56 protein-coding genes and 2 tRNA genes (1 of these 58 cut by a window edge) are annotated in these 55,225 nt (G+C 63.5%); 34 read left to right on the top strand and 24 right to left on the bottom strand.

The features are described from left to right. Nucleotides 1–145, top strand: the final stretch of a protein-coding gene (locus WDJ60_RS13205; protein WP_340100998.1) for an isoaspartyl peptidase/L-asparaginase. 746 nt of this gene lie to the left of the window's left edge; only the last 145 of its 891 coding nucleotides appear in the window; its start codon lies off the left edge, out of view; it ends in the stop codon at nucleotides 143–145. Nucleotides 146–182: 37 nt separating this feature from the next. Then, the gene (gene map, locus WDJ60_RS13200) at nucleotides 183–1,070 is read left to right on the top strand and encodes a type II methionyl aminopeptidase (protein WP_340100996.1); all 888 of its coding nucleotides are present in this window, start codon (nucleotides 183–185) and stop codon (nucleotides 1,068–1,070) included. Between the two features lie 97 nt (nucleotides 1,071–1,167). On the opposite strand, the gene WDJ60_RS13195 is transcribed toward map, so the two are convergent. After that, nucleotides 1,168–1,368, bottom strand: coding sequence for a DUF7835 family putative zinc beta-ribbon protein (locus WDJ60_RS13195; RefSeq protein WP_340100994.1), 201 nt, complete (start codon nucleotides 1,366–1,368; stop codon nucleotides 1,168–1,170). A gap of 254 nt (nucleotides 1,369–1,622) precedes the next feature. Here WDJ60_RS13195 and WDJ60_RS13190 point away from each other — a divergent pair, with 254 nt between their 5' ends. The 4 genes from WDJ60_RS13190 (at nucleotide 1,623) to WDJ60_RS13175 (ending at nucleotide 5,937) form a co-directional block, all read left to right on the top strand. After that, nucleotides 1,623–2,168 (top strand): HIT family protein, encoded by a 546-nt coding sequence (locus WDJ60_RS13190; protein WP_340100992.1) that lies wholly within the window; start codon nucleotides 1,623–1,625, stop codon nucleotides 2,166–2,168. A 201-nt stretch (nucleotides 2,169–2,369) separates the two neighbouring features. After that, nucleotides 2,370–3,218, top strand: coding sequence for a ubiquinol-cytochrome c reductase iron-sulfur subunit (locus WDJ60_RS13185; protein WP_340100989.1), 849 nt, complete (start codon nucleotides 2,370–2,372; stop codon nucleotides 3,216–3,218). 69 nt (nucleotides 3,219–3,287) lie between these two features. Then, on the top strand, nucleotides 3,288–4,226 hold the full coding sequence (locus WDJ60_RS13180; protein WP_340100987.1) for a cation diffusion facilitator family transporter: 939 nt from the start codon (nucleotides 3,288–3,290) through the stop codon (nucleotides 4,224–4,226). Between the two features lie 46 nt (nucleotides 4,227–4,272). Next, on the top strand, nucleotides 4,273–5,937 hold the full coding sequence (locus tag WDJ60_RS13175; RefSeq protein ID WP_340100985.1) for a histidine kinase N-terminal 7TM domain-containing protein: 1,665 nt from the start codon (nucleotides 4,273–4,275) through the stop codon (nucleotides 5,935–5,937). Nucleotides 5,938–5,971: 34 nt separating this feature from the next. Here the strand turns inward: WDJ60_RS13175 and WDJ60_RS13170 are convergent, their stop codons facing one another. Then, complete coding sequence (locus tag WDJ60_RS13170; RefSeq protein ID WP_340100982.1) at nucleotides 5,972–7,231, bottom strand: tRNA (N(6)-L-threonylcarbamoyladenosine(37)-C(2))-methylthiotransferase; 1,260 nt, start codon at nucleotides 7,229–7,231, stop codon at nucleotides 5,972–5,974. A gap of 97 nt (nucleotides 7,232–7,328) precedes the next feature. Between WDJ60_RS13170 and WDJ60_RS13165 the strand changes: the two genes are divergently transcribed. From WDJ60_RS13165 to WDJ60_RS13150, 4 genes are all read left to right on the top strand, one after another. Continuing rightward, nucleotides 7,329–8,891, top strand: a complete 1,563-nt coding sequence (locus tag WDJ60_RS13165) for a spermidine synthase (protein ID WP_340100980.1) — start codon at nucleotides 7,329–7,331, stop codon at nucleotides 8,889–8,891. A gap of 105 nt (nucleotides 8,892–8,996) precedes the next feature. Beyond that, nucleotides 8,997–9,617 (top strand): helix-turn-helix transcriptional regulator, encoded by a 621-nt coding sequence (locus WDJ60_RS13160; RefSeq protein WP_340100978.1) that lies wholly within the window; start codon nucleotides 8,997–8,999, stop codon nucleotides 9,615–9,617. Nucleotides 9,618–9,786: 169 nt separating this feature from the next. Next, nucleotides 9,787–10,185, top strand: coding sequence for a hypothetical protein (locus WDJ60_RS13155; protein WP_340100977.1), 399 nt, complete (start codon nucleotides 9,787–9,789; stop codon nucleotides 10,183–10,185). Nucleotides 10,186–10,243: 58 nt separating this feature from the next. Next, entirely contained in the window at nucleotides 10,244–10,621 is a 378-nt protein-coding gene (locus WDJ60_RS13150; protein ID WP_340100976.1) for an SHOCT domain-containing protein, read from the top strand. A gap of 18 nt (nucleotides 10,622–10,639) precedes the next feature. On the opposite strand, the gene deoC is transcribed toward WDJ60_RS13150, so the two are convergent. Then, nucleotides 10,640–11,305 carry a deoxyribose-phosphate aldolase gene (gene deoC / locus WDJ60_RS13145; protein WP_340100974.1) on the bottom strand — a complete coding sequence of 222 codons (666 nt, stop codon included), beginning with the start codon at nucleotides 11,303–11,305 and terminating at the stop codon, nucleotides 10,640–10,642. 82 nt (nucleotides 11,306–11,387) lie between these two features. Here deoC and WDJ60_RS13140 point away from each other — a divergent pair, with 82 nt between their 5' ends. The 3 genes from WDJ60_RS13140 (at nucleotide 11,388) to WDJ60_RS13130 (ending at nucleotide 14,588) form a co-directional block, all read left to right on the top strand. Continuing rightward, nucleotides 11,388–12,257 carry a DUF63 family protein gene (locus WDJ60_RS13140; RefSeq protein ID WP_340100973.1) on the top strand — a complete coding sequence of 290 codons (870 nt, stop codon included), beginning with the start codon at nucleotides 11,388–11,390 and terminating at the stop codon, nucleotides 12,255–12,257. 63 nt (nucleotides 12,258–12,320) lie between these two features. Then, nucleotides 12,321–13,046, top strand: a complete 726-nt coding sequence (locus tag WDJ60_RS13135) for a nucleoside phosphorylase (RefSeq protein WP_340100972.1) — start codon at nucleotides 12,321–12,323, stop codon at nucleotides 13,044–13,046. 57 nt (nucleotides 13,047–13,103) lie between these two features. Next, nucleotides 13,104–14,588, top strand: coding sequence for an HPP family protein (locus WDJ60_RS13130; RefSeq protein ID WP_340100971.1), 1,485 nt, complete (start codon nucleotides 13,104–13,106; stop codon nucleotides 14,586–14,588). Here the strand turns inward: WDJ60_RS13130 and WDJ60_RS13125 are convergent. Further along, nucleotides 14,585–16,429 carry an ArnT family glycosyltransferase gene (locus WDJ60_RS13125; protein ID WP_340100970.1) on the bottom strand — a complete coding sequence of 615 codons (1,845 nt, stop codon included), beginning with the start codon at nucleotides 16,427–16,429 and terminating at the stop codon, nucleotides 14,585–14,587. The genes WDJ60_RS13130 and WDJ60_RS13125 overlap by 4 nt on opposite strands. Nucleotides 16,430–16,537: 108 nt before the next feature. Between WDJ60_RS13125 and WDJ60_RS13120 the strand changes: the two genes are divergently transcribed. After that, a complete protein-coding gene (locus WDJ60_RS13120) occupies nucleotides 16,538–17,917 on the top strand; it encodes a DolP-mannose mannosyltransferase (protein WP_340100969.1) in 1,380 nt (459 codons plus the stop codon). Nucleotides 17,918–18,007: 90 nt separating this feature from the next. Here the strand turns inward: WDJ60_RS13120 and WDJ60_RS13115 are convergent, their stop codons facing one another. The 3 genes from WDJ60_RS13115 to WDJ60_RS13105 all read right to left on the bottom strand — a co-directional run bounded on the left by WDJ60_RS13115 (nucleotide 18,008) and on the right by WDJ60_RS13105 (nucleotide 19,952). Then, a complete protein-coding gene (locus WDJ60_RS13115; RefSeq protein ID WP_340100968.1) occupies nucleotides 18,008–18,289 on the bottom strand; it encodes a DUF8106 domain-containing protein in 282 nt (93 codons plus the stop codon). Between the two features lie 104 nt (nucleotides 18,290–18,393). Then, nucleotides 18,394–18,564 (bottom strand): DUF7317 family protein, encoded by a 171-nt coding sequence (locus WDJ60_RS13110; RefSeq protein ID WP_340100967.1) that lies wholly within the window; start codon nucleotides 18,562–18,564, stop codon nucleotides 18,394–18,396. Nucleotides 18,565–18,791: 227 nt separating this feature from the next. Continuing rightward, nucleotides 18,792–19,952, bottom strand: coding sequence for an NAD-binding protein (locus tag WDJ60_RS13105; RefSeq protein ID WP_340100966.1), 1,161 nt, complete (start codon nucleotides 19,950–19,952; stop codon nucleotides 18,792–18,794). Nucleotides 19,953–20,058: 106 nt separating this feature from the next. Between WDJ60_RS13105 and WDJ60_RS13100 the strand changes: the two genes are divergently transcribed. The 3 genes from WDJ60_RS13100 (at nucleotide 20,059) to WDJ60_RS13090 (ending at nucleotide 23,886) form a co-directional block, all read left to right on the top strand. Further along, nucleotides 20,059–21,330, top strand: coding sequence for a potassium channel family protein (locus WDJ60_RS13100; protein ID WP_340100965.1), 1,272 nt, complete (start codon nucleotides 20,059–20,061; stop codon nucleotides 21,328–21,330). Further along, complete coding sequence (locus WDJ60_RS13095) at nucleotides 21,330–23,453, top strand: DUF8167 domain-containing protein (RefSeq protein WP_340100964.1); 2,124 nt, start codon at nucleotides 21,330–21,332, stop codon at nucleotides 23,451–23,453. The genes WDJ60_RS13100 and WDJ60_RS13095 overlap by 1 nt, the downstream gene beginning before the upstream one ends. Before the next feature lie 154 nt (nucleotides 23,454–23,607). Further along, complete coding sequence (locus tag WDJ60_RS13090; RefSeq protein WP_340100963.1) at nucleotides 23,608–23,886, top strand: ubiquitin-like small modifier protein 1; 279 nt, start codon at nucleotides 23,608–23,610, stop codon at nucleotides 23,884–23,886. Between the two features lies 1 nt (nucleotide 23,887). Here WDJ60_RS13090 and WDJ60_RS13085 read toward each other — a convergent pair whose 3' ends face one another. Then, entirely contained in the window at nucleotides 23,888–24,781 is an 894-nt protein-coding gene (locus tag WDJ60_RS13085; RefSeq protein ID WP_340100962.1) for a GNAT family N-acetyltransferase, read from the bottom strand. Nucleotides 24,782–24,783: 2 nt separating this feature from the next. After that, nucleotides 24,784–26,034 carry a Glu-tRNA(Gln) amidotransferase subunit GatD gene (gatD, locus tag WDJ60_RS13080; protein WP_340100960.1) on the bottom strand — a complete coding sequence of 417 codons (1,251 nt, stop codon included), beginning with the start codon at nucleotides 26,032–26,034 and terminating at the stop codon, nucleotides 24,784–24,786. Between the two features lie 96 nt (nucleotides 26,035–26,130). Here gatD and WDJ60_RS13075 point away from each other — a divergent pair, with 96 nt between their 5' ends. Continuing rightward, complete coding sequence (locus tag WDJ60_RS13075; protein ID WP_340100959.1) at nucleotides 26,131–26,640, top strand: hypothetical protein; 510 nt, start codon at nucleotides 26,131–26,133, stop codon at nucleotides 26,638–26,640. Here WDJ60_RS13075 and WDJ60_RS13070 read toward each other — a convergent pair. Both WDJ60_RS13070 and WDJ60_RS13065 read right to left on the bottom strand, forming a co-directional pair. Continuing rightward, on the bottom strand, nucleotides 26,635–27,309 hold the full coding sequence (locus WDJ60_RS13070; protein ID WP_340100958.1) for a metalloregulator ArsR/SmtB family transcription factor: 675 nt from the start codon (nucleotides 27,307–27,309) through the stop codon (nucleotides 26,635–26,637). The genes WDJ60_RS13075 and WDJ60_RS13070 overlap by 6 nt on opposite strands. A 127-nt stretch (nucleotides 27,310–27,436) precedes the next feature. Continuing rightward, entirely contained in the window at nucleotides 27,437–27,679 is a 243-nt protein-coding gene (locus WDJ60_RS13065; protein WP_340100957.1) for a DUF8106 domain-containing protein, read from the bottom strand. Between the two features lie 168 nt (nucleotides 27,680–27,847). On the opposite strand from WDJ60_RS13065, the gene WDJ60_RS13060 reads away from it, so the two are divergent. Then, nucleotides 27,848–28,261, top strand: a complete 414-nt coding sequence (locus tag WDJ60_RS13060) for a hypothetical protein (protein ID WP_340100956.1) — start codon at nucleotides 27,848–27,850, stop codon at nucleotides 28,259–28,261. 63 nt (nucleotides 28,262–28,324) lie between these two features. Here WDJ60_RS13060 and WDJ60_RS13055 read toward each other — a convergent pair whose 3' ends face one another. Beyond that, on the bottom strand, nucleotides 28,325–29,275 hold the full coding sequence (locus WDJ60_RS13055) for a hypothetical protein (RefSeq protein ID WP_340100955.1): 951 nt from the start codon (nucleotides 29,273–29,275) through the stop codon (nucleotides 28,325–28,327). A gap of 101 nt (nucleotides 29,276–29,376) precedes the next feature. Next, nucleotides 29,377–30,009 carry a DUF1405 domain-containing protein gene (locus tag WDJ60_RS13050; protein ID WP_340100954.1) on the bottom strand — a complete coding sequence of 211 codons (633 nt, stop codon included), beginning with the start codon at nucleotides 30,007–30,009 and terminating at the stop codon, nucleotides 29,377–29,379. A gap of 106 nt (nucleotides 30,010–30,115) precedes the next feature. Between WDJ60_RS13050 and WDJ60_RS13045 the strand changes: the two genes are divergently transcribed. The 4 genes from WDJ60_RS13045 (at nucleotide 30,116) to WDJ60_RS13030 (ending at nucleotide 33,154) form a co-directional block, all read left to right on the top strand. After that, entirely contained in the window at nucleotides 30,116–30,589 is a 474-nt protein-coding gene (locus tag WDJ60_RS13045; protein WP_340100953.1) for a redoxin domain-containing protein, read from the top strand. 110 nt (nucleotides 30,590–30,699) lie between these two features. Further along, complete coding sequence (locus WDJ60_RS13040) at nucleotides 30,700–31,047, top strand: DUF5802 family protein (RefSeq protein WP_340100952.1); 348 nt, start codon at nucleotides 30,700–30,702, stop codon at nucleotides 31,045–31,047. A 59-nt stretch (nucleotides 31,048–31,106) separates the two neighbouring features. Further along, a complete protein-coding gene (locus tag WDJ60_RS13035) occupies nucleotides 31,107–32,000 on the top strand; it encodes a Vms1/Ankzf1 family peptidyl-tRNA hydrolase (RefSeq protein ID WP_340100951.1) in 894 nt (297 codons plus the stop codon). 146 nt (nucleotides 32,001–32,146) lie between these two features. After that, nucleotides 32,147–33,154: an N-acetyltransferase DgcN family protein gene (locus tag WDJ60_RS13030; RefSeq protein ID WP_340100950.1), complete on the top strand. Its 1,008-nt coding sequence runs from the start codon at nucleotides 32,147–32,149 to the stop codon at nucleotides 33,152–33,154. Between the two features lie 218 nt (nucleotides 33,155–33,372). Here the strand turns inward: WDJ60_RS13030 and WDJ60_RS13025 are convergent. Then, nucleotides 33,373–33,445 (bottom strand) — tRNA-Arg (locus WDJ60_RS13025). 108 nt (nucleotides 33,446–33,553) lie between these two features. Between WDJ60_RS13025 and WDJ60_RS13020 the strand changes: the two genes are divergently transcribed. The 5 genes from WDJ60_RS13020 (at nucleotide 33,554) to WDJ60_RS13000 (ending at nucleotide 38,663) form a co-directional block, all read left to right on the top strand. Beyond that, nucleotides 33,554–34,174 (top strand): DUF7504 family protein, encoded by a 621-nt coding sequence (locus WDJ60_RS13020; protein WP_340100949.1) that lies wholly within the window; start codon nucleotides 33,554–33,556, stop codon nucleotides 34,172–34,174. Between the two features lie 61 nt (nucleotides 34,175–34,235). Then, nucleotides 34,236–35,480, top strand: coding sequence for a hypothetical protein (locus tag WDJ60_RS13015; RefSeq protein ID WP_340100948.1), 1,245 nt, complete (start codon nucleotides 34,236–34,238; stop codon nucleotides 35,478–35,480). Nucleotides 35,481–35,656: 176 nt separating this feature from the next. Then, nucleotides 35,657–37,111 (top strand): single-stranded DNA binding protein, encoded by a 1,455-nt coding sequence (locus WDJ60_RS13010; protein WP_340100947.1) that lies wholly within the window; start codon nucleotides 35,657–35,659, stop codon nucleotides 37,109–37,111. A 107-nt stretch (nucleotides 37,112–37,218) separates the two neighbouring features. Further along, entirely contained in the window at nucleotides 37,219–37,659 is a 441-nt protein-coding gene (locus WDJ60_RS13005; protein WP_340100946.1) for a histone, read from the top strand. After that, complete coding sequence (locus WDJ60_RS13000) at nucleotides 37,656–38,663, top strand: histone deacetylase family protein (RefSeq protein WP_340100945.1); 1,008 nt, start codon at nucleotides 37,656–37,658, stop codon at nucleotides 38,661–38,663. Before WDJ60_RS13005 ends, WDJ60_RS13000 begins: the two co-directional genes overlap by 4 nt. Before the next feature lie 13 nt (nucleotides 38,664–38,676). Here the strand turns inward: WDJ60_RS13000 and cca are convergent, their stop codons facing one another. Next, nucleotides 38,677–40,053, bottom strand: a complete 1,377-nt coding sequence (cca, locus tag WDJ60_RS12995) for a CCA tRNA nucleotidyltransferase (protein WP_340100943.1) — start codon at nucleotides 40,051–40,053, stop codon at nucleotides 38,677–38,679. 93 nt (nucleotides 40,054–40,146) lie between these two features. Between cca and WDJ60_RS12990 the strand changes: the two genes are divergently transcribed. From WDJ60_RS12990 to WDJ60_RS12970, 5 genes are all read left to right on the top strand, one after another. Next, a tRNA-Asn gene (locus WDJ60_RS12990) sits at nucleotides 40,147–40,249 on the top strand. A 576-nt stretch (nucleotides 40,250–40,825) separates the two neighbouring features. Beyond that, a complete protein-coding gene (locus WDJ60_RS12985; RefSeq protein WP_340100942.1) occupies nucleotides 40,826–42,133 on the top strand; it encodes an O-acetylhomoserine aminocarboxypropyltransferase/cysteine synthase family protein in 1,308 nt (435 codons plus the stop codon). Next, nucleotides 42,130–43,341: a homoserine O-acetyltransferase MetX gene (gene metX / locus WDJ60_RS12980; protein ID WP_340100941.1), complete on the top strand. Its 1,212-nt coding sequence runs from the start codon at nucleotides 42,130–42,132 to the stop codon at nucleotides 43,339–43,341. The genes WDJ60_RS12985 and metX overlap by 4 nt, the downstream gene beginning before the upstream one ends. 63 nt (nucleotides 43,342–43,404) lie before the next feature. Next, nucleotides 43,405–43,695 (top strand): DUF7130 family rubredoxin-like protein, encoded by a 291-nt coding sequence (locus tag WDJ60_RS12975; protein WP_340100940.1) that lies wholly within the window; start codon nucleotides 43,405–43,407, stop codon nucleotides 43,693–43,695. 10 nt (nucleotides 43,696–43,705) lie between these two features. Next, complete coding sequence (locus WDJ60_RS12970) at nucleotides 43,706–44,593, top strand: ketopantoate reductase family protein (protein WP_340100939.1); 888 nt, start codon at nucleotides 43,706–43,708, stop codon at nucleotides 44,591–44,593. Here WDJ60_RS12970 and WDJ60_RS12965 read toward each other — a convergent pair whose 3' ends face one another. From WDJ60_RS12965 to WDJ60_RS12925, 9 genes are all read right to left on the bottom strand, one after another. Continuing rightward, nucleotides 44,594–45,088, bottom strand: a complete 495-nt coding sequence (locus WDJ60_RS12965) for a pyridoxamine 5'-phosphate oxidase family protein (RefSeq protein ID WP_340100938.1) — start codon at nucleotides 45,086–45,088, stop codon at nucleotides 44,594–44,596. A 52-nt stretch (nucleotides 45,089–45,140) separates the two neighbouring features. Next, nucleotides 45,141–46,163, bottom strand: coding sequence for a lysylphosphatidylglycerol synthase transmembrane domain-containing protein (locus WDJ60_RS12960; protein ID WP_340100937.1), 1,023 nt, complete (start codon nucleotides 46,161–46,163; stop codon nucleotides 45,141–45,143). Nucleotides 46,164–46,165: 2 nt separating this feature from the next. Continuing rightward, nucleotides 46,166–47,641 carry a sulfatase gene (locus WDJ60_RS12955; protein ID WP_340100936.1) on the bottom strand — a complete coding sequence of 492 codons (1,476 nt, stop codon included), beginning with the start codon at nucleotides 47,639–47,641 and terminating at the stop codon, nucleotides 46,166–46,168. A gap of 102 nt (nucleotides 47,642–47,743) precedes the next feature. After that, entirely contained in the window at nucleotides 47,744–48,109 is a 366-nt protein-coding gene (locus tag WDJ60_RS12950; protein WP_340100935.1) for a NifU family protein, read from the bottom strand. A 62-nt stretch (nucleotides 48,110–48,171) separates the two neighbouring features. Next, nucleotides 48,172–48,498 (bottom strand): DUF5783 family protein, encoded by a 327-nt coding sequence (locus tag WDJ60_RS12945; protein WP_340101095.1) that lies wholly within the window; start codon nucleotides 48,496–48,498, stop codon nucleotides 48,172–48,174. A 57-nt stretch (nucleotides 48,499–48,555) separates the two neighbouring features. After that, nucleotides 48,556–51,075: a heavy metal translocating P-type ATPase gene (locus WDJ60_RS12940; protein WP_340100933.1), complete on the bottom strand. Its 2,520-nt coding sequence runs from the start codon at nucleotides 51,073–51,075 to the stop codon at nucleotides 48,556–48,558. A 172-nt stretch (nucleotides 51,076–51,247) separates the two neighbouring features. After that, complete coding sequence (locus WDJ60_RS12935) at nucleotides 51,248–51,841, bottom strand: carboxymuconolactone decarboxylase family protein (protein WP_340100932.1); 594 nt, start codon at nucleotides 51,839–51,841, stop codon at nucleotides 51,248–51,250. A 341-nt stretch (nucleotides 51,842–52,182) separates the two neighbouring features. Further along, the gene (locus WDJ60_RS12930) at nucleotides 52,183–52,416 is read right to left on the bottom strand and encodes a hypothetical protein (RefSeq protein ID WP_340100931.1); all 234 of its coding nucleotides are present in this window, start codon (nucleotides 52,414–52,416) and stop codon (nucleotides 52,183–52,185) included. A gap of 529 nt (nucleotides 52,417–52,945) precedes the next feature. Beyond that, nucleotides 52,946–54,718: a transposase gene (locus WDJ60_RS12925; protein WP_340100929.1), complete on the bottom strand. Its 1,773-nt coding sequence runs from the start codon at nucleotides 54,716–54,718 to the stop codon at nucleotides 52,946–52,948. 62 nt (nucleotides 54,719–54,780) lie between these two features. Here WDJ60_RS12925 and WDJ60_RS12920 point away from each other — a divergent pair, with 62 nt between their 5' ends. Continuing rightward, a complete protein-coding gene (locus WDJ60_RS12920; protein ID WP_340100927.1) occupies nucleotides 54,781–55,071 on the top strand; it encodes a DUF7964 domain-containing protein in 291 nt (96 codons plus the stop codon). Nucleotides 55,072–55,225: the final 154 nt, after the last annotated feature.

The raw sequence follows: 55,225 nt of genomic DNA, 5'->3' as shown, positions 1-55,225 counted from the left end.
GGACCCGCCACAGCACGCGGTCGACCGGCTGCTCCGTGGGTTCGAAACGGAGACGGGTGGCTCGGCCGGTATCATCGCACTCCGAGACGACGGGGCGGTCGGTCGCGCGTACAATACGGCGGCGATGCAGACCGCAAGCCAGTAACGGCAAACACTTTCTCCCCCACAGCCAAAGACGGAGTATGAGCGTCGATTTGACGAGCGAGCAGTACGAGAAACACCGCGAAGCGGGTGAGATTCTCGCCGAGGTCCGCGACGAGGCCGCAGAGATGGTCGAGGTCGGCGTGAGCCACCTCGAAGTCGCCGAGTGGGCCGAAGACCGCATCCGGGAACTGGGCGGAAAGCCGGCCTTCCCCGTAAATATCTCCATCGACGAGGAGGCCGCCCACGCCACGCCCAGCATCGACGACGACTCCACGTTCGGCGAGGACATGGTGAACCTGGACATCGGCGTCCACGTCGACGGCTGGCTCGCCGACACCGCCATCACGGTCGACCTCTCGGGCAACGAGGATCTGAAAGACGCCTCCGCGGAGGCACTCGACGCGGCACTCGATACTGTCGAGGCGGGCGTTCAGACCGGCGAAATCGGAGCCGCAATCGAAGAGGTCATCGAGGGGTACGGCTACAACCCCGTCGTGAACCTCACCGGGCACGGTCTGGGCCACTGGGAACAACACACCACGCCGAACATCCCAAATCGTGCCGTTTCGCAGGGCGTCGAACTCGCCGCCGGCGACGTGGTCGCTATCGAACCGTTCGCGACGGATGGCGGCGGCAAAGTCAGCGAGGGGAGCGAAGAGGAGATCTTCGCCCTCGAACGCGAGGCGTCGATTCGAAACCGACAGGCCCGGCAGGCGCTCGACCAGATTACCGAGGAGTTCCGGACGCTCCCCTTCGCGACGCGGTGGCTGGATACCTCCCGCGCCGAGATGGCGCTCCGGCGACTCAAGCGCAACGACATCGTCCACGGCTACCCGGTGCTGAAAGAGGACGACGGCTGTCTCGTCAGCCAGAAAGAACACACCGTCATCGTCACCGAAGACGGGTGTGAAGTGACGACGCGGTAGGAACCGGCGAGCGCGCCGGTGTCGCGTCTCGCTGTGGAACAGGACCGAGAATAAGGAGAGAGTGGGTCGATGGACGGTACGTCCGCGTTGGATGGCACTACGCGTTGTTCATCCGCGTCTTCTCGGTCGTGCCACAGACCGTACACTCGCTGACGCGATACGGTTCGCGCGAGAACTCGGCATTTTCGGGGTCGGGACTTTCGGTGAGAATCTGGACGGTAACTTCGTGGGGGGTTGTCCGCTTGCAACTCTCACACTCCTCTGTGATATCTGCGACAGCGTTCGGTTTTGTGGCCATCCTACTCTGACAGTGGCAGAGAAGTAGTATAAGAAGGGTCGACCGTTGACTCCGTTCTAACCGTTTTATCGCACGACTGCGACCGAATTTGGCGTAATACGGTATTAGAACTCTCGATACCGTTTACACACTGTACTCGTCCCTTCATTCACTGGGACTGCGCTGAACGGCCGGTATCTTTTTATATTATAATGGCACGCGTTGCGTCGGCCACTGGCAGGGGGTATTTGACGACGGCGACAGGATGTGAGAGTATGGAGCAGGTGTTTGCCCCCTGGCGCATCGACTGGGTCGAACGCGACGACAAGAACGAGGGTATCGAGGGGTGTGTTTTTTGCGAACTACCCGAGCAGGACGACGATCGGAACAATCTGTTGCTGGCACGCGACGACCACGCGTTCGTCATGCTGAACAACTACCCCTACAATCCGGGCCATGCGATGGTGATCCCGAACCAGCACACCGGCGAGTTCCGAGACCTCGACAGCGAGACGCTCCTCGCGAAGGAACGGCTGGTTCAGCGGACTATCGACGCGATGGACGAGGCGCTCTCGCCGGCGGGGTACAACGTCGGCTACAACCTCGGCGGCGGCGCTGCCGGTGGCTCCATCGACGATCACTTGCACGCTCATATCGTCCCGCGCTGGGAGGGCGACACGAACTTCATGCCCGTCATCGGCGAGACGAAAGTCATCGTCGAGGCAGTCACGGACTCCTACGACCGACTGCACGCCGCTTTCGGCGAGCAGGACGGCGTCCGCGTGGACGACGAAGAGAGCGCCGTCATGGTCGAGTCCTGACTGCGTGGCGGTGAGACCTGCCCGAGGTGGTCAGTGAGCGCCTCAACCGGGGCGCTGGTGTTCCTGCCGTTCGACGAACTTGCTTTTAGAAATCGGAGCTTTTCCCGCAAACAATTTAATAATTTCGTCGATTCTCCTGGCAAGAAACACTGCCCAGGTTCCTTTTATTCCGGGTCGTGGCACTCCGAACGCTGCCCTCCAATGTCAGACAAGTACCCTCCAGAGAGCGGACGGCGTCGGTTCGTCAAAGGCGTCGTCGGCTCGTCAGCACTGAGTGCAGTTGCCGCCAGCAGTGGTATGGTTTTGAACACAGCGACGTCGACTCAGGGCGTCGGCGGCGGGAGCGTCGAGTACGTCGGTATCCGGAACACCGACGGTCCGGCACCGCGTGGCTTGCCGATCGTTCCCTTGCGTACCACCGACGATGGCACTCTCGAAGGCGTGTGGCCCGAAGTCGAGACGAAGACGCGTCGTGACGGCACCGAAGTGAAGGTCGCCGAGACAGAAATCGGCGGGTTCCCCTACTCGTCGAAGTGGTTCCAGTACTGTGGTGTCCAGACGCTACCCGGCGCACAGCCGGGTGCCGACGCCGACAATACACTTCGCGTGAAAGGCGGTTACCAGTGGGCTCGCCCGCTCGAAACTGGATCTCCGGTGTCGGTCGACGACTTCGACAACTACGAAGAGTGGGGCAACGGTGTCGGTGACGACGGCATCGGTATGCCGCTGAACGTTACCTGGCGCAACGTCGAAGAGGGGCGAGCGCTCTCCGTCGAACTGTTGCGGAGTACCGAGGTCAGTAAAATGGTCGCCGGCGAGGGCGAGTATGGGAACCTCCCTGGCGACGTTCGTGAATTTCTCGACGCCGCGACCACCGAGGACTGTATCGCGTGGCTCGACAAGTGCACGCACTTCTGTTGTACGCCAGGATTCAAGAGTTCCGACTATCCCGGGGCGGAGAACGCCGTCTACTGCCAGTGTCACCAGTCGATTTACGACCCGTTCACTCCGGTCAAACAGCAGTTCGTCGCGCTCCCCCGCGTCGACTGACTCCGGCTGCCGATCGGGACGCTCGCCCGAGCGAAGCGATTTAACCCCGGGGGTGTGAAATCCCACCGAATGTCCCGACGGCGCACGCTCCGACGCGTTGGCCTGCTCGTGTTAGCGGCCAACCTCGCCCTCGTCGTCGGGAAGGGTGTCGTCTACTACTGGACCGGCAGTCTCGCCGTCGGCTCCGAAGCGGTCAACAGTCTCGCCGACAGCGCCTACAGCCTGGTCATCGTCGCCGGCCTCTACCTCACGACGCAGCCGCCCGATTTCGAGCATCCTCACGGCCACGAGCGCATCGAACCGTTCGTCTCGCTGTTCGTCGCACTCGGCATCTTCGCTGCCGGCGGTGCGGTGCTGTGGCAGGCGAGTTCCACGCTGCTCTCCGGCGACGTCTCGGTCGCGCGCGGCCCTGCTGCTGCGTCCATCCTCGTCGTCTCCGGGGTGGTCAAGTACCTGCTCTATCGATACTGCTTGCGCGTCGCCGACGACACCAACTCCCCGGCACTCGCCGCGACTGCACTGGACAACCGAAACGACATCCTGACTGCCAGCGCGGCACTCATCGGCGTCCTCGGCGCGATGGCCGGCTATCCGTTACTCGACCCGCTCGCGGCGGGGCTGGTCTCGTTCGGTATCCTCTACACCGGTGTCGAGGTCGTCCAGGACAACGTCGACTATCTCGTCGGCGCGGCCCCGCCTGAGGACCTGCGCCGGGAAATCATCCGCCGCGCGCTCGCCCATCCCGACGTGGAGGGTGCACACGACGTCATCGCCCACTACGTCGGTCCGGAAATCGACGTGAGTCTCCACATCGAGGTCCAGGGCGACCGGACGCTCATGGAGGCCCACCGCATCGAGACCGATGTCGTCCAGTCTATCAGTTCCCTCGCCGAGGTCGACGACGTGTTCGTCCACGTCGACCCCAGAGAGGCCGGCGAGTGGAAACCCGACGACGAGGTCGACCGCCTGGTCGGTGGGCGGATCCACGACCGCGAGGACGAACCCTGACTGGTCCGGGGCCTATTTGTGGATGGCACCGTAACTTTGGGGTAGTATGGCTGCAGTACCGGGCGACTCAACTCAGCTGATCTACATTCTCGCGTTCGGTGCTGCCACGGTGGCCTGTCTTGGAAGTCTACTCCGGGCTCGACAGGTCGAAGACACGGCGACGCGGTACGGACTTGTCGGGTTGCTCGTCGGGAGCGGCGGCTGGGCGGCGTCTCACACCGGCCTGTTCGTCATGCCGACGCCGGACCTGAAGATCGCGTCCTACTCCGTCGGGCTCGTTCTGGGCTTTTCGACCGTCTTCTCCTGGCTGTACTTCTGTTCGGCCTACTCCGGGCGGACGCTGCACCGCAACCAGACGCTCCGTCGGGCCGGTCTCGGGCTCTACCTGGCCGTCGTGGCGGTAAAACTCACGAACCCGCTTCACCACCAGTATTTCGTCGCCGAACTGGTCCAGACCAGCGGCGGCGTCTACGTCGACATCCAGCAACAGGCGTTTCACTGGGCGGCGACGGGACTAGCCTACGCACTGGCCGCCGTCGGCCTGTTTGTCCTGTTCGAACAGTTCGCCGATGCCGGCTACGACACCCGGCCGCTGGTCGTCCTCACGGGATTGACTGCACTGCCGGCGGTCTTCGACATCGTCGGATTTGCGAGCGAACTGATTCCGAACGTCATCTACGCACCGCTCGGGGTGGCCGTGTTCGCGCTCGGCGTTCTGTTCGTCTACGAGGAGCGGTTTCTGGCCGTCCAGCTCACTGGCGACGTCGACGGTGCGTTCGTCTTCCTCTCCGAAGACGGCCACGTCAGAGACTACAACGACGCTGCTCTGGCGCTGTTCCCTGACCTGCGCGGGGCCAATGACCGTCCCATCGAGACCGTCGACGGACTGGCGATGATTACCGACGACGAAGGGGATGTACTCGACGTGACTGTCGATGGCGACCCCCGTCACTATCTCGTTAGCTCGACAACGTTCTCTCTCGGCCAGGCTGACGTTGGCGAGGTATTGATGTTCTCGGACGTGACCGGAATCGAGCGCCAGCGCCGCGAACTCGAGCGGCACAACGAGCAACTCGAAGAGTTTGCGGAGGGTATCCGTCACGAACTCCGCAATTCGCTGCAGGTCATCCAGAGCCGCGTCCACGCTGCCGGTGCCGCACTCGAGAGCGGGAGTGTCGGCGCTGCCCAGGAGTCACTCGGTGCGGCGGCCGACCGGACCGGACGGATGTCACGGACGGTGTCTGACCTCGCGACGCTGGCACAGTACGGTCAGACGGTCGGTGACCTCTCGTCGGTCCCGTTCCGCGAGGCCGTCGAGGCCGCCTGGCGACAGACCGACACCGCCGACCTCGCGTTGACCGTCGAGGGCAACGGCGAAATCATCGCCGACAGTTCGCGTCTGCAGAGCCTCTTCCAGAGCGCTATTACGTTCGCCCGCCACAACGAGGCGACCGAACTCCTCGTCCGTCTCGACGAGGACGGTTTCACTATCACTGACGACGGGACCCGACCAGCCGACGAGAACCTCGACAAACTGTTCGATTACGGTCACGCTGTTCCCAACGCCGAGGCCGGGATGGCACTTCCCAACGTCCAGACGCTTGCACAGGTTCAGGGCTGGACGCTCGATATCGACGAGAACTATCGTGATGGGGTTCGCATCCACATCGGCGGTGTCGGCGTCGAGCAGGTAGACCAGGTTACTGGGTAAGGTGTCGCAGGGTGCAGACCCGCAGTCACCCTTATCAGACCAGTTCGCCGAGTGCGTAAACCGTATTGTGGCCCGTAATTTCTGCCTCGGCGATGTCGCCGAGGTCGGCCGCTGTTTCGGCACCGGGAATCGCAACCTGCCGATAGGCCGAATCGTAGCCAACCAGCGAGTCGTCGGTGCCGTCCTCGACCAGCAGCACCTCGCTTGTCTGGCCGACCATCGACTCGTAGGCCGCGCCGACCACGTCCATCTTCACTTCCGACATCTCCTTCGAGCGGTCCTTCTTCGTCTGGCCGCCCAGCCCCTTCATGTCGGCGGCGTCGGTGCCGGGACGCTTCGAGAAGCGCGTGACGTTGATTTTCTCGGGTCGGGTCTCGCGCAGGAGCGCGAGACTCTGCCTGTGGTCTGCCGGCTCTTCGGTCGGAAAGCCGACGATAAAGTCCGTCGAGAGCGTCCAGTAGTCCAGATACTCGTCGAACGTCTCGACCACGTCGACGTACTCTGAGACGGTGTGCTGGCGGCGCATGTCCGCGAGCATCTCGTCGCTGCCCGACTGGACGGGCGCGTGCAGGAAATTGTACAGTTCGTCGTGCTCGGCGAAGACAGCTGCGAGTTCCTCCCGGACGCCGTGGACGCCCTTCGGATTGGCCATCCCGACGCGCACCCGGAACTCGCCATCGATTTCGGTGCAGATGCGCTCCAACAGTTCGGGAAGCAGACTCTCGCCCTGGTTGCGGTCCCAGCCGTAGACGCCGGTGTCCTGCCCGGTAATCCGGAGTTCCTTCGTACCGGCGTGGACGAGCGCGCGCGCTTTCTCGACGTTCTCCTCGACGGTCGGCGACTCGATTCGACCCGTCGCGTGCTTGGTGATGCAGTAGGAGCAGTCGGACATGCACCCCCGAGCGATGGGGAGGATGCCCACGACGCCGTCGACGACCGGCTCGGTGTCAGGTGTGACAGTCGGACACTCGCCGTTACGGACGTGTTCGGGCACGTCGTCCCAGTGGAGCACGTCGGCGTCGATGTCGGCCTCGCGGAACTGCTCGCCCTGCGCGAGTGCCATACAGCCCGTGATGACGAGGTCTGCGGGCGTTTCGTCGTCGAGTTCCCGGGCGCGGGCCAGCATGTTGCGCTCGGTCTTCTCGACGACGGTGCAGGTGTTGAGGATGGCAACGTCGGCCGCCTCGGGGCCGTCGGCGGGGTGGTGACCGCCGTCGCGGAGCGCCCGCTCGATCTCGCGGCTCTCGCCCCGATTGGACGTACAGCCGTAGGTCTCGATGTGGTAGCGGGCCATTGACTACGACTACGGGCGCGTGGCAAAAAGCGCGACGTTCCGGACCGCACCGTCGACAGTTATCGTTATACTGTCGTAGCCGTTAGCCGGGCCTACTGTGTCATCGGTCCCCGAGCGCCTCGCAGGGCGCACACCGAACCGAATCGAAAGCGCCGTCTTCGTTTCTGGCGTGGCGAGTATGGGACTGGAAATCGTCGCCGGCCGTCAGATCGCCCCCGTCTACGGCTCTAGCGTCTTCACCTGGGGGTCGATTATCGGCGTCTTCCTCGCCGCCCTCGCGGTGGGCTACTGGCTGGCCGGCCGCAGCGCCCGCACGAGCGCCTCCCGGAACGCGCTCGCGCTCGTTTTCGTCGCCACCGCCGCCTACGTCGCCCTGATTGTCGTCGCTGGCGACCCGATACTACGAGCGACCGAGAACGTCGGCCTGCCGGCCCGCTTTGCGCCTGTCCTCCCCATCACGATTCTTTTCGGCCCACCGACAGTGCTGCTCGGGTTCGTCAGCCCCTACGGCGCGGAACTCATCGCCTCGGAGGGGCCGGGCGATGCCTCCGGACAGGTGTACGCGCTCGGCACCGGTGGCTCCATTCTGGGGGCCTTCGCAACGACGTTCGTCCTCATTCCGGAAGTCAAGGAGGGCGTCGTCGGCATCGAGTTCGGCTTCGGCGTCTTGCTCTTGCTGACGGCCGTTCTCGTCGCCCCGCGAGGACAGTCGGGGACTCGCGCGGCAATCGGTCTCGTCGGGGCACTTCTCGTATTATCTTTCGTCTTTGTCACGTTCGCACCGCTGGCGAGCGGCGACGTGGTCTACGAAACGCAGACGGCCTACCAGCAACTCGAAGTCGTCGACGACGACGGCGTGCGGACGCTGTATCTCGACGGCGTCCCTCACAGCGCGATGGACAAGAACCACCCCGACCGCTACGTCTTTTCCTACACTCGCTATTTCCACCTCTCGATGCTCGCGACCGACGACGTGGACAACGTCCTCTTTATCGGTGGCGGCGGCTTCTCCGGCCCGAAACGCTTCCAGAGTGAGTACAACGTCAGCATCGACGTCGTCGAAATCGACCCCGAGGTGGCTTCGACTGCAAAGCAATACTTCCGCGTCGAAGAGAGTGAAAACTTCCGTATCCACACTCGAGACGGTCGCGAGTATCTCGAAGAGACGAACAGAACCTACGACGTGGTCGTCCTTGACGCCTATCGTGCCGACAAGGCACCCATCCACCTCACCACCGAGGAGTTCATGACGCTCGTCTCCGACCGGATGGATGACGACGGCGTCGTGGTCGCGAACGTCATCTCCGCTCGGACCGGGCCGGAGTCGGCGTTCTATCGCGCCCAGTACCGCACGATGGACCAGGTGTTCCCGCAGGTGTACAGCTTCCCGACCAGCCAGTCGGGTGGACTCCAGAACATCGAACTGGTCGCCACGAACTCCGAGCGGAACCTCTCGCAGGCCGATTTCGAACGTCGGAACCAACAGCGGGATATCGGCATCGACCTCTCCCGAGAGATCAGCTTCTACCGCGGGCACGTCGACGTTGGCGATGCGCCGCTGTTGACGGACGGCTACGCACCCGTCGACAGCCTGCTCGCACGACAGGTCGACACCGAGTACGTCATCGAACGGACGAACGACACCCGGGCTGCCGGGTGAAGCCGACTCTCCGCTACACCGACTCAGAGTGAACCGTAACTGGTTCGCGGCTCCCGCTCGTAGGGCGACTATGACTAGCCAGTCCAATTCGTCGGGGGTGGGCCGATGAATCGCCGCCGCGCGGATCTGCTCGTGACGGCTCTCGTTGCAGTCGTTCTCCTCGGCGGTGGCGCACTCAGTTGGCAGGCCTATCAACGGCGTCGTGCCGTCGATCAGACGATGGGCTCGATGATGGGCACGTCGATGGGAACGATGCACGGGACCGACCCCCTGTGGTACGTCCTCGGCACACTCACCGTTGCGATTGTCGTCGGTGGGGGGTATCTCCTCGTTCGCGAGGAACTCCCGTCGACAGCGGCGGATGGACCTGTCGGCAGTGCAGACGGCGGGACCGAGCACGCTGCTCACGTCGACCCACCGGCACAATCTCCCGCCGAGCCGCCAGACCAGCAGTCACCGACTACCGAGTCGGAGACGCCCGAGGCGAACCCCCGCGAACGAGTGCTCGACCTGTTGCCTGACGACGAACGCCGCGTCCTCGAACCGGTTCTCGACTCGCCCGGCATTACTCAGATAGAACTCCGCGACCGGTCGGACTTCTCGAAGAGTAAGGTGAGCCAGACCGTGAGCGAACTCGAAGAGCGCGGCCTCCTGTACCGGGAGCGACAGGGGCGGACCTACCGAATTTTCCCGAGCGATGACCTCCAGGAATCGTCTGAACTGTAGCACATCTGACTATATTTCTCCGGACATTCGGATTCGGGAGCGATGAACGATTCTGTGGGAGCGAAACGGTTAGCATCGTTTATAGACGCTCTCGAACGTTCTCCTGCGTGAGTTTTCACCCAGGGGGATAACCACTCGGCCCTGCTACACGTAACTGAGGAGAGACCCAATGAACAGTACACTCGGCCGCTGGCTGCTCGTAACGCTCGCACTCGTCGGACTCGCACTCGCCGTTCCCGCGGTCGCCGCACACGGTGACGGACCGACGCAGGCCAACGAGACGACCCAGACGAACACGACGATGACTGCGGAGACGCCGGCTGTGAACACCACGGCTGACTGGCCGACCTGGATGGAAGACCACATGGCCACGCACATGGGGCCGGCTGCCACCGAGTGGATGGAGTCGCACATGGGCGTGAATCGTGACGACAGTGCACAGGCGGCGGCCGGCCACCACTGGAACGATGATACCCGCGACAGTCACTGGAACGATGATACTCGCGGCAGCCACTGGAACGACGACACCCACGTTCGCGGGACGCACGGCCAGGGACACGGGTGCTGACATCGGCCAGTAGCTCCACTCGAAACCACGAACACTGAGACCCTGACACACCAGGACCATGACCGGACACACCACCGCGTACGGACGCACAGTTCGCAGACTCGTGATACCCACGGCGACGCTGCTCGTCGCAGCGACCGGGACGGCTGCTGCGATGGGGAGCGGGAGCCATAGCGCCGGCACGATGGGTGGCGGCGGCTGGGGACTCTTCGGCGGCTCGATGGGGCTGTGGGGACTCCTCTGGATGGGACTCCTGATTGCAGTCCCCCTCGTCGTGGCCTACTCGATTCTCACGCGCGGGACGGATGCGGGTCAGAACCGATCGCGCCGGGAGGCGGAACGGCCGCTTTCGCTGTTGCGCGAGCGCTACGCTCGAGGCGACATCGACGAAGAAGAGTTTCGCCGCCGTCGAAATCAGCTCGAACGAACCGAGTGAACTGTCCTCGAACCGACGCTATCGGTCAGCATCCTCTGCATCCGGTTTTTCTATCGCTTCCCTGTACTCTGCGACGATAACGTCGCCGCTGGACGCACCGATGCGCTCGGCTCCGACGTCGAACATCGCTTTTGCCTCCGCCCAGGACCCGATGCCACCGCTCGCCTTGACCGGGAGATATTCGTTCATCACCTCGACGTCCTCGACTGTCGCACCCCCTTCCGAGAAGCCGGTGGCGGTCTTGACGAAGTCGGCGTCGGCGTCGACGGCCGTCTGACAGGCACGCCGGAGTTCCTCTTCGTCCAGTAGCGGCGCTTCGACGATGACCTTCACCGGAATCGGAACCGTAGCGACGACTTCTGCGATCTCCTGTTCGAGACGCTCGTCCTCCTCGCTGTGCAGATAGCCGATGTTAGCCACCATGTCGAGTTCGTTCGCGCCGTCTTCCCAGGCCTCGCGGGCCTCGTGACACTTCGCGGCCGTCGTGTGCTGGCCGTGTGGAAAGCCGACGACGGTCGCTATCTCGACGTTCGGGGCGTAATCAGCGGCCTCGGCGACGTAACAGGGCGGGAGACAGGCGCGCATCCCGTCTCGCAGGGCGATATCGAGGGCGGTTGTTACGTCTTCCCCGGTCGTTGTCGGGCCGAGAACCGTGTGCTCGATGCGTCCGGGAACGTCGTTCATACCCTGTTGGAAGCGACGGGAACACAAAACTCCCGGTGGCCGACCGGAAAGGCTTTTTAGTGTGGCTTGTGGCTGGACCGATATGCAGGTACCGTTCGAGGGGTTCGTGGTTCCGTCGGTGGAGTATACGGCGCTACTCGTGGTGGGGACGGCGGTCGTGCTCGCGCTGTTGTACGCCATCCAGCCGCCGGTCACACAGCGCACCGTCCTCGCGTTCGTCCCGTGGATGATAAGCGGCTCTGCACTACACGTCTTCTATCAAATCGGCGAACTCTACCAGGTCCAGATTTACCCCCCGGTCGTCGAACCGTTCTTTTCCGCACCGGCTGTCTATCTGACGACGTTCATTGCGATGGGCGCTGTCTGGGTCCTCTCCTCGATTGTCGGTATCCGCTCGCGGTCCAGCGTCAGCGGCGGCGACAAAGTCACCCAGTATCTCGGCGCACTGGGGCTCGGCGTGATGATTACGCTCGTCGGCCTGATGGTCTGGCAGGGGCTCGACCCCGCTGTCGGCCCGATGGAGCCGATTCTCCCGCTCGTGGGTATCATCGTGACGATGGTCGCGACTTTCGTCGTCTACATCCTCATCGGCACCTGGCGGACCCACATCATCGCGCAGGCGCGTCTCGTCGGCGCGCTCGTCCTCTTCGCGCATCTGCTTGACGGCATCACGACCGCAATCGGCGCTGACATCCTCGGTGTCGGCGAACGCTCTGTGCTCTCGGCGCGAATCATGGAGTTCGCCGCCGACTTGCCGACTGCGGAGTTCCTCGGGAGCGGGTGGCTGTTCGTCGTCGTAAAGATGCTACTGGCCGCACTCATCGTCATCGGATTCGCCGACTACGTTCGTGAGGAACCGACACGGGGCAACCTCTTTTTCGCGCTCATCGTCGCGCTCGGCATCGGACCGGCGATGAACAACGTCTTCCTGTTCCTGCTGGGCGTCTCGTAACGCCGCCCTTAGGCCGTTCGTGAACCACGCCGAGTTTTGACCCCTCGCGTCGAAGGCCCGCGTATGGGAAAGCAGCCACACTTGCTCGTCGAGGAGGGTGACCTCGCAGATATCGCGCTCGTTCCGGGTGACCCCGGACGGGTCGACCGTATCGCCAATCTCTGTGACGACGCGACGACTGTCGCCGAGAACCGCGAATACAAACTCGTCAACGCCACCTACGAGGGGACTGATCTCACTATCTGCTCGACCGGTATCGGCTCGCCGTCTGCGGCTATCGCTGCCGAGGAACTGTCCGCCGTCGGCGTCGACACGCTGATTCGCGTCGGGACGACCGGCGCGCTCCAGTCCGACATCGAAATCGGCGATATGGTCGTCGCGACCGGCGCAGCCAAAGATGAGGGTACCACCAAACGCTACGAGGATTCGACCGTTCCGGCGGTGCCCGACTACGACGTCCTCTCCGCGCTCGTCGACGGTGCTGTCGCTAACGACGAGGATGTTCACATTGGTCCCATCGCGACGGACGACGCCTTCTACGCCGAGACCGATGCCTACGTCGACGACTGGGAAGCGGCAGGCCTGTTGGCCGTCGAGATGGAGGCCGCCGCACTCTTCACGCTCGCTCGGCGGAAGGGGATGCGCGCCGGTGCCATCTGTACGGTCGACGGCAACCTCGTCGAAGGCACGCAAAAAGGCGAGACGGACGCCGAAGAACTGCCCGAGAAGGCGAAAAACAACGTCGAGCGTGCCATCCAGATTACGCTCGATGCCGTCACCACTCTCTAGAGCACGGACGGCGCGCAGGCCACGGGCTTTTGTGCGTCCAGCATAAGCTAGCGAACCATGCGGAGCCGCTGGCGCATCGTTCTCGACCGAATTCGTCAGTTCGAGCGGCGCGAACTCCAAGCCTTGCGCCACTGGCTTGCCGAGACGAACAACCTGGTTCACCTCTCGATTCTCTTGCTTGTGCCACTGGTCATCGGACTCGTGACGGCGCTGGCGAACGTCGTCGGGTCGCTCTCCTTTCTGTTGTATCCGCCGCTTGCCTCCGGCGCGTACACGCTCTTTGCCAATCCCGAAGGCAAGTACGCCTCGCCGCTCCGGTTCGTGGGTGGGCTAACCGTCGGTGCAGCGTGTGGCTGGGCCGCCGTCGTGGTGGCCTCAGCCCTGTTTTACGCACCCCAATCTGGGGAAATCCACGCTGTCGGTGCGGCGCTGAGCATCTTCCTTACCGGTGTGGTGACGTGGGGACTGGACATTGAGGAACCTGCGGCGTTTTCGACTGCACTGCTGACGCTGTTTGTCTACTCACAGATTGATAATCCGGAGCTATACGTCATGAGTATCGCCGCGAGCAGCGGTCTCGTCGCCCTTGCGTTCGCGGGATGGCGGCGACTGATTTACGAACAGCGCGCCCGCTATCTCTACGAGTCGACGCGAGGTGACGACCACGTCCTCGTCCCGATGCGCGGCGACACGGCAGCCGAAACGGCGATGCTGGGTGCCCGTCTCGCCGCTGCTCACCGCGCGGGGAAAGTCGTCCTGCTCGATATTGTCGATGACGAACAGGTCGCCAGAGCCGAACGCTCGCTGTTGCGCGACCACGGCGAGACGCGGCTCGTTAGCACCGAAACGACGGGTGAACTCCTCGACAGCGAGGGACGGGACCCGCTGGATTCGCTTGGCGGTGGCGAGGTCGTCTCCGGTGCCGTCAGCACGCTCGAAGCGCGGGCAAACCGCATCGAGACGCAAGTGGGCGTTCCCTGTGAGGTCGTCGTCGCCACCGAGAGTGGGGACGCTGCCCAGACAGTCGTCCAGACCGCCCACGAGGCAAACTGTGACCTCGTCGCGACGCCGTACGAGACCCATCGCGGAACGGTCACGCAGTTCATCCGGGACCTCTTTGGCAGTGATATCGACGTGCTTGCCCATCGGTCGAGGGACGGACGGACGCGCTGGCGGCGCATTCTCGTCCCGGTCCGGGGGCCGGGTGGCGTCGCCACCAGCATGGTCGATTTCGCGACCAGACTCGCCGGTAAGACCGGCCAGGTCAGCGTTGGCACTTGCATCAGCAACAGTCGGGAGCGCCGTGCCGCCGAGGAGCGACTGGCGAACCTCGTCGAAACCTTCGACGGGAACATCGAGACACGCGTCTCACAGACGCAAATCGAGACATTTCTCACCCGTCACGACCACGAGTACGACCTCATCCTGTTAGGTGCCAGCCAGGACCGCAGCGCTGCCTCCCGGTTCATTTCACCACCGACGTTCGAGCGTATCGACAACGACGCTATCGACACTGACGTGGCAATCGTCGACCGAAACTAACCCCCAGACCACGGCGGGTCACGCGACTCGACGCACGGTCCCTGCAGTTCCATGATGGCGACGTACTGGTTGACCGCGAGTTCCTGCTCGTCGCCGTACTGGTCGCTGTGGGGATGAATCCCCAGCGGAATCAGATCCGCCAGCGACCCCGGTGTCGGGCGCTCGGGGACGAAATTCTCCGGGCGCGGTCCGAATTCGGCGACGATTTCGTAGTTGTACTCGCCGTCGAGCAGCGCGCGGATGTACGCCGCCCGCTCCGTGACGTTGGTGTCCACGTCGGCCGAGAGCTGGTCCTCGGGGATATCCTGCAGATAGAGCAGTTCTTTGTACCCGACCTGGATGTACTGGGGACAGGGTTCGATGGCGCTGCTGTTCTCGTCCGCCCAGAGTGGGTTGATGGTCATCCAGTGGGGGATGGCGTTCTCGATGAAGCCGTGGTAGTACGTCTCCATCGTCGCGTCCCGGTCGGCGTTCTCGTTGAGCCAGTCGACGGCGTCGTCGCGGGGCATCGAAGCGTAGCCCGCCGTCCCGACGCCGGCGTAGATGGCCGTCGTGACGAGGACGACCGCCAGTGCAACCCGCGTGACCGTCGGTCGGTAGTCGGCAAAGCGAGTGAACGCCCACGCAGAGAGAAGCATGATGAGCGGTATCGTCGGCAGGATGTGGTGGACGCGCCAGTCGTGAAACGTCGACAGTAGTCCGACGAACAGCCCGAGTATCACCACGACGACGGCTATCGCGTCGAACTGCGGGGCACGTGCCCGCAGACTACCGAGTCGCCGCACACGCTTGATCAAAAAGTAACCAGCGCCAGCCAGCCCGGCTATCGCACCCAGGAGGAGCGGCAGGCCGAAGGCGCTGATGTAGGTGCGGAGGAACCACCACCACGTCGGCGCGGTCGGTCCCATCGCTTTCGTCGGTCGACTTCCCGGCGTGAGAAACAGCCGCGAAGCGACGTGGCGGTAGTCGCCGACGAGCAACGACGGAAACCCAAGCACCATGACGGCGAGTCCGATGCCTGCGCCAGTCGCGAGCAGGCGCGGTCGCCAGAACGCACCCAGCCAGGACCCCTCATCGGAGCGGGTTTTCAGCAGGTGTGCCAGCCCGATAGCGAAGACGATTGGCGCGGCGGTGAGTTTGAACACGAGCGCGACGCCACCGGCGGCGCTCGCCTCGTACAGTCGGCGGTCTGTGCCGGAGTTGACGTATCGGACGAGGAAGTACACCGACAGCAGGACGAAAAACGTCGCTGGCATGTCTTCGCCGCCCTCCTTGGCAAGTTTGAGAAAGCCAAACGTCAGCATCAACATGACCGCGGCCAGCCGACCTGTCGACCGGTTCCAGATCTCTGTCCCTGTCCGGTAGGTGAGATACACCGCCCCGACGGCGAAAATGACGTTCGTCAGGCGGACGAAGACGAGGCTCCACGTCCACACCCAGCGGGGCGTCTCGGCCCAGACCTCGTAGTGGGCGTAGGTGTACTCCGGAAAGCCGATACCGGCGATAGCGTCGATGCTGCCCGTCACTACCGCTCCAACCACGACCGGCAACACTGCCAGCGCGTAGAGATAGAAGGTCCCGCCCCACGGCTCGCGCCCCCACGTGATACCCTCCCGGAGTCCCTCCAGACTGGGATTGTTGATAACGGAACTGTACGCGACCAGCGGGTCGAGCACCCGGTCGTGTTCGTCCCACGTCGTGAAAATCGGGATTCGGTGCCAGAACCAGAACCCTGCGAGTATCAGCGTCGCAACCAGCACGTAACCGAGATACGGATCCTCACGGATATCCGACCGAAATTGCCCTTTCGCCCGACTGACCCACCCGGGCCGGAGTCCCATCGGGTCTGCATGCGGGGAGCGACTACAAAAGGATTATTTTCTAGCTCTGCTGAAACGACGAGACTTGCAAACTGACTTAAGTGACCGAGGAAAACGTGCCGCTGTGAAATGAGGGTCGCGACCGACCTGCCGTTCGATTCTTCCCGGGACCTCCACGACTGGATTTCGGACAACTGGTGGCCGCTCCTCGTCGTCGGTGCCGTCGCCATCGTTGGGCTCGCGACGGCGATTCAGTTTGCCCTCGACCCCTTCTATGTCAACAGGGATTCCGCGCTCTTCCAGCACGGCGGCTGGTACATCGGACAGGGAGCGACGCTGTACGTCGACATCTGGGACCTCAAACCGCCGCTCATCTTCTGGTTGTCGGGTGTCCTCGCCTTCCTTTCCTTTGGTAACATGGCTTTGCTCCACGTCTACGGCGTGCTCGCGGCCGTCGCAGCCGTTGTCGGTGGACTCGTCTTTGTCGGACTGACAACCCATCGACTGACCGGCGACGGCTTCGCCAGCGTCACCGCTGCCGCGTCGATGCTCGTGCTCACCTCCGTCTACACCTTTCCGTACGCCGGTATCCGGCCGAAGTACTTCGCCTTTCTCTGCGGCGCGGCGGCGCTCTACTTCGCCGTCGAGGACCGTTACCTTCTCAGCGGCGTCGTCGCCGCCCTCGCGACCGGATTCTGGCATCTCGCCGGACTGCTCGCCTTCCTCGTCGTGGGGATGGCACTCCAGCGTGCGGGTGTCCGGGCTGCCGCTCGCACCGTCGCCGGCGGTGTCGCTGTCGCCGCGCTGACCGTTCTTCCGTTCGTCTTGAACGGTACCGCAATCCCGCTGTTCGTCGAGGTCGTTCTCGCCCCCATCTACGGCGTCGAGCGATACACGCTCGTGAGTCGCTCTCTCACGACGCTCGTCGAACTGGGGCCCGGTGTTTTGCTGGTCCCCGTCGCCGCCGTCGGTTGGGTCTGGGCCGTCCGCGAGAACTGGCGCGAGTACTGGTGGGTCGCCGCTGGCGGAACACTCTACTTTTTCCAGGTGTTTCTGGAGTTTCAGGGCGCTATCGAACTCGTCTTACTCTTTCTGTTCGTTGCACTCGGCGTCGGCCTCCTCGTTGCTGAACTCTCGGTACCCTCCCGTCGGTCGCTCGTCGCCGGCTGTCTCGTCGCGCTCGTGGTGACGACGATGTACTGGAATCAGGGTCCAGTCACGCCGGTCAAAGACGAGGTCGAAGACCTCAAAGACGAGCACAATATTCCCAACTACGAGGCGCTCCCGCCGGACCCGCCCGCCTCGCCGTCGATGCAGACAATCTACTGGGAGAAACTGAAACCGGAGCTTTGCCACTACCGCCTCGGCCACAAACAGAAGTACTTCGAGATGACGACCGGCGGCACGCTGTACAAATCGGAATGCGGGCAGTGGCCCTACGAACAGGATCCGTTCCCGTGGCTCGTCGATTCGCTGCTGCCGTTCGCAGCGCCGCCGACTGGGATCTGAGCGCCGTACACCGGAACGCTCCGGTGTTCGGTGGAAATTCATGCCGCATGAGTGGGCCGAAACGGCTGACCGATCCGACGGGAACTCGAACTACCCGGGACTCAGTATCTGTTGCCAGAACTCCTGCCACGCCCGGATACTTTTCTCCCAGGTCCGCCAGAACTCTGGTGTCGTCTGGTTCCTATCCGTGATGGGTTCTGTCGGTCGGGCCGTAATTTCTGTTCCACACTCCGGACAGCAGTAGTGGAGCGTTCCGGCGGTCTCGATGCGGACCCAGTCTCCGTCGTGCCGGCTCTGGTGTCCACACTCCGAACAGAACAGCATCGATTTGGGCACCCCACTGATTGCTGCTGTTGGTTCTGAACGCGTCATTTTCAGCTATCCATCCGTATGAAACTGCTGTGTGCGCTCCCGGTAGCACCGCATTGTTTCTTGTTGGTCTCGTCGTCTCACGACGCTGCATGCACTCGCTCCTGTCACGGACTGGCTCGTGACTCCTGGCTCTCGTCACGGACCGGGATACCGCGCGACCGCAACTCTGACTCCATCTTTGCCGGCGAGACGTTGCTTCTGTCTGCTGCCTGTTCGAGCGTGATTGTTCGACTCCGATACAGCGTCATGGCCGTCATGAGGGACCTGAATGACATTGTGGTCTCACATCTCTAAACTTCCTGTATGTATTTAAACTTTCTGCGGGATACAGTACCAATCTATCAGTAGAAATCCGCACTAAATCTCTTTAATATGGTGTAAAACTCTGAATAATGTGGATAATGTTCACTCCACCAATCGATGAATTGCGATGCGAACGGCTGGCGCTGTTGCGTTCCCGGACGAAACGAGACTGCCATCCAAAACGACCGTCTGAAACCCGCTACTCTTTCATGATCCGTTCGGCGATATCCTCCACGTCGGACTCACCAAGAGCCGACCGAACCAGCAACCGCCCGCCGATGAGGGCCGGACTGAGGACGGTATCGGCACCGGCCCGCCGGAGTTTCTCGACGTTGTCCCGGTTCGTCGCGGCAGCGACGATACGAGCGCCGGGGTTGAGTTCCCGCGCGGTCAGGATCGCGAAGGCGTCCTCGGCGTCGTCGTTCGTCGCCGCGATGATCGCGCGGGCGTGTCCGACTCCGGCAGCCTCCAGCGGTTCCTCGTCGCTCGGGTCGCCGACGAGTACGTCGAAATCCTGGTCGCGGAGCGTCGCAGCGCGGCTGCTGTCCGGCGTGACGATGACGAACTCGGTGTTGCCGTCGTGGAGTTCTTCGACGAGCGGTTCTGTCAGGTCGCCGTAACCGAGAACGACGACGTGGTTCTCGTAGAGGTCGTACTGTGTCGTGGTCATAGTTCCGAGTGCACGCGAAAAGCGGGCCTGAATCGCCGGACCGAGCACCGACCCGAGTGCCAGCGCGAAGCTGGCTGTTCCGAGGACGATGAGCGAGATTCCGAACAGGCGGGCCTGTGCCGACTGTGGGGCAGCGTCGCCGTACCCGACGGTGCTGGCGGTGGCGACGGTGTAGTAGAGCGCGTCGGTCAGCGACTCGACGCCGACAAACTCTTCCCGGAGGGCGTACGCGCCCGCCGTCCCGTAGACGAGCGTGCCAACCAGCGAGACGGTCGCTGCGAGCTGGCCCGTCGAGAACGACGTCTTCCGGTCGAAGCGCCGGTAGTTCACCAGCAGCGCCGGCAGCGAGAGCACCGACAGCACGACCAGCGGGAGCGAGAAGACGCTCCCCTGGACGAGTCCCTGGACGGCGGTAATCGGCAGCAATGCGACCGTCGCGTACCAGCCGACGCGGTAGCCCCGCCGGAGCTCGTACGCGCTGGTCAACAGGAGAAAGCCGGTCAGCGTGCCGGTAAATCCGGCCGCCTGCTGGACTGCTGGTGGGATGTAGGACGAGAGCGGACCGGTGGTCTGCTGGACGGCGATGTTGGCGATGCCCGTCGCCAGCGAGAGCACGGCCGCGGCAGTGGCCAGTAGGACGGCTGTCCGGGTTCCCAGCACCTGTCTGCGGGTCGGTCCCTCCTCGGCCATGTACTCGTGCTCACGGCTGGCCGGCTAAAGTGTGCTGCCATCTGGGTAAGCGGCGGGCGTCAGACGGTGCGACAGTCCTTTACTGTGGGGCTGCGTGTGCCAACGTATGGCGTCGCTGCCCGTGGAGATACTGCTCGGTATCTATCTTGGATTGCTGGTCGGGATGGTTCCCGCGCTCATCTCCTGGGCACTTGGTTTCATTTTCAAGTACGTCACAAACGTGACGCTTCCCGGATTCGGTGTCGCCGCGCTCGCGATTGCGCTCGCCGGCGTCAACGGCGGGTTGCTCGCACTTGCGGACCGCTCGATTACGAGTTCGCCCAATGCACCCCGCGTCATCACCGCTATCGTCGTCGTCAGCATGATTTCGATGTACGCCCACAATCGCGGCGACAATCTCGGCGCGACACTCCCCAAGCGACTCTCACTCTCTGATTTTCGACCCCGGACGCTCTCGAAGGATTTCGCCGACCTCATCGGCAGCGGCGACGAGGTGCGGATTCGCGTCGTCGGCGAGGTCGCGGACATGGAGGGGTATCCGCCACTCCCGGAAGAGCTTCGCGCGGACCTGCGCAACGCCGAGTTTACGTTCCCCGTCGACTTGCGCATCGACGAACTCGAAGAGCGGATGGCCGACCGCCTCACCACGGAATACGACCTCGGTGACGTGTCGGTCGCTATCGACGAACGCGGTCGGGCGACGCTGGTCGCCGCCCCGCCGTTCTCCGGACTCTCGAAACGAATCAGCGACAACCGCCACGCAGTCTCCGTCTCCGGGCTCGTCCCGACTGGACTGGCACGTGGCGACGAGGTGACTGTCATCACGCCGAACGCGCAGGTCCGTGGCACCGTCGTCAGTGCGAACACTGGCGACAGCGAGCGGACGACCGGCGACAGCGTCGCTGGCGACCCTGAACCATCGATTCCGGACGAGACAGACGGCGAGGAGGTTCCGAAACCAGTCCGTGCGCCGACGACCGAGGGCGGCGAGGGTCGGGTGACCGTTGCTGTCACGCGGACCGACGTGCAACCGCTGCTTCGGGCTGACCGGGCGAAAGTAGTCGTCGAATCCCGCGGGACGCGCCGCGAGTACGAGGTCATCTCGCTGTTGCGCCGCGCGGACAAGCGCTTCCGTCGGTTCACGGTCCGTGCCGGAAGCGCTCTCGTGGGACAAACGCTCGGCTCTGCTGGCCTCCGGGACGCCTACGGCGTCGCCGTCTTCGCGGTCAGGACCGCCGAGGGGTGGATCGTGGCTCCGCGCGGTGACACCGCGCTCGAAGAGGGCGACGAACTGTTCGCCGTGGGAACCCGAGACGAACTGGAGACGTTTTCGGGCGCGGTCAGCACTACCGACCGCGTTCCGGGAGGTGACGACTGATGGTGACCGTCTCGCAGGTGAGCGAACTCATCGCACAGCTGAGTGGGCTGGCGATTTTCGCCGGGACGCTCGCGGCGATTGCCGCCTTCGTCTATCGCTGGTACGTCCGCGAAGAGATTCCGCGCGGTCTCGCTCTGCTCGTCGGTTTGAGTGGCGTTGCAGTCTACCTGAACACGACGACGGCTCTCGGGCAGGTCATCGGTGGGAGCAGTGCACCGACTGAAATCGAAGTCGCGCTGTTCAACATCGTCGCGTTCCTCGCGGGCGCTGGCGGTGCGACGCTCGGCCACCGGGCCGGCGACTGGTTCGGAACGGAACTGTTTCTCGACGAGGGGCTCGACGACAGGGAGAGCGACGTTGGCCGTCTGGTCCAGTCGGTCGGGCGCGCCATCTCAGTCGAACTCCCGGCTGACATCGACGACGTGGTCGGCTACGACCCTATTCCGGCCGAGACAAAGGAGACGCTCGCGGGCAAGACGTTCATGTTCCCGCGGCGGCTCACCGTCGACGAACTCCGCGACCGTCTGGTCACGCGACTCAAAACAGACTACGGCGTCGGCCACGTCGACATCGAACTCGCCGCCGACGGGACTGTCGAGTATCTCGCGCTCGGGAGTCGCGCGGCCGGTATCGGACCGACGCTCCCACCGGCGACCAACGCTGTCGCCATCCGCGCCGACCCGGCGTTCGCCGCGAGCGCGGGCGACCTGGTCCAGGTCTGGGAGACCGACCCGATGCGCCGCGTGCTGACGGCGGAACTGCGCGGCGTCGCAGAGGACACCGTCACCATCGCTATCGACGCCGCCGACACGCAGAAAATTGACCCGACAACGGAGTATCGGCTGGTGACCCTGCCCGTCGAGGACCGCCCGGACCGGGAGTTTGCCTCGCTGCTCCGTGCGGCCGACGAGACGTTCAGTTCCGTGACTGTCGAGGCGGGAAGTCCACTCCACGGGCTGCCGATCGGCGCACTCGACCTTCTGGTCGTCGCGGTCAAACCCGACGCGGAGAAGCCGCGGGCGCTGGCCGACCCCTCGACCGTCCTCGCACCCGGTGACGTGGTCTTCGCCATCGCTCGCCCCGACGCACTCCGGCGGCTGGAAGTCGCTGCGAACCCGCTCGACCCCGCGCTGGTGAGTGGTCCGTCGACGCCGACGCAGTCACACCACTCACGCCAGCCCGACGACGGTGCAGCCACAGCGGCCCCGCCCGCAGAGGACCCATCTACCACGGACCAGTCTGCCCGGCCAGACGCTGACGGTGAGTCCGAGACCACGAGAGCGGCGGACGAAGCGGCGACGACTGCCGATGAACCGGAGACCGATTCCGAGCAGACAGACGAATCGCCCGACACGGACGACGAACCCGAGACTGCTGATTTCGACCCGCCGGCTGCCGCGGCGTCCGACGAGAGCGACGGGAGCGACGACACCACCGCCGGGAAGGCAGGCGGGTCGTCGTTCCAGCAACTCAAAGACGAGTTCGAATCCGGCGACGCTGACTGGGCCGAGGGTGAATCGGCGAACGGTGACCAGTCGCCGGAACGCGAGGACGCCGCCAGTTCTGATGCGCCAGCCGAGACTGGTGACAGCACTACCGACGAATCGGGGTTCGGTGAGGGTAGTCTGGACGACGCACTCGCCGAGGCGGGTGCGGACCTTGCTGAATCGGACAGTAGCGACGGTGCCGGTGACGACAGCGACGAACTCGATGTCGAGGAGGCGGACGACGATCTGGACGGACTGAGCTTCGGTGACGAAGGCGACGACGATACCCTCGATTTCGAGGAAGCGGACGGCGGGTCTGGTTCGGACGACCTCGACAGCCTGAGTTTCGACGACGATGCGGACGACGACCTGGCGAGTTTGAGTTTCGACGAGGGCGAAGACGAGGGCCTGTCACTCGACGATGAAGGAGACGACGAAGACGAGGAGGCCGACGACGAGGACGGTGACAATGAGGAAGAAGATAGCGAAGAGGATGGAGACGACGATGACGATGGGGGTGGAGGCGGCGGTGCGTCGTCGTTCCAGCAGCTGAAGGAGGAGTTCGAGTCGGGTGATGCCGACTGGGAGGACGACATCTCTGACAGTCCGGGTGGGGATATGCGGCTTGACGAGTAGCGAGACGCCGACCAACGGGAGGGGTCTCGGACAGCGAGCGGCGAGGACAGGAGCCGCGAGCAGCGAGACGCCGCCTGACAGGCGATATCTTGAATAATGAGTTGCGATCTCCGGAGTGCGAACGCTCTTTGTCTCGGCGACCAGTAGGTGTGGTATGGAGTGGCGACTCTTCGCGACGTTATCAGAGACTGCGGGCGAGGACAGAGTAGCCCTCGACATCGAGGGCGAAGCGACGCTGCGCGAGGCCTTCGACGCCCTGCTAGAGGCCCATCCCGACTTGACTGCGGAGGTTCTCGACGACGACGAGTTGCTGTACGACCACGTTCGACTGCTCGTCGATGGTGGCGACCCGTTTGCCGAGGCCGACGGCTGGGAGACGACCGTCGACGGTGAAACCGAACTGGCGCTCTTCCCACCTGTCAGCGGCGGGTAACTCACCCTTCGCGACCGGTGAGGTCGGCCGCGAACACGTAGTCCGTGGTATCGCCGAGCTCACAGCGTGTCGTCGCAGCGTCGGAAATAAATTGGGGCGTGTCGGGGACGAGGACGCGTGCCACGTCCGCACCGCACGTGCCGGCATCGGCCTGAATCGCTTTCAGCAACTCGACAGCGGCGGCCGCGTCTACCCACGCACCGACGACGTACTCGGCGACCGTCTCGCCGTCGCGTTCGCGTGTGCCAGCCCGGGCAGTCATCGCCTGCGTGCCGGCGTCGGCGAGTGCGAACGCGCGGCCATCGGCGGCCAGCGTTTCGAGTCGACTGCGGTCCAGTTCCGAGAGCGCCCACGCCTCGTCGGTGGCGCGCGCCAACCCCGACAGCGCGCCGCGGGCGTCACTGTGCGTCCAGAACCGCCAGGCGGTCGCCGGGTCGTCGACGACTGATGCGTCGGGAGTCGCGCTCTCATCTGGCGGAAGCTGGACCCACCGGCAGGCAGTGACGGGGTCGAAGCCGGCCGCACGGGACTGTCCCATGCCAGCGCCGTTCCACCCGAAGACGAGGTTGCGGGCGACGGTCGCGCCGCGCTTGCGACACCACGAGCGGAGGGCCGTCACCATCGCTTCGCCGTGGTCCGCGCCGCGGTAGTCGGGGTGGACGCGCATCCCCTGGAGCCAGGCCTCGTCGTCGTTCAGCAACAGCGCCTGACAGAGGCCGACGGGTTCGTCGTCGACGGTGGCGACGACGGTCCGCTGGTCGGGGCCGTCGCTCGCGACCCACTCGGGAAACACGTCGGGAATGTAGTCGCCAACGTCGCGGTCGCTCCAGGTGCTCTCAGTAAACGCAGCAACGGCGTCGTGGTCGTCGGCGCGGGCCTGCCGAACGTCGCCCATCGTCACTCCCAGGGGACCGAACGGTCGGTGATTTCGCCGGCCAGTGACCGTCTCATCGTGTCGGCCACGTCGTCGGTGTTGGCAAGCGCCCACATCAGTTTCACCTTCGCGGTACCGGGGAGGATGTCCTCGCCCTCGACGATGCCGGCGTCGAGCAGGTCCCGGCCGGTGTCGTAGACGCGGTCACAGACCCGCCCGTCGAGACACTGGCTGGTCATCACGACGTGGGTGCCGGCGTCGGTCAGGTCGTCGACGACCGAAATCCAGTCGGTGTTGACGTGGCCCAACCCCGTGCCCTCGATGACGATTCCCGCTGCGTCGGCGACAGCGTCGAGTCGGCTGGCGTCGGTTCCGGGCGTGAACTTGACGAGTTCCACGTCGGTTTCGAGGTCGCCGTGGAGCGCGAGGTCCCTCTCGCCGCGCTCTGCGTACTCCCGGCGGAAGGTTATCTCGGGCGTCTCGCCGGTTTCGTAGTCGGCTTCGCCGAGCGGCTTTGCGCCGACGGTTTCGAAGGCATCCCGGCGGGAGGTGTGGTTCTTTCGGGTGCGGGTGCCACGGTGGAGCGCACACCGGTCGTCGGACTGGTCGGCGTGCATACAGACGAGCACTTCCGCACAGTCGCTTTTCGCGGCCTCGACGGCACAGACGGCGTTCATCACGTTGTCCGAGGAGGGGCGGTCCGCCGAGCGCTGGCTCCCAGTGAAGACGATGGGGACGGGCGTATCGAGCATGAACGCCATCGCGCTCGCGGAGAACTGCATCGTGTCGGTACCGTGCATGACGACGATGCCGTCCGCGCCGGCCTCGATTTCCTCGTGGATGGCGGTGGCAAGTTCCTGCCACACGTCGGGGGTCATGTTCTCCGAGAGGATGTTCGCGACGACGCGGCCCCGGTAGTTGGCAAGTCCCGCGAGGTCCGGCACCGCTCGGAGCACGTCCTCGGCGTCGAACTGAGCGGTCACCGCCCCGGTCCGGTAGTCGATCGTCGAGGCGATGGTTCCGCCCGTCGAGATGAGCGAAATCGTCGGGAGGTCGTCGTCGAACTCGATGGTCGACGTGCCTTCGGTCTGTGCGTCCTCGATGTCGTACACGTCGGATTCGAGTCGGTCGATGTCGGCGTCGGTGCGGTCGACGCCGACGTTGTAACCGGAGTCGAGTTTCACGACGAGAGTGTCGGGCGTCGAGGAGGGCAGCATCACGCCCTCGAACGTCTGTCCCGCGCGGTCGACGCGGACGCGGTCGCCTGGGTTCATGCGCTCGGATACCGCCTGGCCGGACTTGAAACCATCCGTTCGGCTGTCTCGACCGCCGACCAAAGACCAATGTCTGTGGCCGCCGTACACACGGACATGGCAGAGGGGGAGCGCCAACTCGACCGCGACGCCGAACTCGATGAGGAAATCGACCTCGACGAGGAGTTCGACCTCGATATCGACGCAGTCACGTCGCTCGACGACGCGCCTGCAGAGACGGAATCGGCCGGGGTCGCCACTCGACTCCGGTCGCGGGCGGGAGATGTCGTCTCCAGTCGCGCACTCGTCGTCTCGGTCGTCCTCACGCTCGTCGGTGCACTGGCAGTCGGTGGCGTGCTCCCATTCGGTATCGTCGGTAATCTCGTGGGCATCTTCGTCGCGGCCTTCGCGTACGGAACGGCCACGTCGACCCGCCGGTACGTCGAACTCGGGCTCAGTGGCGGCATCATCGGTGGTGGGATGGCACTACTGGGGAATCTTGCGCTCTCACTGGTGGGCCCCGGCCTCCCGCTGGTCGCAGTCGGCTTCGCCGCAGGCGCCCTCGCTGGCGGACTGGGTCATTACTTCGGTCGAGACCTCCGGGATGGATTGACCCGCGACCTATAAATCGCCGAGGTGCCAGCCCCCGCTCTCACGGGTGACGACGCCTTCCGATTCGAGCTTTGCGAGCACGTCTTCGATGACGTCGGTTGGTGCCTCGACCCGCTTGCTCAATGCCTCGGTTTCGAGGTCGTCCTCGGCGAGCGCGGCGAGCAGTTCAGTCACGAGTCGCGGGTTCGTATCGGCGATGGCGTCGGCGATCCGTTCCCGGATTGCTGCGAGTCGCCCCTGGACGAACCGCTGGGCCAGCGACAGTTCGTTCTCCAACTGCTCGAGTTCCTGAAGCGTCTCGGCCAACTCCGGCAGGTCCGTGGCATCGTCGTCGCCGTTCTCCGGGACGGTGCCATTGACTTCGATACTGAGGTACCGACACGAGGTCATGTCGACGGCCGAACTGGCAGGGTAGGCGCTTTTCGTGCCGAACTCGTAGGGCGAGACGTTGACTTCCAACCGGAGGTTTTCGGCGATAGAAAAGTACTTCCGCCGTCTGTCGTCGGTCCGACTCTCGACTAATCCTGCTTCCTCGAGCTTCCGCAGGTGGTCGATAACGGCCTTCGGGCTGACGCCCAGGAACTCACTAATCTCCGTCACGTAGCAGGGCTTCTGGGCGAGCAGACGCAGAATCCGCCGGCGATTCGCGTTCCCGAGCAAATCGAGTAACTCGGCGGAGTCCATTTACATAACGTTAGCGGTCACCGTATAAAAATATTTCCCTCCGGTACATCGGCAGTCGGCCCGGAAATCAGAGCAGCGGCTGGCACCTGTCGCAGCGAACAGAAACTGATAGCTTCCAGAACAGAACTCAGTCGTCGGCAGCGGGCTGGACTCTGCTTTCGGCGGCGAACCCGCCCGTCGGTGGCGACACCGAACTGAGTCCGTAGTCGTGGACGTGTTCGCCGCAATCCGGACAGTGCAGGTGAGACACGCCCGATGTCGAGTCCGTCCGCACGTCCCATCCGTGGATTGCGTGTCCTTCGTGGCCGCACGAGGGACAGAACAGGGTTGCTTTCGGACGGGGAGTGGACTGGCTACCGTCGGGGGTCATGGCAATTCAGGGTACGTCCTGCGTAAATAAAGTCTCGCGCCCTCACACGTTTGGTCTCCGTTCCGGCCACTCGCTCGCACCACTCTGCAGAGCGACTCCGCGAGACGAGGTTACTGGGTGATTGCCCGGAGCGGAAAGGGTCAAGCGACTCGAACCAGTATCTCAGGTGTGACGCAATCGCTGCTCATCTACGACGGCAGTAACAGCGTGTTCCGGTCTGCAGCGGACGCAGTGAGCCGACGCCTTTCCGGTGTAAAACTCATTCCGTGGCAGTCAGATGCAGTCCAGCGGTTTCTGGACGCGCAGTTCGACGACCGGCCGTTCGCTTTCATCCTCGTCGATGGCGACTCGGTCTACGTCGGTGCCGACACCGTCGAACAGGTTCTCGAACGGCAGCAGGTGAACCAGGCGGTCGTCGACTTCGTCACGCGAACGTATCCGAGTGCTGCGGGGCCGTTCGGTCGGGTCGTCCACGGTGACGCACCCGCTGACATCCACGATACGTTCGCGCTGACGGCCGCAGCGCGAGAACACCTCGACCCACTTCGGCAGAGCTACGACATTCCAGTCGAGACAGAATGAGAGAGACTCGCTGAATGCGGTGCTAACGATAGTTTTGTGCTCACACAAGTTTTTGCAGAAGAGTTACCAGGAGACTGCTCCGAACGTCGTGTCCGTGACGTCGGTTGACGAGTTGGACTTCGCTTCTGACCCCTGTTTTTCGTCTGAATCGCTACCAGGGCCGTTGTCACGCGGGTCCGTCTCGCCGTCTGGTCTGTTATCGGGTCCCGCTGTCTGGTTCCCGGCCGGGGTTCTGTTTGGTCTGTCGTCCGGACCGACACCAGTTTGATTCTGGCCGTCAGCCCGGTTCGGCGGTTCCTGGTGACCAGCTGGCGGCCCAGTCTCGTTTCCCGGGTCAGTCACTCCCCGTGGGGTCCCGTCTCGGGAGGGCAGTCTGTCAGTAGCGTTGTCGTCGGTCGGCGGTCCGGTCGTGTCGTTCGGCGGTCCCGTCTCACCCGGCGGACCACCGGGAACGCCAGCGGGTGGGCCACGCGGTGCGTCGGTGATGTTTCGGGCGACTGCGGACACTTCCGGACCGCTCATGTTTGCGGTCTGGGTCCGGAGTCGGTCGAGTGCAGACGCGTTGACACCGACCCGCTGGGCGGTCCGTTCCGTTCCATTGATTCGCTCCTGGAGGCTCCGTATCCGTTCGCGGAGCGAACTCGCCTGGGCCGTGTAGGCGACCCTCGGAAGCCGGTCGCGTTTCTCCCGGAGTTGCGTCGCTTTCCGCGCCAGTTGCTGCCGTTCCCGTTCGAGTTGGGCTGTTCGGTTGGTCACGTCCCGTTCGGGTGCGGCGCTGGCGTTGACGCCGGCGTTCCACATCCCGGTTTCGACGGTCGTGTTGGCGTCGACCGCACTCGTTTGCATGAACGCCGAGAGCTGCTCACCGAACGAGCTGTTTTCCTCGCTCGTCGTGTTGTTCTCGACCTGTGCGGCCTGACTGCCATCCACCCCGCTCCCGACGACCGGCATCGCGAACAGCAGCGCCACTGCTATCGCGAGTGCGAGTACCAGGGAAATCTGGCGACCCTCCATGCTCTGTACTCTGTCAATGGCCCTCTTTGGCATAAAAACGAACTTTCGTTCGCACTGTTTATTCCGTACTGAGAACTGGCTATACTGTCTAAGAGCGTTTATTATGCCTGCACGTCAAGTCTCGGCAGTGACCGGGCAGCCAGGACGACTGCACCGACGGAGACGAGGACTGTCCCGGCAACGAGCGCGATGGTGGGGTCGTACCGCAGTGGTGGGTGGAGACCGAGCCCGTAGTCCAGCACGTCGTTGGCCAGCGCGAGAACGAGCGCGAAACCGAGTGCACCGCGGGTCGTCCGGCCGTAGTGTGGAATCAGGAAGGCTTCGCCGACGAAGGCCAGGTGCGTGAGGATGATGCCGAAGAAATCCCACGGTGCGGGATAGTACTGGTCAAACCCCAGACCGAGTGCGAGCGCGGTCCACAACCCCATCTTGACCAGCCAGACGAACGCGATTGTGTGCAGGTAGGCCAGTGGCAGGTTGACTGGGACCGAGTCGAGGCCACCGCCGACCGCGGGCAACAGCGTCGCAAGCGAGAGCATCGCGAGCGCGAGCGCGACGGGCGAATCCAGAAAGAACGGCCACAGCGCCGTCGAGACGGTGACCATCTCCGCGACGTAGAAGCGAATCCCGACCAGGACCGCGACGGCGTTGACTGCGAGCAACGCCACGAGATTCGACGCCTCCGAGAGGTAGAGACGCGCCCACCGCCGCGGGACGGGCGAGATGCGGTTCATACCCCGTGGCAGGGCGCCGCTAACTAAGGGGTTTCCGTCGACCCGTAGGTAGCGGCTAGTATGTTTGGTACTGGATTGTTATGTTAGTGTCTCGTAACTCTGTCCGATGGTATCCACTGGCGACACCGCACCGACGTTTACCGCAAAGTTCGGCACCAGCGACCACGAACCGTTCGACCTCGAAGATCACATCGGCGACGGCCCCGTCGTCCTCGCCTTCTTCCCCGGCGCATTCACACCACCGTGTTCCAACGAGATGGTAGCACTGCAGGAACACCTCGGCGATTTCGAGTCGGCAGGCGCGACACTGCTCGGTATCAGCGCCGACTCGCCATTCTCCCAGGGCGCGTTTCGCGAGGAACACGGCCTCGACTTCGACCTCGTCAGCGACATGGCCGGCGACGCGATTCGCGCTTACGACCTGGAGATGGACATCGCGGATCTGGGACTGTACGGCATTGCGAATCGCGCCGTCTTCGTCATCGACGACGAAGGGGAAATCACCTATAACTGGGTGGCCGACGACCCGACCAACGAACCCGATTACGAGGCTATCCTCGACGCCGCCGAAGCGGCCTGAGATCCGCGGGCCGCAAGCGTTGCGGCAGACACTGCACTCGAATTGCTCGACGTAATAAGTCTGCCGGGCAGGACTTATCTGTTATCGTGGGTAACGTTGACACGCACCGCATGTTCGAACAGTTCTCCCGCGGCTACTACCTCGGTCGGCTGTACGTCGAGCCGTCACCAGACGAGACGGCGAAGATGTGCAGCGCACAGCACGAACGCGTCAACAGACAGCTCTACACGGACGGCGAGGGCGTCGAGCGGACAGACCACCCGCTCGTCATGAAGGTGGGCCAGACCCATCTCGCGGTCCACGGCGACGAGCAGGTGCCCGCCGACACGCTCGCTGTCCCCGAAGAGATCCTCACGGAGGCGGTTCGGAATCCGCCGACACTCACGGAGGTGCTGTTAGCGAAGGCCGACCGGGCCGCACAACTGCTCGAATTTGCCGACGGCCAGACGGGGGTCTGACGCGCCGCTCGCGGCCGTCGGCGGCTGGATTTAAGGCCGTCCCGCTCGCCCGTCCGGGTATGCTCGACGACCTCCTCGGTCGCACCGAACTGAAAGCGCGTATCGAGGAGCTAGAGGAGGAAAACCACCACCTCCAGCAGCAACTCGACGCCGAACAGGAGCGGCGCGCCGACGCCGTTACCGAGCGCCAGCGCGCAGAGGAGCGGGTCAACCGCCTCGAAGACCGCGTGACAGAACTCGAAGACCGCGTCGAACGACTCCAGTCCGGTGAGGCAGATATCCCGTTCCGGAGCGAGCGCCGCTTCCGCGGCGAGCGTCTCGACGAACTCCTTTCACGACTGGAGGCGGTCGAAACGGAACCCGAAGGCGTGCTTACCGCCTACGTCACGGACGGTCACGACCTGCCCGATGCCGTCCGGGAGGCGTTCGGCGACCGCGCACCGCTCGTCTCGCGTGCCGCGCCCTGTCTCGCCGTCACCGACGATTTCGGGCTCTTCGGTGCCTGCCTCTCGGTGCCCCGCGCTCCCGACCCATTCATCCAGTGGGGCGGGGACGTTCGGCTGGACCGCACGTGGCTTCAGCCAACCGGCGAGTACACGCTCGCGCTCGTGCGTTCGGACCTCTTCGCGATGGGCGTCTACGACGGCCGCGAACGCACTGCCTTCCACGGATTCGACAGCGACCTCAAGAGCCAACACTCGAAAGGCGGGTTCTCCCAGTCCCGGTTCGAGCGCCTGCGCGACGAGCAGATTGCCAACCACCTCGACCGGTGTCAGGCAGCACTGGAGGAACGGCCCACCGGGCGACTCGTCGTCGTCGGCGAGCGAACAGTGCTAGATGCGTTCGAGGAGGCGGCCGACGTGACTGCCGCGGTGAGTGCGAGCGGCGACCCGGAGGACGCGCTCGATGCGGCGTTCGACTCGTTCTGGACTGTCCGGTTCCAGTCGGTGTGAGCGACCGCGAAAGCCCAGCCTACTCTCGCCCGCTGGGGGCGGCCGTGTCCTGCTGTCTGTCGGTTGGTCCCGCTTGCGTCATCGGCAGGCACGGCCTGCATCTGGACGAACGGTACTCTTAACCACGCTCACGGTGGATTGCCGGTATGCGGGTCGCTATTCTCGCCCACGAGCAGTTCCCCGACCGCGCGAAGACTGCCACCGGTATCCTCCGCTACGGCGACCACGACGTCGTCGCAGTCCTCGACCGCACGCACGCTGGCGAGCACGTGCGTGACCACTTCGACGACGTCCAGGACGCGCCCATCGTCGAATCGATGGCCGACGCCCCCGACTGTGACGCGCTCGTCATCGGGATCGCTCCTATCGGCGGTGACTTCGACGACTCCTGGCGGCCCGACGTGCGGACCGCGCTCCAGCGTGGCTGTGACCTCGTTGCCGGCCTCCACTACTTTCTGGCCGACGACGAGGAGTTCGCCAGCCTCGCGGACGAACACGGCTGCTCGATTCGGGACGTGCGCCGCCCGCCCGAGGACCTCACTGTCGCAGAGGGCACCGCCGGGGACGTCGACGCGACGGTGGTACTGACTGCCGGGACAGACTGCTCGACCGGCAAGATGACTGCCTCCTATGAACTCCGGGACGCCGCCCGCGAACGCGGACTCGACGCCGCCGTCGTACCGACCGGCCAGACCGGTATCATGATCTCCGACTGGGGAATCGCCATTGACCGCGTGGTCGCTGATTTCGCCGCCGGCGCAGTCGAACGCCTCGTCCAGCAGGAAGGCGACCGCGACGTACTCTTCGTCGAGGGACAGGGGGCACTCGCTCACCCCGCCTACTCGGGAGTCACCCTCTCGATTCTCCACGGTGCACAGCCGGATTCGCTCGTCATGACCCACATTGCTGGCCGCGAGGTCGTTCGCGAGTACGAGGACTACCCACTCCTGCCGGTTGACAAATACGCCGCCCTCTACGAAGACGTCGCCCAGCCAGTCCGTGAGACGAGCGTCGACGCCGGGATGCTCAACACACAGGAATTGTCCGATGACGCCGCACACGAGGCTATCGACGCCTACGGCGAGACGCTCGGTGTCCCCGCGACGGACCCTGTCCGGTTCGACGTTGACGAGGTACTTGACGCGGTGTTGTAACGCAGTCGCTCGGTGGTTTGCGTCGGCAGAAACGTCCGGACAGCGTCCAGCACGAGTGTAACGAGTGCTGGGCTTGTCGGACGTGAACGAAGAGAACGTCCGGACAGCGATTTGAACTCACTCACTTCGCTTCGCTCGTTCGCTGCTCAAATCGCCGTTGTCGTTCTCCTGCAGCAATGACCGCTCGCTACGCTCGCGGTAATTTGCTGCAGAGAGAACGTCCGGACAGCGATTTGAACGCTGGTCCCTGGCTCCGCAAGCCAAGAGGATAGTCCACTACCCTACCCGGACTCACTAACGGGTAACGGGGTACTGACTAAAGGGGTTACGATTCGCGTACCCAGGGAGTGAGATAGTGGCAATCAGCATTCTTATAGGGGCGCATACCCAGGTGCAACTATGGCAGAGCGGGCCGAGTCGGGGGATACGGGCGGACCTGACCTCTCAGAGTTGGATGGGGCTGCTAACACGCTCCTCTTAGCGCCATCGCTCGGTAGCCGCGGTCGAAACGCTGGCATGGAACTGCTCGCTCGAACGCCGCCCGAGCAGACGAACGTCCTGGCAGTTACGTACACCGAGTCCCCCTCGGAGTTCGTCGACCGCTGGAACGAACGGGTCGGGACCGACCCCTCCCGCGGCGGCATCGTCGCAGTCGGACAGTCGGAATCGCGTATCGACAACTCGTCGTGGGCCGTCCGGAACGTCGAGAACCCCTCCGATCTGACCGGTGTGGGTATCGAACTCAGCGAACTCCTCTCGGGGATGGCCAACGCGTCCGGCGACGACGAACACATCGCCGTTTCCTTCCACTCGATCACGTCCCTGCTCCAGTACGCCGACGTACAGCGAGCGTTCCGGTTTCTCCACGTCGTCACGGGACGCGTCAAAACCGTCGGCGGTGTCGGTCACTACCACATCGACCCCGAGGCTCACGACAGAAAGACGCTCGCGACGCTCAAGGGCCTGTTCAACGCTGTCGCCGAAATCGACGAGGACGGCAACTGGGATATCCAGCGGTAGGACTCAAACGCTCGTTTGACTCTCCGCTGCTGATTTTTAAATAGGGGTGCATCTCTCGGATATGGACCGCCGAAAGTTCCTCCGCCGGTCGAGCGCACTCGGTGCGATTACGCTCGCGGGCTGTATGGCAGACGCAAACGACAACGCGAACACGGGAAACGGCACGCCGACGCCGGACGAATCGGAATCGGACGACATTTCGATTGTCGACTCCTCGGTCGAACGGACAGACAGCGGCTGTTCGTCCGGCGAGGACCCGACTGCGACCGTCTCGATAGACCCCGAATCGAACGCCGTCACCTTCTCCGGTCACGTCGTGACGGGAACACCGTGCCACGACATCGCAATCTCTCGGGTCAAATATAATCACGACGACGGCCGGCTCACTGTCGACCTCGGCACGGAGCGAGCAGACAAAACGTGTGTCGACTGCGTCGGGCGCATCGATTTCGACGGGGCTGTCGACCTCGATGGGGGTGTCCCGTCGCGCGTCGTCGTTTCCCACGACGACTCGGTGCTGGCCGACACCGGGGACGAAGACGGCATGACGGGTCCCAGCATCGTCGACTCCACGATTGAGCTAGTCGACAGCGGCTGTTCGTCCGGTGAGGACCAGACCGCCAGCGTCTCGATGGACGAGGCCGAGACGACGGTCTCGTTTTCCGGTCTCGTGACGACGAGTGACCCCTGTCACGAACCCACGCTCGAACGGACCGAGTACGACTCTGCGACGGACCGGCTCGCTATCGTGGTCGGCACCGAGTCGACTGCCGATGCGTGTGACGACTGCATCGGCAGCATCGAGTTCGCAGGCACCGTCGAATTCGAGGGCGGACTGCCCAGTGAGGCCTACGTCGGACACGGCGACACCATCCTGTCCGGCGGTGACGACGGCGGTGAGTCGACACCAGACGACCGACCGGAACTTCAGGCCAGTTCTTTCTCCGTGACCAGGGCAGAATCCGGTGAACCGAGACAGACGGCCGACGCGTCGTTCGAGACGGACGCCGAGACCGTTACCGTGACTGGCACAATCGTCGGCAACGACGGCTGTACGACGGCCGAACTGGGAACAGTCGAGTACGACGCCGAAAACAGCCAGCTGGCTGTCGACGTGGTGACGATCGAACGCGGCGATACAGGTGACAACGCCTGCACCCAGCAGATGATCGGTATCGACTACGAGGCGACGTTCTCCTTCGACGGCGGCATCCCATCACGTGTCGCGGTCAGCCACGACGGCGACGGCATCATGGCCGCTGGTCACGGAAGTTCCTCCGCGTCTGCTCCCGAATCAGATACCTGAGCGGACCACCGCTGTGACTGTCCCGACTTTTTTGTAGGGTGGCGCAACCATTCTCTCGTGATGAGAGTTCGCCGATGTCACCGCGACCGGAAACGCCACGAAACCGCGAGACTGCGCGGTGTCGTTGACGCAACGACAACGCTTAAACAGCCGCCAGCCCTGCGTGTGAGACAGTAATGGGAGCGATTGAGGACATCTACGCGGACCTCGATACCGACGTCGACGAGTCGGAGTTTCGGGAGGCCGTCGAGCAGAAAGTCGAGCAGATGGACGGGCTCGCCGACGAGGAGACGGCGGCGATGCTTATCGCGCACGAACTCGAGGACCACGAAGTGGGTACCATCTCCGACATCGAGCCCGGGATGGACGAGGTGAAGTTCCTCGCCAAGGTCGTCTCCGTTGGGGAACTTCGCACGTTCGAGCGCGACGGCGAAGACGAGGACGGCCGCGTCATCAACGTCGAGGCCGCCGACGAAACCGGAACTGTCCGATTAGCGTTCTGGGACCAGCAGGCGGCGTCTATCGCCGACGGACAACTGGATTCGGGAGAAGTCCTCCGCGTGAAGGGACGGCCGAAAGAGGGGTACAACGGTCTCGAAGTGAGTGTCGACAAGGCCGAACCCGACGCCGATGCCGATATCGATGTCGACCTCGATGGGCCCGCGACGGTTGACTCGCTATCGATGGGACAGTCGGACGTGAATCTCCGCGGCCTCGTGCTCGACACCGACGACGTGCGGACGTTCGACCGCGACGACGGCAGCGAGGGGCGCGTCTCGAATCTCACGCTCGGCGACGAGACGGGGCGGATTCGGGTGACGCTGTGGGACGAGATGGCTGACCGGGCGACCGAACTCGATTCAGGAACTGCCGTGGAAGTCGTCGATGGCTACGTCCGCGAGCGCGAGGGGAGTCTCGAACTCCACGTCGGTGACCGTGGCGCAGTCGAGGTAGTCGAGGACGACGTCGACTACGACCCCGACGCGACGGCAATCGACGACGTCGAAATCGGCGAGACGGTCGACATCGCGGGCGTGGTGCGCTCTGCAGACCCGAAGCGGACGTTCGACCGTGACGACGGGTCGGAGGGACAGGTGCGGAACATCCGCGTGCAGGACGACACCGGAGACATCCGCGTCGCGCTGTGGGGACCGAAGGCCGACAAGGAAATTGCGCCGGGTGACGAGGTGCTGGCCGCCGACGTAGAAATCGACGATGGCTGGCAGGACGATCTCGAAGCGTCTGCGGGCTGGCAGTCGTCGGTGGTCGTGCTGGACGACGCAGCGACAAGCGTTGGTGCCGGCGCGGGCGATAGCAGCGCGACGAGCGGTGACAGCGAGAGCGCGGGGCTGGACGCGTTCGCGGACGACTCAGCGAGCGGTGCTGCCGAGAGCGCGACCGCGAGTGACGGCGGTGCGGTTCAGACGGCGGCTGCGAACACCGACGAACCGCACGAAGGCGACCAGATAGAGTTCACCGGGACCGTGGTCCAGACGGGCGACCCGGTCGTTCTGGACGACGGGACGGAGACGATGGCCGTCGACACCGGTTCGCACGTCCAGTTGGGCGAGGAAGTGACCGTTCGTGGACAGATGGACGGTGACCGCCTGGACGCTGAGGAATTGTTCTGAGGGGAATCAGGCCGTCCCACCGCGGTAAGACGGCGTTACCCGGCCAGCAATGGGGGTCGCTGAACGCTTCGGAAACCCTTAAGGCGGTTTCCGCCCCGTTTTGGCGTATGAGCGTCGAGTTACCGTTCGCCCCGGTGGACGAAATCATCCGGCGCAACGCCGGTGACCTCCGGGTGAGCGCGGAGGCTGCCGAGGAACTGGCCCGTCGGATTCAACACCGAGGGGCGTCAATCGCAACGGGGGCCGCCGAGCAGGCGACGGCAGACGGACGAAAGACGTTGATGGCTGCCGATTTCGGCGTCAACGGGACGCCGGACAAGGACGCGCTCGAACTCCCGATCGCGCCGGTCGACCGCATCGCTCGGCTGGATATCGACGACACCTACCGGGTGGCGATGGACGCCCGCGTCGCACTGGCAACCATCCTCGAAGCGTACGCCGACTCCGTCGCGGCCGCGGCGGCAACGCTCGCGCGCCATGCCGAGAGGCGAACAATCAAAGCCGAGGATGTCGAAATGTATTACGAACTCGAGCAGTACTTCGAATGAAATTCGGCTACCGCGAGACATGCCTCGAACACAAGACTGGCCCGCGCCACCCGGAGAGTCCCGACCGTCTTCGAGCGATTCGGCGCGCCCTCGCCGACCGACACGGTGTCGAATACATCACTGCTGACTTGGCGGACAGGGAACGCATCCTCGCAGTCCACGACGGCGACTACGTCGAGGAGTTCGAGGAGTTCTGCGCTGACGGTGGCGGCGACTGGGACGCGGACACTGTCGCTATCGAGGCAACGTGGGACGCAGCGCTGGCCAGTGCTGGCCTCGCGGAGTGGGCTGCCGAGGCGGCACTCGACGGGACGGACGGCCGACAGACCCCGTTCTCGCTGGGCCGACCGCCCGGTCACCACGCCGTCGTCGACGACGCGATGGGATTTTGCTTTTTCAACAACGCCGCTGTCGCTGCCCAGTCGGTCATCGATCAGGGTAAGGCGGACAACGTCGCTATCTTCGACTGGGACGTCCATCACGGCAACGGGACACAGGACATCTTCTACGAGGACGGCGACGTGTACTACGCCTCTTTCCACGAGGACGGTCTGTACCCCGGCACCGGTCACATCGCGGAGACCGGCAGCGGCGATGGCGAGGGAGCGACGCTGAACGTTCCGCTTCCATCCGGTGCGGGCGATGCGGGGTATCTGGCTGCACTGACGGAACTCCTCCAACCCGAACTGGTCGACTTCGACCCCGACCTGCTTCTGGTGAGTGCGGGCTTCGACGCACACAAACACGACCCGATTTCACGGATGCGCGTCTCGACGGAAGGGTACGGCCTCCTCACTCAGCAGGTCCGCGAGATTGCCGATGAGACCGACGCCGCGCTCGGATTCGTGCTCGAAGGTGGCTACGGTCTCGACACGCTTTCGGAGAGCATCCGAATGGTTCACGAGGTGTTCGACGGCTACCAGCCCCCGACCGACGACGGCGATATCCGGGACGCTGCCCGCGAGACGATTGACGACGTGAAAGCCGAGCTCGGTCGGGACTAGCTGGAATCGAGGATCAGGGTCGCGGGTCGAAGTACGTTCTGAGCTGTGTTCCGAACTCGTCTGCCAGTGACGCGATTTCGTCACCGGCCAGCAGGTCGTAACCGCTCGTCAGCGCTGACTCGACGTGCGCGCCGAGTGCAGTCTCGAAGAGTGCGTCGCTGGCGAGTAGTTCGGTTGCGCTCGTAAATTCTCGTTCGCGCTCGACGACGTAGCGGTCGCCGTCGATGTACGGGCCGTACGGTGGCCCGCCTGTCGGGGCTGTGCGCTCGCCGTCGTACTTCTCGAAGAAGCCGGTCGCGTGCTCGCGCACGCGGACCGGCGGCCCGTCGTGACGTTCGACCGCCGGGCGCTCGGCGACGGCGAGTTCGAACAGAAGCACTGCCGTCTCGCTGGTTGCGAACGCGTCCGACCGGAACACGTCGAATCCTCGTCGGTCGAGTTCGCTGGCGATACCCGTTCGGGACTTCTCGAGTTGCGGCCAGAGCTGGTCGTCGACGAGGTCCGGCGTGTCGAAGCGGACGGCGACCGGTGTCGTGCCGCGGTCGGTAACGGCTGTCCGGACCGCATCGGCATCCAGTGGTTCCGATTCCATCCGTTCGAACAGCTCTTCGCGGGGGGTCGCGAGCAGTTCGCGGGCGTAGTGCTGGAGTCGGGCGACGTTTTCCGCTGCGAGCACAGCCGCGACGTTGCGCTCGGGGTCGGTCGGGTCGATGACTACCAGCGGGTCGGTGAAAGACTCTTTTCCGTGGTTTTCCGGGTCGAACTCGACGGGTGGGTGCCAGTCCGCTGCCGCCTCGATGAGCTCGCGGAAGCCTCCGTATTCGAGGACGAGCAGTTCGGTCAGAAATCCCGAGAATCCCCGCGTTCGGAGGTCGCTCCCGTAGACGCCAATGCCCTTGAAGAACTGCTTGCAGACGCGCACGTCGTCGGCGAGGTCGGCAGTCAGGTGCTCGTCGAGATAGCGCGTGTGGAAGGGCGTGCGGTCGACGGCCGACTGGATTTGCGTCGCGTCGTCGACGGCGTAGCAGGGGACGCAGTCGACTTCGTAGCCGTCGTACTCGCCGACGACGTAGGGGTGTTCGGCGTACTCCTCGTGGCCGTCGGGGAGGACGGCGTGGCCGACTTCGAGGCCGTACTCCTCTAACTGCTCGCGGTCGAGATCTGGCGGAAAGGAGACGAAGAGGTCGATGTCGCGGTCGCCGGCAATCCACGTTTTTCGGGCTGTCGAGCCGACTTGCACGATGTCGGCGTCGACAGGGAGGTCCGCGACGGCGGCTGCGGCGCGCTCGGTGAGTTCCGCGGCGACGGCCTGCAACTGCTCGCGCTCGTCGGGTGTGGGCGTGACGCGCTCGCGGACGCGCTCGACCACGGCATCGAACTCGTCTGTCATGTGCCCGTGTTGCCGGCAAGTGCGTGAAAGCGTGTCGATGCGGGACGGAAAGCGAAACGCCTATTTGATTAATCGCATTACTCGGAGTTGCGTGCCGCCGTAGCTCAGTTGGTAGAGCACCACGCTGTTACGGTGCGTAGTACGTCTGCGTGCCGCAGATACGTGGTTGTCCCAGGTTCGAGCCCTGGCGGTGGCGTCTATACTTTTCAGCGAGGCGTTTCATCGCTGAGCGACCGCTCTATCGGTTTGACGCGACGATTCAGGACTCGAGCACAGAAGTCGCAGCGGACGAACGAAGTGAGTCCGACCGTCTTGCATCGGTTCGAGCCCTGTCGGTGTAATCACCGCTGTTCTTTCCGACGTTGTGTGCACCCAGAAAGCCCCCAGTCGCTGGAGTCGGTGCGGTCGCTGCGGTCCTCACTCTGTTGCGGTCCTTGCGTCCCGCGCCTTCCCCCAGCGACTGGCCCCTTTCAATCCCGAAAAACGCACTTTGCGCGTTTTTCGACCTTCGCAAACGCGAAGCGTTTGCTCAGTCCCACCCAACCGCAACCACACACCTCCCCAACCGACTCACTCTCTCACTTCGTTCGGTCGTTCGTCCCTCGCACGCTTGCTGTCGATGCGCCCTCGCTCTGCTCGGGACGCACGACAGCGCGCGCCTGACTGCACTATCGGCTCCCACTCTCGCTTAATCTTGCTTGTTATTCCCAATCACTGAGATTTTTGCCGTAACTGTTGGTTATAGATAGCTAGAGATATATGAGTGTGAAACATGAATGAAGAGCAGACGGACTCTCTGGGATTCGGGACACGCTGTGTCCACGCCGGGCAGGAGCAGCCAGACCCGGCGACAGGGGCGCGCGCCCCGCCAATCTATCAGACGTCATCGTACGTGTTCGACGACGCGGGGACGGCGGCGGACCGCTACGCACTCGACGACGACGGGAACGTCTACTCCCGTTTCGACAACCCCACCGTCTCGATGCTCGAACGCCGTCTCGCCAGTCTGGAAAATGGTACTGCGGCAGTCGCGACGGGTTCTGGGATGGCCGCACTCGACGCCGCCACCTCTATTCTCGCCAGCAACGGTGACAACATCGTCTCGGCGGCGTCCATCTACGGCGGCACCCACTCGTATTTCTCCAATATGGCGACCCGACGCGGCGTCGAACCGCGCTACGTCGACACGCTCGACCCCGACGCCTACGCCGAGGCAATCGACGACAACACCGCCTACGTCCACATCGAGTCAATCGCCAATCCCTCGCTGGTCGTCCCCGACTTCGAGGCCGTCGCCGAGGTGGCCCACGACCACGGTGTCCCCCTCTTCGTCGACAACACCTTCGGGACGCCGGCGCTTTGCAATCCGCTCGACCACGGTGCCGACATCATCTGGGAGTCGACGACCAAGTGGATTCACGGCTCGGGCACCACCGTCGGCGGCGTCCTCGTCGACGGCGGTTCGTTCCCGTGGGACGAGTATCCCGAGAAGTTCCCCGAAATCGGTACCGAGAGTGTTGCCTTTGATGGAACGAACTTCGCAGCAGACTTCGGTGACCAGGCGTTCGCCGTCGCCGCGCGCCAGCGCGCCATCCGCAGTCTCGGCGACGGGCAGAAGCCCTTCGACGCGTGGGTGACGATGCAGGGCGCCGAAACTCTCGCGCTGCGGATGGAGCGCCACTGCGAGAACGCGATGACCGTTGCCGAGTTCCTCCGCGACCACGACGACGTGGCGTGGGTCAACTATCCGGGGCTCGACGACCACGAGGGCCACGACATCGCCAGCACGTACCTCGATGGGGGATACGGCGGGATCGTCACTTTCGGTCTCGCCGGAGGGTATGAGGCGAGCAAGCGCGTCTGCGAGGAGACTGACCTCGCGCAGTTCCTCGCCAACATCGGCGACGCGAAGACGCTCATCATCCACCCCGCGAGCACCACTCACGCTCAGCTCTCCGAGGAAGAACAGCGCGCCTCCGGCGTGACGCCGAACCTGCTGCGTCTCTCGGTCGGCATCGAGGACCCAGACGACATCGTCGCCGACCTTGAGCAGGCAATCAACTCTGCGGAGGAAGCATGAATACGGACCACAACACCGTCTCGATTGGGGAGTTCACCTTCGAGTGTGGCGAGTCCATCCCGGAACTGGAAATCGCCTACGAGGCCTACGGCGAGTTCGAGGGCGATAACGCTGTCCTCGTTTGCCACGCGCTCACCGGGAGCGCTCACGTCGCCGGACCACGGGATGGAAACGGCACTGCCGGCCAGGCCCGCGCGTGGTGGGACGACATCGTCGGCCCGGGCAAGGCCATTGATACCAACGAGTACTACGTCGTCTGTGCGAACGTCCCCGGGTCGTGTTACGGGACGACCGGGCCGGCCAGCGAGCATCCCGAGACGGGCGAACCCTACGGAACGGATTTCCCGGCGGTGACGGTCACTGACTGGACCGAGGCCCAGCGTCGCCTGCTGGACGAACTCGGCATCCCACACCTCCACGCGGTCGTCGGCGGCAGCGTCGGCGGCATGAACGTCCTGGAGTGGGCCAAACAACACCCCGACCACGTCGAGCAGATTATTCCAATCGCTGCTGCCGCGCGACTCGATCCGCAGTGTCTCGCGCTCGACGCCATCGCGCGCCGCGCTATCACCACCGACCCCGACTGGAACGGCGGCGACTACTACGGGACTGACAGCGAACCGACCGACGGGCTGGCGCTCGCCCGCCAGATCGGTCACGTGATGTACCTATCGAAAGCTTCGATGGACCAAAAGTTCGGCCGCCGCGCCGCGGGTCGGGACGCCGTTCGCTCTTTCCCCGCCGACCGTGCCGCGAGTTTCTTCCCCTACCGGGACGTGGAGTCGTATCTCGACTACCAGGCCGAGCAGTTCGTCAAGCGATTCGACGCCAACTCGTATCTGTATCTGACCCGGGCGATGGACAACTACGACCTCTCGGCCGGATTCGAATCCGACACCAACGCCCTGGCCGCCTTCGACGGCGAAGCGCTCGTCATGTCCTTCACCGCCGACTGGCACTTCACCACGACGCAGGCCGAAGCGCTGGCCGACGCGATGCGGGAGGCAGCGGTCGACGTGGCCCACCACGTCGTCGACTCGGACCACGGCCACGATGCCTTCCTCGTCGAACCCGAGAACGTCGGTCCGCCGCTCTCGGACTTCCTCGCGGAGGGACTCGGCGGTAGCGCAATCTCCGACACTGTCGACGAGGAGACTGACACCGGCAGCGACTTCGCACCGGTCCACACCAGTCTCTTTTCAGATTGATGGGTTCATGTGTCGTGGTAGCACATACCTTTTATGCTACTGGGAACCCTCGCTTCGACTGCAATGAGCGACTCAGACCAGACGCGAGTCACCTTCGGAACGACCGTCTACCACGAGGACGGCTCGGAACTCGGCCGCGTGCGCGCCTTCGACGAGCACGGGTTTTACATCACACTCGACGAGGGAATCGAGGCGCTCTCTGGCGAACACATCACGGCTGGAAATCCCGGTGAAGCCGAACTGATGTGGCGCTGCTGGGAGTGTGGCGAGATGGGTGAAATCGAGGATATCCCCGATGAGTGTCCCTCCTGCGGTGCGCCGAAAGAAGACATCTATTACTGGCAGGAAGACTGACGACTGCTCGATGGATATCCTCGTCGTCGGTGCAGGTAGTCTCGGCAGCCTCGTCGGCGGGTTGCTCGCCCGCGCCCACGACGTGACACTCGTCGGGCGGGATCCCCACGTAAGCGCGGTCCGCGAGTCCGGACTCCGGATTTCGGGTGCAGTCGAAACGACGGTCTGGCCCGGCGCGATGACGACTCCTCCCGCCAGCGCCGACCTCGCCGTTGTGACAGTCAAAGCTGGTGACACCGCGAGCGCAGCCGACACACTCGCCGATACCGCTCTCGACGCCGCCCTTTCGCTGCAGAACGGGATGGGTAACGAAACAGTTCTCGCCGAGAGACTCTCCTGTCCGGTTCTCGCAGGCACCTGTACGTACGGCGCACGCCTGACAGGCCCCGGCCACGTCGAGTGCACCGGCATCGGTGAGATCGTTCTCGGCGCGCGAGACGGTGGGTCCTCAAAGCTGGCTGACCGCGTCGGTGCGGCCTTTTCGGATGCCGACGTGCAGACGACTGTCGCGGCAGATATGCCCCGCCGCCTCTGGGAGAAGCTGGCGGTCAACGCGGGTATCAACGCCACGACCGCTCTCGCACGGGTCGAGAACGGCGCGCTCGTCGACGGTCCCGCGGGCGAAACGGCACGCGCCGCCGCCCGCGAAGTCGCTCGTGTTGCACGGAACGAGGGAGTCGCTCTCTCCGAATCTGTCGCTGCAGAGGCGGTCGCCGACGTGGCCGAGACGACGGCCGCGAACACGTCGTCGATGCACCAGGATGTCCTCGCGGGCGAACCGACCGAAATCGACGCTATCAACGGCTACGTGGTCGACCGCGCCGACTGTCAGGTCCCGGTCAACGAGACGCTCACCGATTTGATTCGCGCGTGGGAAGCAAGTGGGGGGTTGCGGTAGTCACGTCGTCTCCTCACCCACGTCGTGCGCTTCGAGACCGGGTGGGAGGCCAGCGTGGCGCAGGCCCGACCACTCCTCGATTTCGAACTGGTAGACGAGAATATCTTCGAGCTCGAACGCCCGCTCGAAGAGGTCCGGGTGCCAGGCGTTGTCGGCCATCGCCTCGTCGTGGTTGTCCCACTCTTCGCGCGGGACTTCGCTGACCGTTCCCTGGCAGACGACGCTGCGCCAGCTGAAGGGGGATTCGGCCGTATAGACGAGATAGCTTGCCTCGCCACCCTCGCTGGTCAGTTCGGCTTTTTGGCTGCTGTCGCTGGTGACGAACGTAAAGTAGAGGCGCTTCTTGCCGTCGTACCCGAAGGATAGCGGGAAGATGTAGGGCGCGCCGTCGGTCGGGAGTGCGAGGATGCCAACGCCCTGGCTCTTGAGAAAGTTCTCGATATTTTCCTCGGACATGTGCTCGATTCCCAACTTTTCGAGGCTCTCGACTGTCATGTCCGCTACGACGGCGAGGAGCAGTAAATGGGGCGGGCCGGAACGGTCCGGTCTAGTTCCGGAACACGACCCATATCGCTGCCACGCCGCCAGCCAGGAGCCCGAACACGTAGCTCTCGACACGATAGAGCAGCGCTGCCGCCAGCGCCGGAGCCTGTGCCAGTCCGCCGAGACCGACGAGCAAGACGAGCAGGGCCGTTTCGACGCCCCCGAGTCCGCCGGGCGAGGGGACGAGTCCCGCCAGCGTACTCGCCGGAACGATGAAAAAGACGAGCAAGAGCGGGAGTTCGGCGTCGATTGCCAGTCCTGCGAAGTACAGCGGGAGCGCGAAGAATATCCACCCGACGTAGGCGTAGACGAGCGCGTGAGCGAGCGCCCACGGATCGTCAGCGATGCGCTCGAAGGCGGTATTCAAATCCCGCATACGCTCGCGCAGACCCGCAAGCGAGACGAAGCGCACGCGGCGGGTGATGGGTGCGGTGAGCCGGAGCACAGTGTTACCGAGTCTGAATCGGAATCGCCAGGCGACGATAGCGAACACGGGCACGCCGACGGCCATCGCTCCCAGCCCGACCGCGAGCGGCCGGACCTGCGTCGGGAGTGACGCGCTGTAGAGCAGCGCCGCAAAGCCGATGCCCGCAAACGAAAAGAACGGGAAGAGGTTCAGCAGGTCCGCGGTGACGACGCTGGCGAGGCTATCCTCGTAGCTGGCCTCCGTATCGCGCGAGAGGACGTACGCGATGAACGGTTCACCGCCGGCCTGTCCGAGCGGCGTGACGTAGTTGGCGAACGTCGCAGCGTAAAAGGTCACCACGAGCTTTCGAAAGCCAACGTCGAAGCCCACTACTCCGAGAACGATCTGCCAGACGCGCGCCCACGCAACGAGACAGAGTGCCGTCGAGAGACACCCGGCAGCCACCCAGCGGAGTTCTGCTCGCGCGAGGACTCCCCTGAGACGGTCGAGTCCGACGCCGACCGCGAGCAAGTAGATGAGTGCCAGCGCGATGAGGAAACCGGCAGCCGCCTGCACCGCTCGCTTTCGAGTGAACAGGTCACCGAAGCCCTCCTGGCTCACGGTTACTCGACGTAGCCCAGGTCGCGCAGTCGGTCTTTGGCCTCATCGCCCATGTCTGCCAGCGGGTCGGACTCGCCGACCTCGTCCCACTCGCCGCCGACCCGCTCTTCGAAGGCCGACAGCGCCGCCTCTGTAGCCGCTATCGCCTCGTCGTCGTCGTCGACAACGTCGTCGGCTTCACCGGGGTCGCTATCGAGCCTGTAGGCTTCGTCGGCGATGCGCTCGTTGCGGATGTACTTCGCGTCGGGACGACGTGCTGCGCGCATCCGCGAGTAAAATCTGGAGTCGGCGTCGAGCGTGATGCCGGCCTCGCTGGCTTTCGACTCGAGCTGGTTGAGTTCGACCACCGGTCGGTGGTACTCGACGAAGGCGTGGTCACCGAGGTCGATGTCGCGATAGGCGTCGGCCAGCAGCGACCGGTTGGGGTCGAGTGGCTGGCCCTGCCCCTCGACGCCAGTCGCATCGAGAAGGGTGTGATAGAGGTCGAGCAGTTCGACACAGTCCTCGTCGCGGCCCGGCGCTATCTCGGGATGTTTGACCAGCAGCGGGACGTTCACGAGTGGGTCGTAGATGTTGAACTCGTGGCCGTAGAGGTCGTGTTCCCCGTGGAGTTCGCCGTGGTCAGCACAGACGACGACCATCGTCTCTTCCCACAATTCCTCCGCTTTGAGCCAGTCGAACAGCCGGCCCAGTTGGTCGTCCATGTGCCGAATTTCGGCGTCGTACAGCCCCTGGATGTCCTCCCACTCTTCGTCGTCGATGTCGCGTGCGCCGCAGTTGTACGCCTTCGAGTTCTGGCACACCTCGGTCGAGTCGACGCCCGGCGCGAACTGCTCGACGTACTCCTCGGGTGGATGGTACGGCAGGTGGGCGTCCATGAGGTTGAGAAACGAAAAGAAGGGGCCGTCGGCGTCGTCGATGAACGACTGTGTCTGGTCGATGACGGCGGGTGTCTTCGAGTCCTCGCCGCCGCCGGCCGCGAGGCGTTCGTGCACCGAGTTGCCCAGTTCCACGAGGCGGTCAGCCAGCGACCGGAGGCGGTCGTTGTCGTTCATCGTCTTCCAGATGCGCGCCAGCGGTCTGGACAGCGTGTCGCCGGGCATCACCTTGAAGAAGTTGTCCTGGTCGTCGAAGCCGTCAGTCAGGTGCGTGTAGGGCGTAATCCAGGCGTTCGAGGAGTAACAGGAGGTTGCGTAGCCTGCCGCCGACAGCGATTCGGCCAGCGTCGTCGAATCTTCCAGGTAGGGCGTCTCCTGGGTCGCGTTGTGTTCGCTCGGATAGAGGCCGGTAAAGAGCGAGGCGTGGACAGGAAGGGTCCACGGCGCGGGCGCGACTGCGTGCTCGTAGACGCGGGCCTCCTCTGCAAAGGTTTCGAGAGTCGGCGTCGTCGGCCGGTCGTAGCCGTAGACGGAGAGTCGGTCTTTCCGGACCGTGTCGAGGACCACGAAGAGGACGTTCGGTCCGTTGCTCGTCGCCATACTACGCTGACGGCCAGCCACGGGGTTAAATATCCTGCTTTTGTCCCACAGCGTGCTCTCAGGACGGACAAAAGACGAGAGAACTCGCGAGCGTGAGCGCTGTTAGAAGGGCGCTTCTGGGCCTTCGTCGTCGTCACTTCCGCCGGATTCGCCGGGGAAGGAGGGACTCATGCCGGCGTCGCCGCTGGCCATTCCCTCGTTGCCGCCCATACCCGTGTCGGCGTGGACAGTGTCGATTTCGGGAATTTCTTTGGTCATGCGGGTCTTGATGGCCTGGATGGTCATCGGGGAGATGCCACAGCCGGAACAGGCACCGCCCAGCTGGATGGTGACCGACCCTTCTTCGCGGTCGAGGTTCTGGATTGCTGCGCTGCCGCCGTGCATCTGAATCTGCGGGAAGTTCCGGCGCAGGAAGTTCGTGATTCGCTCGCGGAGTTCGTCGTCGGAGCTCTCGGTTTCCGTGCTCATGGTAGCTACGTATACACTGCCGGCGTGCTTAGTCCTTTGGTCTCACACCATCGGGTCGCCGTTCAGAGTTCGTCGGCGAAACCGAAGACGGCCTGCAACTCTGCCTCCAGTTCGTCGAGATACCGGTCCAGTACCGTCTCGGCCTTCTCTTCGTCGACGATGACGCCGCCGAGTTTCTCGACGGGATTCTCGGGAAGTTCGACGCGAAACGCGCCGTCTCCTTCGTAGAAGGGTTCGCTTTCGGCCAGAATCGCCTGGTCGATGGCGTGGACCAGCTCCGAATCGTAGGTGTTGTTCATCGTCTCGAAGGCCTGTTTGTAGGCGCGCTGGAGTTCCGGGAAGTAGTGCTCGTACTTGTCCTCGAACTTTTCGGGGTCGAAGTCGGCCATTGTCGGGACGACGACGCGCACACAAAAGTTCCTGCCGGAATCGGTGTCTCGGTGTGGCTACGTGGACTCGGCCGAGTCCGGTCTGATCCGGGAGAGTCGCATCGCGTTGCCGGTGACGGCGGTGGTCATCCCGGCGTCGCCCGCGAGGACGGCCAGCCAGATGGGGACGTACCCGAACGGAACTGCGAGCGCCAGACCGGCCTTGACCGCGAGGCTGGCGACGATGTTCTGTCGGATGACGCCGTTAGCGTCGTCTGCCAGCTCGTACAGGTAGGGCAACTTCGAGAGGTCGTCCGACAGCAGCGCGATGTCTGCGGTTTCGAGAGCGGTGTCGGTGCCGGCCGCACCCATCGCCACACCGACCGTTGCGGTCGCGAGTGCGGGCGCGTCGTTGATGCCGTCACCGACCATCGCCACTTCCCGGTCGCTTTCGACGAGTTCCTCGATAGCTGCCACCTTCTCGTCAGGGAGTAGTTCGGCGCGATACTCATCGACGCCGACTCGCTCGGCGATAGCGCTGGCCGTCCGCTCGTTGTCGCCAGTGAGCATCACCGTTCGCTCGACGCCGAGCGCTTTCAGCCGCTGGACGGCCCACGCCGCTTCCGGTCGGATCTCGTCGGCGACGGCGATAACGCCCTCCAACTCGTCTTCAGTGCCGACGAGGACGACGGTTTTCCCCTCTGCCTGCAGTCGTGGGACAGTCTCGTCGAGCAGATCAAGACAGTTGTGGCGGTCGCAAATCTGTCTGGCAGTCTCGGTGACGACCCCGCCGTCCGTGGTCGCGTGGACGTGCGAGAGGTCGAAGCCCAGTTCCTCGAACAGCCCCGGCTTGCCGGCGAAGTGAGGCGTCCCATCGAGATTGGCGCGAACGCCTTTCCCAGTGATACTCTCGAACGCCGCGATGTCCCGCTCGCCGACACCGGCAGCCCCTGCCTCCGCGACGATCGCTTCGCCGATGGGATGTTCGCTGCGCCGTTCGAGACCGCGGGCACACTGCAGTACGTCTTCTTCGGTGTTGCCGTGCAGCGGGACCACGTCGGTGACGGTGAGTTCGCCTTTCGTGAGCGTTCCCGTCTTGTCGAAGGCGACCACGTCGACGGCGCCCATCGCTTCGAGGTGGTTGCCGCCCTTGACGAGGACGCCGTTTTTGGCCGCGCTCGTGATGCCCGAGACGACAGAAACGGGCGTCGAGATGACGAATGCACACGGACAGGCGAGGACGAGCAGCGTCAACCCGTAGACGACAGCCGTCGGCCAGGCGACGCCGAAGACGGCGGGGGTGGCCAGCGTCGTGAGGACGGCGAAGGCGACGACGGCCGGCGTGTAGTAGGCCGCAAAGCGCTCGACGAACTGCTCGCGCTCGGTCTGGTTCGACTGGGCGTTCTCCACCATCTCGACGATGCGCGAGAGCGTGTTGTCGTCGGCCGTGGCCGTCACCTCGATTTCGAGATAGCCGCCCTCGTTGATGGTGCCGGCGTACACCTCTTCGCCCTCGGTCTTGTCGACGGGGACGCTCTCGCCGGTAATCGGTGCCTGGTTGACCGCGCTCTCGCCGTCGACGACAGTCCCGTCCATCGGAATCTTCTCGCCGGGCTTGACGACGACGACATCGCCGATAGCAACCTCGCCGACAGGAACCGTGACGGTCTCACTCCCGCGCCTGACCGTCGCTTCGTCGGGTGAGAGGTCCATCAGCTCTTCGAGCGAGTCGCGGGCGCGGTCCATCGAGTAGCGTTCCAGCAGCTCGGCGACGCTAAAGAGGAATGCGAGCGTCGCGGCCTCGAAGTAGAGGCGCTCGCCGAAGACGAGACTGGCAACTAGCGCGCCGAAGATGGCGACCGACATCAGGAAGTCGATGTCGAGGTTGGTGTTGCGCGCCGAATAGTAGCCGTTGCGGACGATTTCCTGGCCGCCCAGCGCGACGGCGACAAGGAAGGCCACGTCTGCAAGCAGCAGGTCGCTTCCGAGGACGGTCGCCACCGGAATTTCGCCGGCGATGGCAAATTCCAGACCCAATCCCAGCGCGACGAAGACGCCGCTGGCCCACGTTTTACGTGCGCGGCTACTCGTCCAGACGCTTTCCTCCTCTGGGGTGCTGGCTGCGTCCGTCTCCGTCGACTCGGTCACGTCGTAGCCTGCACCCTCGATTGCGGCGGCGATGTCTGTTCCGCTGGTCGTCTGTTCGTCGTAGGTGACCGACACTCGGCCGGTCGTCGGTTGGGTCTCGTATGCAGAAACACCGTCGACGCGTCCCAGCGCTGACTCGACTTTTCCTGCACAGGACGCACAGTCCATGTCGGGGACGGTGAACTGGGCTGTCTCCTGCTCGATGGTGTACCCTGCCGCTTCGACGCTCGCTGCAACCTCGGCGGCACTCGTTCGCGTCTCGTCGAACGCAACGGTTAGCCTCCCGGTCGTCACGTTCGGGTCGATGGCTTCGACGCCGTCGACGGACTCGACGCTCGCTTCGACTTTCCCCACGCAGGACGCACAGTCCATCTCGGGCACCGAGAACTGCGCGACAGCCTCTTCCTCCGCTGTTACCCGGTCCTCGTCGCTCCCGGCATCTCGTCCCATTAGCAGCGCTACGAACCCCACATTTATTAACTCAGCTGTTATAATGGGCTGTTTTGGTAGGTGAATTTAATAAAATAGCTCAGATAATTTAACAACTCGCTGTGCGAGACACTTCCGCTGTTGCAGTGGTGAACGATTTTGAACCGGTATTCCGGGGTTCTGTCACACTCAGCTATATCGGGCAGCGCTCGCGGAGACGGTCGATCCCGTGACTAAGACGGGACGATAGCCGCTGGGTGGCATTTCGTGTGGCCCGCACGCGCCGAGCGAGCGCGAACTGGACGCCGTCATACGTGTTCCCGAGCAGGTTCCCAAAGTAGATCGCACGGATGAACGCCTGAATGTCGGCGGCCGCCTCTTCTCCGTAGGTGCGTTGCAACTCTGTCATTGCTTCTCGACCGGGATTTTCGTTCGCCTCGGCGTATTGCTGGGCGAACAGCAGTGCAGGGAGTTCGTCGTCGTCGACAGCTGATTCGACGTCGTTCTCGAGGATACTGGTAATTGTCTCTCGGTCGACGCCTGTCTCCTGTGCGAGGTTGGTGTGATACCGGGTGCAGTACTGGCACTCGTTGACCGCCGTGACCGCCAGCATAATCTTCTCGGCCAACTGGTCGCTAACTCTGTCGGCGCGCCTGGCACGAATCAGTGGGGGTAAGTTCTGCACGAATCGGACAATTCCGACTGCCAATGACCGCGACGTAAATGTCTTTTTCCGGAACTCTCCACCATCGGCCTTTCCGGCTTCCATATCGTCTTTCCGTTCCATCTCTGTTTGTAAATTAATTGTGGTTGCTAGTTACAACCGCTCCAGTGTATTCTGTAGAATTGCTTATTATTGACAATATTGGGTTCATTTTCAGTCGCTCGCACTCCGCTACTACCCCGAATTGGTAGCACGCTGTTCAGTCTACGCCCATGGTCGTTGATTCGTCGAGATTCACATTCAATGTATACGACGACTGCACAGGGTTGACCAGATACGGGATGACAATTCCAATTTCGTATCGTCATATATAGTTTATCAGTTGCGCATGCGTCGGTACTGCCGCTCACGAGCCACACCGAGAGAGAACGAGTCGTTTGTCGAGTTGTTGTCCGTGGCGTTCGTCAGCGGGCGAGGTTTGTACTCTGTTTCTGTGGGAGGTAGATGAAGAGATACCCCAGAAAGCAGATGGCGAGCATGCCGGCGAAGACGAGATAGAAGATGAGATCGAGACCGAGGAGCACGTCGACGACAGTCTGTGCTCTGGCCGACGAAAACGAGGGGCCGATCAGGTGAAGATAGAGAATGGTCCCCAGAATCGCGAGCAAGATTCCATCGAAGACGTCTCGTGGTTGCATGCCGCTAGAATCACGTCGGTGGCGGGATTGTATTAGTCTTTCTTGCGGTGGGACATCTCTCCCTGCTCCAGATTGTTTGTTGACGCCAGCTTATAACTATAGTAACAACTGAAACAGTTTACACACCGACCGCACCGCAGTCGTGCGGTCGTATGTGCAATGGCTTTCAGTGGCTACTATAAACAGGCAGTTTTCAGAATGAGGCGGTATCGACCTCTCGCTCTCGGTGGCCCCTCTCCTCGACGAATTCGCTGTTTTCATTCGTTTCACGCTTCTTTACGGTTCTCTGGCTGCCTCCGATAATAAACCAATCAGCGCTATACGGAATCGTGGTGGTGGAGTTGCGAATACCATCAATGCTATGCACGGGTCGGCGGCTGAACGCGCCGTGACTGGCTGATCGAGACCCGAGTGACCTGCGCTCAGCGGCCACTCACCGGGGTGAGTGGCCAGTTGGTCTCGGTTCGAGCCGGAATTTCATCTGTCTGGACAGCGATGCCTCTCGGGAAGGGCGAGCACGGAACGGATTCTATATCAATGTGACCAGCCTCCGGCGAAGGAAGCCACGAAACCGCGGGGCGATCACCCGCGGTTTCGTGCGGAACTCGACGATACCGAGCGACCGCTGAACGAGGAGATCGACCAGCAGCCACATGTCGTACAGCAGCATCGCGAACCCGAAGTGGAACAACCGCACCGCGTACTCTCGGGAGGTAGTCCATGGGGCGAACTGCTTGATCCCACCGTAGGCGTTCTCTATTCCGCCACGGCGGGTGTAGCGTTTGATCCGGCGGCGTGTCGACCGTCGGTCCAGACGAATCTCGTCGTTCACGTCGAGATTCGTCAGGAACACCTGGGTCTGGTCACGATCCTCATCTGGTGGGAGGCCGACAAGCGTCGTTTCGGCTCGCTTTCTGACGCCACCGCTGTCTTTGACTGGTCCGTAAATCCCGTACTCGTCTTGGACTGTCACCTGCTTCTGACCGTCTACGTCCTCGTTCATGCGCGCGATGAACCGCTTGATGCGGTCATCGCGCGCCGCTGGGATCACGTAGAACAGACCCCGTTCTTCGAGTGCGGCAACAACGTCTGCGGCGTGAAACTCTCTATCGGCGAACACCCGACGGATACGCAGGGTCGTCCGCGCTTCGACGATATCGACGAGTCGGCGGACGACGCCGCCGACTCGGTAAGATTTCTCCTCGCCAGCGTACGCGTCTGGGTCGTGATCGTCGGCATCACCGATCGGTAGCATCGCCGCCGTGAACAGGATGTTGTCGCCGACGATGCTCGCTGTCGCGACCTTGTGACACCAGTCGTAGGACTTGTCTTCGGGCGCTCCCTGTACCCGCACGAGTTCCTCCCGCTCGCCGTAATAGGCGATATAGGTCATGTCAATCGCGACCATCGCCGGCTGTTCGAACTCGATGGTTGGCTTGGCCCGCGTCACGACGCGGGCCGCGCCCCGATTGACCATCTCCGTGATTGTCTCAATTTCCAGGTCCTTGATCGCCTCTAGGAGTGTTTCACCGGTCGGACCGTCCGCGAAAAACGGATCGTCGACATTCGGCTCGGGATTGACGTGATCGCCGTAGGTCTCGGCACCGCCGTTGGCGGCGGTGCCTGTGGCCCCAAGCAACGATTCCAACAGCAACAGTTCCTCATCGTCGTAGATTGCCTCGTCTGAGCGGTCAAAGTCGAACGCCGGGAACACGACCGTGGTGAGTTCGTCCAGCACTTCGCGGGTCTTGCCACGGATCAGCCGGTTGACCGTGCGCTTCGAGGAGCCAGTTGGCTCCGTCGAAGCGCTGTCCTGGTTGGGCGCTCCAATCGGACTGCCGCGACGAGCAGCAAGCGTCCGAATCTGGCGACAACTCACCTCGATGGTCCGTTCCAACTCCGCGAATCGGTTGTTTCGCGCTCGCGAGAGAGTACTTTGGTCTGGAACATCTTCTGGGTCAAACCCAAGTAATGCGGCCGTGTCTGGATCCGCTTCGAGCGTCCGATGCACGGCGGCATCGGACGCGTCGGTGAGTTCGGCCAATAATATTGCCCGAAGCATCGGTTCGAACGGTTTTGCATCGTGCCACTCTGGGTAGGGGTCGTCTCTTGCATACGTCGTGAGGTCGAGGTGGCCGACCACCTCGACCGCCGTCGTTGTCTCATCGAGAATTTCATCCGCTTGCTGTGTCAGTATCCCCCATCCACCGGACAGGGGATCAACATCTGCAAGTCTGTCATCCGTCTGTGGGTCGGCGCTGCCCTTGGCAGCCCCGACCCCAGTTGAGTCGTCGTGGACCATCTCTGTGGACAGATCGTCTCACAGAGCGGGAAGATTAAGCGAAGACGAGCAGAAGTACAGGTATGGAAGACGACCCCCCAGTCATGGAGTCACTCCCGAAGCAACCGCTCACGGAAGCCAACATCAAAGAAATCGGTGAGAGCGATGCAGTGGTCGGTGCAATGTCGTTCCCGGGTGAACAGGAAGTCCGTGGCTTCGTCCTCGTGTTCGATCATCGAACAGAAACCTGGCGCAAGCTGAATCAGTACGACAAGGACGAGATCTCTCTGCAAACAGCCATCCAATGGGCCGTCGACGACCGCACAGAGTGGTTTGCGGACACTGGCCGCCTTTCCGAGCTGTATGGTTCCTGATCAGATCTTCTTATTGTATCGCGAGTCGGGGTCGCTGACCCCGACGCGCTCACGTGGCTTTCGCGAGTGGTTCTCTGGGAACGGACTCGATCCAATCCCGTGCATAGATTCTGTCGTTCGCAACTCCAGGTGGTGTTGATTGAGGTACTTGGCT

The organism is Salinibaculum salinum (genome assembly GCF_037645885.1).
GTDB lineage: Archaea > Halobacteriota > Halobacteria > Halobacteriales > Haloarculaceae > Salinibaculum > Salinibaculum salinum.
The sequence above is the reverse complement of the archived record's forward strand: the minus strand, read 5'-3'. Positions and strand labels throughout refer to the sequence as shown.

Bases quoted from the DNA above. Each gene is read 5' to 3' on its own strand.
- WDJ60_RS12920 (WP_340100927.1), top strand. From the start codon at position 54,781: ATGGAAGACGACCCCCCAGTCATGGAGTCACTCCCGAAGCAACCGCTC.
- WDJ60_RS13055 (WP_340100955.1), bottom strand. From the start codon at position 29,275: ATGGAGGGTCGCCAGATTTCCCTGGTACTCGCACTCGCGATAGCAGTG.
- WDJ60_RS13170 (WP_340100982.1), bottom strand. From the start codon at position 7,231: ATGGCCCGCTACCACATCGAGACCTACGGCTGTACGTCCAATCGGGGC.
- WDJ60_RS12945 (WP_340101095.1), bottom strand. From the start codon at position 48,498: ATGGCCGACTTCGACCCCGAAAAGTTCGAGGACAAGTACGAGCACTAC.
- deoC (WP_340100974.1), bottom strand. From the start codon at position 11,305: ATGAACGACGTTCCCGGACGCATCGAGCACACGGTTCTCGGCCCGACA.
- WDJ60_RS13130 (WP_340100971.1), top strand. From the start codon at position 13,104: ATGCGGAGCCGCTGGCGCATCGTTCTCGACCGAATTCGTCAGTTCGAG.
- WDJ60_RS12935 (WP_340100932.1), bottom strand. From the start codon at position 51,841: ATGGAACGGAAAGACGATATGGAAGCCGGAAAGGCCGATGGTGGAGAG.
- WDJ60_RS13185 (WP_340100989.1), top strand. From the start codon at position 2,370: ATGTCAGACAAGTACCCTCCAGAGAGCGGACGGCGTCGGTTCGTCAAA.
- WDJ60_RS13005 (WP_340100946.1), top strand. From the start codon at position 37,219: ATGAGCGTCGAGTTACCGTTCGCCCCGGTGGACGAAATCATCCGGCGC.
- WDJ60_RS12930 (WP_340100931.1), bottom strand. From the start codon at position 52,416: ATGCAACCACGAGACGTCTTCGATGGAATCTTGCTCGCGATTCTGGGG.
- WDJ60_RS13030 (WP_340100950.1), top strand. From the start codon at position 32,147: ATGCGGGTCGCTATTCTCGCCCACGAGCAGTTCCCCGACCGCGCGAAG.
- WDJ60_RS13155 (WP_340100977.1), top strand. From the start codon at position 9,787: ATGAACAGTACACTCGGCCGCTGGCTGCTCGTAACGCTCGCACTCGTC.
- WDJ60_RS13070 (WP_340100958.1), bottom strand. From the start codon at position 27,309: ATGGACTCCGCCGAGTTACTCGATTTGCTCGGGAACGCGAATCGCCGG.
- WDJ60_RS13050 (WP_340100954.1), bottom strand. From the start codon at position 30,009: ATGAACCGCATCTCGCCCGTCCCGCGGCGGTGGGCGCGTCTCTACCTC.
- WDJ60_RS13110 (WP_340100967.1), bottom strand. From the start codon at position 18,564: ATGTCATTCAGGTCCCTCATGACGGCCATGACGCTGTATCGGAGTCGA.
- WDJ60_RS13120 (WP_340100969.1), top strand. From the start codon at position 16,538: ATGAGGGTCGCGACCGACCTGCCGTTCGATTCTTCCCGGGACCTCCAC.
- WDJ60_RS13180 (WP_340100987.1), top strand. From the start codon at position 3,288: ATGTCCCGACGGCGCACGCTCCGACGCGTTGGCCTGCTCGTGTTAGCG.
- WDJ60_RS13045 (WP_340100953.1), top strand. From the start codon at position 30,116: ATGGTATCCACTGGCGACACCGCACCGACGTTTACCGCAAAGTTCGGC.
- map (WP_340100996.1), top strand. From the start codon at position 183: ATGAGCGTCGATTTGACGAGCGAGCAGTACGAGAAACACCGCGAAGCG.
- WDJ60_RS13010 (WP_340100947.1), top strand. From the start codon at position 35,657: ATGGGAGCGATTGAGGACATCTACGCGGACCTCGATACCGACGTCGAC.
- WDJ60_RS13195 (WP_340100994.1), bottom strand. From the start codon at position 1,368: ATGGCCACAAAACCGAACGCTGTCGCAGATATCACAGAGGAGTGTGAG.
- WDJ60_RS13035 (WP_340100951.1), top strand. From the start codon at position 31,107: ATGCTCGACGACCTCCTCGGTCGCACCGAACTGAAAGCGCGTATCGAG.
- WDJ60_RS13175 (WP_340100985.1), top strand. From the start codon at position 4,273: ATGGCTGCAGTACCGGGCGACTCAACTCAGCTGATCTACATTCTCGCG.
- WDJ60_RS12985 (WP_340100942.1), top strand. From the start codon at position 40,826: ATGAATGAAGAGCAGACGGACTCTCTGGGATTCGGGACACGCTGTGTC.
- cca (WP_340100943.1), bottom strand. From the start codon at position 40,053: ATGACAGACGAGTTCGATGCCGTGGTCGAGCGCGTCCGCGAGCGCGTC.
- WDJ60_RS13075 (WP_340100959.1), top strand. From the start codon at position 26,131: ATGGCAGAGGGGGAGCGCCAACTCGACCGCGACGCCGAACTCGATGAG.
- gatD (WP_340100960.1), bottom strand. From the start codon at position 26,034: ATGAACCCAGGCGACCGCGTCCGCGTCGACCGCGCGGGACAGACGTTC.
- WDJ60_RS13125 (WP_340100970.1), bottom strand. From the start codon at position 16,429: ATGGGACTCCGGCCCGGGTGGGTCAGTCGGGCGAAAGGGCAATTTCGG.
- WDJ60_RS13065 (WP_340100957.1), bottom strand. From the start codon at position 27,679: ATGACCCCCGACGGTAGCCAGTCCACTCCCCGTCCGAAAGCAACCCTG.
- WDJ60_RS13000 (WP_340100945.1), top strand. From the start codon at position 37,656: ATGAAATTCGGCTACCGCGAGACATGCCTCGAACACAAGACTGGCCCG.
- WDJ60_RS13040 (WP_340100952.1), top strand. From the start codon at position 30,700: ATGTTCGAACAGTTCTCCCGCGGCTACTACCTCGGTCGGCTGTACGTC.
- WDJ60_RS12965 (WP_340100938.1), bottom strand. From the start codon at position 45,088: ATGACAGTCGAGAGCCTCGAAAAGTTGGGAATCGAGCACATGTCCGAG.
- WDJ60_RS13100 (WP_340100965.1), top strand. From the start codon at position 20,059: ATGGCGTCGCTGCCCGTGGAGATACTGCTCGGTATCTATCTTGGATTG.
- WDJ60_RS13140 (WP_340100973.1), top strand. From the start codon at position 11,388: ATGCAGGTACCGTTCGAGGGGTTCGTGGTTCCGTCGGTGGAGTATACG.
- WDJ60_RS13190 (WP_340100992.1), top strand. From the start codon at position 1,623: ATGGAGCAGGTGTTTGCCCCCTGGCGCATCGACTGGGTCGAACGCGAC.
- WDJ60_RS13105 (WP_340100966.1), bottom strand. From the start codon at position 19,952: ATGGCCGAGGAGGGACCGACCCGCAGACAGGTGCTGGGAACCCGGACA.
- WDJ60_RS13090 (WP_340100963.1), top strand. From the start codon at position 23,608: ATGGAGTGGCGACTCTTCGCGACGTTATCAGAGACTGCGGGCGAGGAC.
- WDJ60_RS12925 (WP_340100929.1), bottom strand. From the start codon at position 54,718: ATGGTCCACGACGACTCAACTGGGGTCGGGGCTGCCAAGGGCAGCGCC.
- WDJ60_RS12955 (WP_340100936.1), bottom strand. From the start codon at position 47,641: ATGGCGACGAGCAACGGACCGAACGTCCTCTTCGTGGTCCTCGACACG.
- WDJ60_RS13015 (WP_340100948.1), top strand. From the start codon at position 34,236: ATGGACCGCCGAAAGTTCCTCCGCCGGTCGAGCGCACTCGGTGCGATT.
- metX (WP_340100941.1), top strand. From the start codon at position 42,130: ATGAATACGGACCACAACACCGTCTCGATTGGGGAGTTCACCTTCGAG.
- WDJ60_RS13085 (WP_340100962.1), bottom strand. From the start codon at position 24,781: ATGGGCGACGTTCGGCAGGCCCGCGCCGACGACCACGACGCCGTTGCT.
- WDJ60_RS12970 (WP_340100939.1), top strand. From the start codon at position 43,706: ATGGATATCCTCGTCGTCGGTGCAGGTAGTCTCGGCAGCCTCGTCGGC.
- WDJ60_RS13020 (WP_340100949.1), top strand. From the start codon at position 33,554: ATGGCAGAGCGGGCCGAGTCGGGGGATACGGGCGGACCTGACCTCTCA.
- WDJ60_RS12975 (WP_340100940.1), top strand. From the start codon at position 43,405: ATGAGCGACTCAGACCAGACGCGAGTCACCTTCGGAACGACCGTCTAC.
- WDJ60_RS13160 (WP_340100978.1), top strand. From the start codon at position 8,997: ATGAATCGCCGCCGCGCGGATCTGCTCGTGACGGCTCTCGTTGCAGTC.
- WDJ60_RS13095 (WP_340100964.1), top strand. From the start codon at position 21,330: ATGGTGACCGTCTCGCAGGTGAGCGAACTCATCGCACAGCTGAGTGGG.
- WDJ60_RS13115 (WP_340100968.1), bottom strand. From the start codon at position 18,289: ATGACGCGTTCAGAACCAACAGCAGCAATCAGTGGGGTGCCCAAATCG.
- WDJ60_RS13150 (WP_340100976.1), top strand. From the start codon at position 10,244: ATGACCGGACACACCACCGCGTACGGACGCACAGTTCGCAGACTCGTG.
- WDJ60_RS13135 (WP_340100972.1), top strand. From the start codon at position 12,321: ATGGGAAAGCAGCCACACTTGCTCGTCGAGGAGGGTGACCTCGCAGAT.
- WDJ60_RS12940 (WP_340100933.1), bottom strand. From the start codon at position 51,075: ATGGGACGAGATGCCGGGAGCGACGAGGACCGGGTAACAGCGGAGGAA.
- WDJ60_RS12950 (WP_340100935.1), bottom strand. From the start codon at position 48,109: ATGAGCACGGAAACCGAGAGCTCCGACGACGAACTCCGCGAGCGAATC.